The organism is Paracoccus benzoatiresistens (assembly GCF_026913015.1).
GTDB lineage: Bacteria > Pseudomonadota > Alphaproteobacteria > Rhodobacterales > Rhodobacteraceae > Paracoccus > Paracoccus benzoatiresistens.
This window is the reverse complement of record NZ_JAPTYD010000001.1, coordinates 1-55141: the sequence shown is the minus strand read 5'-3', so window position 1 is coordinate 55141 and position 55141 is coordinate 1. Positions and strand designations below refer to the sequence as shown.

At 67.6% G+C, this 55141-nt stretch carries 56 protein-coding genes, 1 tRNA gene and 1 pseudogene (1 of these 58 cut by a window edge); 26 read left to right on the top strand and 32 right to left on the bottom strand.

Annotated features, from left to right (window positions below; translation table 11 throughout):
- Positions 1 to 2769, bottom strand: the 5' portion of a protein-coding gene (locus OU682_RS00295; RefSeq protein WP_268940064.1) for an efflux RND transporter permease subunit. Its footprint begins 342 nt before the window's first position; the window shows 2769 of its 3111 coding nt (coding positions 1-2769); its start codon is at positions 2767 to 2769; its stop codon lies off the left edge, out of view.
- A 6-nt stretch (positions 2770 to 2775) separates the two neighbouring features.
- Positions 2776 to 3969 carry an efflux RND transporter periplasmic adaptor subunit gene (locus OU682_RS00290; protein WP_268940063.1) on the bottom strand — a complete coding sequence of 398 codons (1194 nt, stop codon included), beginning with the start codon at positions 3967 to 3969 and terminating at the stop codon, positions 2776 to 2778.
- A 114-nt stretch (positions 3970 to 4083) separates the two neighbouring features.
- Here OU682_RS00290 and OU682_RS00285 point away from each other — a divergent pair, with 114 nt between their 5' ends.
- The gene (locus OU682_RS00285; protein ID WP_268940062.1) at positions 4084 to 4677 is read left to right on the top strand and encodes a TetR/AcrR family transcriptional regulator; all 594 of its coding nucleotides are present in this window, start codon (positions 4084 to 4086) and stop codon (positions 4675 to 4677) included.
- Here the strand turns inward: OU682_RS00285 and OU682_RS00280 are convergent.
- The 4 genes from OU682_RS00280 to OU682_RS00265 all read right to left on the bottom strand — a co-directional run bounded on the left by OU682_RS00280 (position 4674) and on the right by OU682_RS00265 (position 7486).
- Complete coding sequence (locus tag OU682_RS00280) at positions 4674 to 6074, bottom strand: FAD/NAD(P)-binding protein (RefSeq protein WP_268940061.1); 1401 nt, start codon at positions 6072 to 6074, stop codon at positions 4674 to 4676. The genes OU682_RS00285 and OU682_RS00280 overlap by 4 nt on opposite strands.
- A 15-nt stretch (positions 6075 to 6089) precedes the next feature.
- Positions 6090 to 6305 (bottom strand): hypothetical protein, encoded by a 216-nt coding sequence (locus OU682_RS00275; RefSeq protein ID WP_268940060.1) that lies wholly within the window; start codon positions 6303 to 6305, stop codon positions 6090 to 6092.
- On the bottom strand, positions 6305 to 6919 hold the full coding sequence (locus OU682_RS00270; protein WP_268940059.1) for an RBBP9/YdeN family alpha/beta hydrolase: 615 nt from the start codon (positions 6917 to 6919) through the stop codon (positions 6305 to 6307). The genes OU682_RS00275 and OU682_RS00270 overlap by 1 nt, the downstream gene beginning before the upstream one ends.
- 93 nt (positions 6920 to 7012) lie before the next feature.
- Positions 7013 to 7486: an Lrp/AsnC family transcriptional regulator gene (locus OU682_RS00265; protein WP_268940058.1), complete on the bottom strand. Its 474-nt coding sequence runs from the start codon at positions 7484 to 7486 to the stop codon at positions 7013 to 7015.
- A gap of 187 nt (positions 7487 to 7673) precedes the next feature.
- Between OU682_RS00265 and OU682_RS00260 the strand changes: the two genes are divergently transcribed.
- Complete coding sequence (locus OU682_RS00260; RefSeq protein WP_268940057.1) at positions 7674 to 8126, top strand: RrF2 family transcriptional regulator; 453 nt, start codon at positions 7674 to 7676, stop codon at positions 8124 to 8126.
- Positions 8127 to 8151: 25 nt separating this feature from the next.
- On the opposite strand, the gene OU682_RS00255 is transcribed toward OU682_RS00260, so the two are convergent.
- From OU682_RS00255 to msrC, 4 genes are read right to left on the bottom strand one after another with little or no spacing between them, the layout of a single operon-like run.
- Entirely contained in the window at positions 8152 to 8802 is a 651-nt protein-coding gene (locus OU682_RS00255; RefSeq protein WP_268940056.1) for a pseudouridine synthase, read from the bottom strand.
- The gene (locus OU682_RS00250) at positions 8799 to 9425 is read right to left on the bottom strand and encodes a LysE family translocator (protein WP_268940055.1); all 627 of its coding nucleotides are present in this window, start codon (positions 9423 to 9425) and stop codon (positions 8799 to 8801) included. The genes OU682_RS00255 and OU682_RS00250 overlap by 4 nt, the downstream gene beginning before the upstream one ends.
- An 18-nt stretch (positions 9426 to 9443) precedes the next feature.
- Positions 9444 to 9821 carry a GFA family protein gene (locus OU682_RS00245; protein WP_268940054.1) on the bottom strand — a complete coding sequence of 126 codons (378 nt, stop codon included), beginning with the start codon at positions 9819 to 9821 and terminating at the stop codon, positions 9444 to 9446.
- Positions 9814 to 10266, bottom strand: a complete 453-nt coding sequence (msrC, locus tag OU682_RS00240) for a free L-methionine (R)-S-oxide reductase MsrC (protein WP_268940053.1) — start codon at positions 10264 to 10266, stop codon at positions 9814 to 9816. Before msrC ends, OU682_RS00245 begins: the two co-directional genes overlap by 8 nt.
- Positions 10267 to 10352: 86 nt before the next feature.
- Here msrC and OU682_RS00235 point away from each other — a divergent pair, with 86 nt between their 5' ends.
- The 5 genes from OU682_RS00235 to OU682_RS00215 are packed head-to-tail and all read left to right on the top strand — an operon-like array spanning position 10353 to position 14030.
- The gene (locus OU682_RS00235; protein WP_268940052.1) at positions 10353 to 11687 is read left to right on the top strand and encodes an ATP-binding protein; all 1335 of its coding nucleotides are present in this window, start codon (positions 10353 to 10355) and stop codon (positions 11685 to 11687) included.
- Entirely contained in the window at positions 11684 to 12307 is a 624-nt protein-coding gene (locus OU682_RS00230; protein WP_268940051.1) for a response regulator, read from the top strand. The genes OU682_RS00235 and OU682_RS00230 overlap by 4 nt, the downstream gene beginning before the upstream one ends.
- A gap of 1 nt (position 12308) precedes the next feature.
- Positions 12309 to 12821 (top strand): DUF2478 domain-containing protein, encoded by a 513-nt coding sequence (locus OU682_RS00225; protein ID WP_268940050.1) that lies wholly within the window; start codon positions 12309 to 12311, stop codon positions 12819 to 12821.
- Positions 12818 to 13093 (top strand): sulfurtransferase TusA family protein, encoded by a 276-nt coding sequence (locus OU682_RS00220; protein ID WP_268940049.1) that lies wholly within the window; start codon positions 12818 to 12820, stop codon positions 13091 to 13093. Before OU682_RS00225 ends, OU682_RS00220 begins: the two co-directional genes overlap by 4 nt.
- A 10-nt stretch (positions 13094 to 13103) precedes the next feature.
- The gene (locus tag OU682_RS00215) at positions 13104 to 14030 is read left to right on the top strand and encodes an AEC family transporter (RefSeq protein WP_268940048.1); all 927 of its coding nucleotides are present in this window, start codon (positions 13104 to 13106) and stop codon (positions 14028 to 14030) included.
- Between the two features lie 4 nt (positions 14031 to 14034).
- On the opposite strand, the gene OU682_RS00210 is transcribed toward OU682_RS00215, so the two are convergent.
- The 5 genes from OU682_RS00210 to OU682_RS00190 form a co-directional block, all read right to left on the bottom strand.
- Positions 14035 to 15042 carry a sn-glycerol-3-phosphate import ATP-binding protein UgpC gene (locus OU682_RS00210; RefSeq protein WP_268940047.1) on the bottom strand — a complete coding sequence of 336 codons (1008 nt, stop codon included), beginning with the start codon at positions 15040 to 15042 and terminating at the stop codon, positions 14035 to 14037.
- 1 nt (position 15043) lies between these two features.
- Complete coding sequence (gene ugpE / locus OU682_RS00205; protein WP_268940046.1) at positions 15044 to 15892, bottom strand: sn-glycerol-3-phosphate ABC transporter permease UgpE; 849 nt, start codon at positions 15890 to 15892, stop codon at positions 15044 to 15046.
- On the bottom strand, positions 15892 to 16770 hold the full coding sequence (ugpA, locus tag OU682_RS00200) for a sn-glycerol-3-phosphate ABC transporter permease UgpA (RefSeq protein WP_268940045.1): 879 nt from the start codon (positions 16768 to 16770) through the stop codon (positions 15892 to 15894). The genes ugpE and ugpA overlap by 1 nt, the downstream gene beginning before the upstream one ends.
- 54 nt (positions 16771 to 16824) lie before the next feature.
- On the bottom strand, positions 16825 to 18144 hold the full coding sequence (ugpB, locus tag OU682_RS00195) for a sn-glycerol-3-phosphate ABC transporter substrate-binding protein UgpB (RefSeq protein WP_268940044.1): 1320 nt from the start codon (positions 18142 to 18144) through the stop codon (positions 16825 to 16827).
- Positions 18145 to 18341: 197 nt separating this feature from the next.
- Entirely contained in the window at positions 18342 to 18500 is a 159-nt protein-coding gene (locus tag OU682_RS00190; RefSeq protein ID WP_268940043.1) for a hypothetical protein, read from the bottom strand.
- A 164-nt stretch (positions 18501 to 18664) separates the two neighbouring features.
- Between OU682_RS00190 and yghX the strand changes: the two genes are divergently transcribed.
- The gene (gene yghX / locus OU682_RS00185; RefSeq protein ID WP_268940042.1) at positions 18665 to 19564 is read left to right on the top strand and encodes a YghX family hydrolase; all 900 of its coding nucleotides are present in this window, start codon (positions 18665 to 18667) and stop codon (positions 19562 to 19564) included.
- Positions 19565 to 19674: 110 nt separating this feature from the next.
- Here yghX and OU682_RS00180 read toward each other — a convergent pair whose 3' ends face one another.
- Positions 19675 to 20382 (bottom strand): SHOCT domain-containing protein, encoded by a 708-nt coding sequence (locus OU682_RS00180; protein ID WP_268940041.1) that lies wholly within the window; start codon positions 20380 to 20382, stop codon positions 19675 to 19677.
- A gap of 108 nt (positions 20383 to 20490) precedes the next feature.
- Here OU682_RS00180 and OU682_RS00175 point away from each other — a divergent pair, with 108 nt between their 5' ends.
- Positions 20491 to 21570 carry a hypothetical protein gene (locus OU682_RS00175; RefSeq protein ID WP_268940040.1) on the top strand — a complete coding sequence of 360 codons (1080 nt, stop codon included), beginning with the start codon at positions 20491 to 20493 and terminating at the stop codon, positions 21568 to 21570.
- Complete coding sequence (uvsE, locus tag OU682_RS00170) at positions 21563 to 22723, top strand: UV DNA damage repair endonuclease UvsE (protein WP_268940039.1); 1161 nt, start codon at positions 21563 to 21565, stop codon at positions 22721 to 22723. Before OU682_RS00175 ends, uvsE begins: the two co-directional genes overlap by 8 nt.
- A 4-nt stretch (positions 22724 to 22727) precedes the next feature.
- On the opposite strand, the gene OU682_RS00165 is transcribed toward uvsE, so the two are convergent.
- The 7 genes from OU682_RS00165 to leuB form a co-directional block, all read right to left on the bottom strand.
- Entirely contained in the window at positions 22728 to 23771 is a 1044-nt protein-coding gene (locus OU682_RS00165) for an HlyD family secretion protein (RefSeq protein ID WP_268940038.1), read from the bottom strand.
- The gene (locus OU682_RS00160) at positions 23768 to 25387 is read right to left on the bottom strand and encodes an efflux MFS transporter permease (protein ID WP_268940037.1); all 1620 of its coding nucleotides are present in this window, start codon (positions 25385 to 25387) and stop codon (positions 23768 to 23770) included. Before OU682_RS00160 ends, OU682_RS00165 begins: the two co-directional genes overlap by 4 nt.
- Positions 25384 to 25827: a MarR family winged helix-turn-helix transcriptional regulator gene (locus OU682_RS00155; RefSeq protein ID WP_268940036.1), complete on the bottom strand. Its 444-nt coding sequence runs from the start codon at positions 25825 to 25827 to the stop codon at positions 25384 to 25386. Before OU682_RS00155 ends, OU682_RS00160 begins: the two co-directional genes overlap by 4 nt.
- A gap of 76 nt (positions 25828 to 25903) precedes the next feature.
- Positions 25904 to 27709, bottom strand: a complete 1806-nt coding sequence (ggt, locus tag OU682_RS00150; protein WP_268940035.1) for a gamma-glutamyltransferase — start codon at positions 27707 to 27709, stop codon at positions 25904 to 25906.
- A gap of 127 nt (positions 27710 to 27836) precedes the next feature.
- Positions 27837 to 27913 (bottom strand) — tRNA-Pro (locus OU682_RS00145).
- Between the two features lie 47 nt (positions 27914 to 27960).
- On the bottom strand, positions 27961 to 28920 hold the full coding sequence (locus tag OU682_RS00140) for a DMT family transporter (RefSeq protein ID WP_268940034.1): 960 nt from the start codon (positions 28918 to 28920) through the stop codon (positions 27961 to 27963).
- A 1-nt stretch (position 28921) separates the two neighbouring features.
- The gene (gene leuB, locus OU682_RS00135) at positions 28922 to 30046 is read right to left on the bottom strand and encodes a 3-isopropylmalate dehydrogenase (RefSeq protein ID WP_268940033.1); all 1125 of its coding nucleotides are present in this window, start codon (positions 30044 to 30046) and stop codon (positions 28922 to 28924) included.
- Between the two features lie 171 nt (positions 30047 to 30217).
- Here leuB and OU682_RS00130 point away from each other — a divergent pair, with 171 nt between their 5' ends.
- The 3 genes from OU682_RS00130 to OU682_RS00120 are packed head-to-tail and all read left to right on the top strand — an operon-like array spanning position 30218 to position 33052.
- Positions 30218 to 31411 carry an MFS transporter gene (locus tag OU682_RS00130; RefSeq protein WP_268940032.1) on the top strand — a complete coding sequence of 398 codons (1194 nt, stop codon included), beginning with the start codon at positions 30218 to 30220 and terminating at the stop codon, positions 31409 to 31411.
- Complete coding sequence (locus tag OU682_RS00125; RefSeq protein WP_268940031.1) at positions 31404 to 32441, top strand: glycosyltransferase family 4 protein; 1038 nt, start codon at positions 31404 to 31406, stop codon at positions 32439 to 32441. The genes OU682_RS00130 and OU682_RS00125 overlap by 8 nt, the downstream gene beginning before the upstream one ends.
- Complete coding sequence (locus OU682_RS00120; RefSeq protein WP_268940030.1) at positions 32438 to 33052, top strand: glycosyltransferase family 29 protein; 615 nt, start codon at positions 32438 to 32440, stop codon at positions 33050 to 33052. Before OU682_RS00125 ends, OU682_RS00120 begins: the two co-directional genes overlap by 4 nt.
- 151 nt (positions 33053 to 33203) lie before the next feature.
- Here OU682_RS00120 and OU682_RS00115 read toward each other — a convergent pair whose 3' ends face one another.
- Positions 33204 to 33671, bottom strand: coding sequence for a DUF6644 family protein (locus OU682_RS00115; protein WP_268940029.1), 468 nt, complete (start codon positions 33669 to 33671; stop codon positions 33204 to 33206).
- Positions 33672 to 33677: 6 nt separating this feature from the next.
- Positions 33678 to 34061, bottom strand: a complete 384-nt coding sequence (locus OU682_RS00110) for a DUF6152 family protein (protein WP_268940028.1) — start codon at positions 34059 to 34061, stop codon at positions 33678 to 33680.
- Positions 34062 to 34234: 173 nt separating this feature from the next.
- On the opposite strand from OU682_RS00110, the gene OU682_RS00105 reads away from it, so the two are divergent.
- Together OU682_RS00105 and OU682_RS00100 are read left to right on the top strand one after the other, a co-directional pair.
- On the top strand, positions 34235 to 35257 hold the full coding sequence (locus tag OU682_RS00105) for an aspartate-semialdehyde dehydrogenase (RefSeq protein ID WP_268940027.1): 1023 nt from the start codon (positions 34235 to 34237) through the stop codon (positions 35255 to 35257).
- A 4-nt stretch (positions 35258 to 35261) separates the two neighbouring features.
- Positions 35262 to 35861: a DedA family protein gene (locus OU682_RS00100; protein WP_268940026.1), complete on the top strand. Its 600-nt coding sequence runs from the start codon at positions 35262 to 35264 to the stop codon at positions 35859 to 35861.
- 25 nt (positions 35862 to 35886) lie between these two features.
- On the opposite strand, the gene OU682_RS00095 is transcribed toward OU682_RS00100, so the two are convergent.
- Positions 35887 to 36534: a carbonic anhydrase gene (locus OU682_RS00095; protein ID WP_268940025.1), complete on the bottom strand. Its 648-nt coding sequence runs from the start codon at positions 36532 to 36534 to the stop codon at positions 35887 to 35889.
- A 139-nt stretch (positions 36535 to 36673) separates the two neighbouring features.
- On the opposite strand from OU682_RS00095, the gene OU682_RS00090 reads away from it, so the two are divergent.
- The 4 genes from OU682_RS00090 to serB all read left to right on the top strand — a co-directional run bounded on the left by OU682_RS00090 (position 36674) and on the right by serB (position 40450).
- Complete coding sequence (locus OU682_RS00090) at positions 36674 to 37051, top strand: hypothetical protein (protein ID WP_268940024.1); 378 nt, start codon at positions 36674 to 36676, stop codon at positions 37049 to 37051.
- 287 nt (positions 37052 to 37338) lie between these two features.
- Positions 37339 to 38703 carry a leucyl aminopeptidase family protein gene (locus OU682_RS00085; protein WP_268940023.1) on the top strand — a complete coding sequence of 455 codons (1365 nt, stop codon included), beginning with the start codon at positions 37339 to 37341 and terminating at the stop codon, positions 38701 to 38703.
- 2 nt (positions 38704 to 38705) lie between these two features.
- Positions 38706 to 39542 (top strand): C40 family peptidase, encoded by an 837-nt coding sequence (locus OU682_RS00080; protein WP_371832188.1) that lies wholly within the window; start codon positions 38706 to 38708, stop codon positions 39540 to 39542.
- A gap of 29 nt (positions 39543 to 39571) precedes the next feature.
- The gene (gene serB, locus OU682_RS00075) at positions 39572 to 40450 is read left to right on the top strand and encodes a phosphoserine phosphatase SerB (RefSeq protein ID WP_268940021.1); all 879 of its coding nucleotides are present in this window, start codon (positions 39572 to 39574) and stop codon (positions 40448 to 40450) included.
- On the opposite strand, the gene OU682_RS00070 is transcribed toward serB, so the two are convergent.
- Positions 40440 to 41441, bottom strand: coding sequence for an NAD(P)H-dependent flavin oxidoreductase (locus OU682_RS00070; RefSeq protein WP_329609760.1), 1002 nt, complete (start codon positions 41439 to 41441; stop codon positions 40440 to 40442). The genes serB and OU682_RS00070 overlap by 11 nt on opposite strands.
- Positions 41442 to 41613: 172 nt before the next feature.
- Here OU682_RS00070 and OU682_RS00065 point away from each other — a divergent pair, with 172 nt between their 5' ends.
- On the top strand, positions 41614 to 42372 hold the full coding sequence (locus tag OU682_RS00065) for a TSUP family transporter (RefSeq protein ID WP_268940019.1): 759 nt from the start codon (positions 41614 to 41616) through the stop codon (positions 42370 to 42372).
- Here OU682_RS00065 and OU682_RS00060 read toward each other — a convergent pair.
- The gene (locus tag OU682_RS00060) at positions 42369 to 43355 is read right to left on the bottom strand and encodes an asparaginase (protein ID WP_268940375.1); all 987 of its coding nucleotides are present in this window, start codon (positions 43353 to 43355) and stop codon (positions 42369 to 42371) included. The genes OU682_RS00065 and OU682_RS00060 overlap by 4 nt on opposite strands.
- A gap of 151 nt (positions 43356 to 43506) precedes the next feature.
- On the opposite strand from OU682_RS00060, the gene OU682_RS00055 reads away from it, so the two are divergent.
- From OU682_RS00055 to OU682_RS00045, 3 genes are all read left to right on the top strand, one after another.
- Positions 43507 to 44031, top strand: coding sequence for an invasion associated locus B family protein (locus OU682_RS00055; protein WP_371832182.1), 525 nt, complete (start codon positions 43507 to 43509; stop codon positions 44029 to 44031).
- Between the two features lie 193 nt (positions 44032 to 44224).
- On the top strand, positions 44225 to 45394 hold the full coding sequence (gene rlmN, locus OU682_RS00050; protein WP_268940018.1) for a dual-specificity RNA methyltransferase RlmN: 1170 nt from the start codon (positions 44225 to 44227) through the stop codon (positions 45392 to 45394).
- A 122-nt stretch (positions 45395 to 45516) separates the two neighbouring features.
- Positions 45517 to 46284, top strand: a complete 768-nt coding sequence (locus OU682_RS00045; protein ID WP_268940017.1) for a glycosyltransferase family 2 protein — start codon at positions 45517 to 45519, stop codon at positions 46282 to 46284.
- A 37-nt stretch (positions 46285 to 46321) separates the two neighbouring features.
- Here the strand turns inward: OU682_RS00045 and OU682_RS00040 are convergent, their stop codons facing one another.
- Complete coding sequence (locus tag OU682_RS00040; protein WP_268940016.1) at positions 46322 to 47158, bottom strand: LOG family protein; 837 nt, start codon at positions 47156 to 47158, stop codon at positions 46322 to 46324.
- Positions 47159 to 47266: 108 nt separating this feature from the next.
- Between OU682_RS00040 and dapD the strand changes: the two genes are divergently transcribed.
- The 3 genes from dapD (at position 47267) to carB (ending at position 52018) form a co-directional block, all read left to right on the top strand.
- Entirely contained in the window at positions 47267 to 48088 is an 822-nt protein-coding gene (gene dapD / locus OU682_RS00035; protein WP_268940015.1) for a 2,3,4,5-tetrahydropyridine-2,6-dicarboxylate N-succinyltransferase, read from the top strand.
- 11 nt (positions 48089 to 48099) lie between these two features.
- Positions 48100 to 48555, top strand: coding sequence for a YaiI/YqxD family protein (locus OU682_RS00030; protein ID WP_268940014.1), 456 nt, complete (start codon positions 48100 to 48102; stop codon positions 48553 to 48555).
- 124 nt (positions 48556 to 48679) lie between these two features.
- Entirely contained in the window at positions 48680 to 52018 is a 3339-nt protein-coding gene (carB, locus tag OU682_RS00025; RefSeq protein ID WP_268940013.1) for a carbamoyl-phosphate synthase large subunit, read from the top strand.
- Here carB and OU682_RS24200 read toward each other — a convergent pair.
- The 3 genes and pseudogenes from OU682_RS24200 to OU682_RS00005 form a co-directional block, all read right to left on the bottom strand.
- Positions 51910 to 52557, bottom strand: coding sequence for a transposase (locus OU682_RS24200; RefSeq protein ID WP_371832181.1), 648 nt, complete (start codon positions 52555 to 52557; stop codon positions 51910 to 51912). The two genes, carB and OU682_RS24200, sit on opposite strands and share 109 nt — an antisense overlap.
- Positions 52558 to 52597: 40 nt before the next feature.
- Positions 52598 to 53857 (bottom strand): annotated as a pseudogene (locus OU682_RS00015) (IS256 family transposase).
- A gap of 478 nt (positions 53858 to 54335) precedes the next feature.
- Positions 54336 to 55141 (bottom strand): DUF1217 domain-containing protein (locus OU682_RS00005; protein WP_268940011.1); only part of this gene is annotated, 806 nt, incomplete at its 5' end.

The following is a 55141-nucleotide window of genomic DNA, read 5'->3' as shown; positions in this document are numbered from 1 at the left end:
GCCGACCTTGAAGTAGACGTCGTTCGACTGGCCGAAGAACAGCGCCGCCAGCAGGGCCCCCAGGATGCCGATGGGCACGGTCAGCATCACCGCCAGCGGCACCGTCCAGCTTTCGTAAAGCGCGGCCAGCGCCAGGAAGACGACCAAGGCGGACAGTGCGAACAGCACCGGCGCCTGGTTCCCCGACAGCCGTTCCTGATAGGACAGCCCCGTCCAGGCGGTGCCATAGCCGCCCTCCATGTCGGCCACCATCTCCTCCATGGCGGACATGGCCGCGCCCGAGGACAGGCCCTGCGTCGCCGCCCCCGACAGCTCCAGCGCGCGGGTGCCGCCATAGCGTGTCAGGGCCTGCGGTTCCTGGTCCCAGGCACGCGTGGAAAAAGCCCCGAAATTGACCATGTCGCCGTCGGAATTGCGGGCGAACCAGCGGTCGATATCCTCGGGCTGCGAGCGGGCATAGGCCTCGCCCTGGACGATCACGGGGCGCAGTTCCGTGCCCAAGGCAAAGTCGTTCACCTCGCGCCCCGAGAAGATCACGGACAGCATGGCGTTCACCTCCGAGATCGACAGCCCGAAGGCCGCGGCCTTCTGCTGGTCGATGTCCAGCCGCAGGGAGGTCTCAAAGGGCGCCTCGTTGCCGCGCAGGTTGGTGACGCGGCCGTCTTCCTGGGCGGTCGCGACCAGCTGGTCGGCGGCGGCCGTCAGCGCCTCTTGCCCGCGTCCGGACTGATCGACCAGATACATCGAGAAGCCCGAGGATGCGCCCATGCCCGGTATCGCCGGGGGTTGCAGGAAATAGGCCTGTCCCGCGCGGTTGTTCATGAAGAAATGTCCGTTCGCGCGCGTCACCAGGGATGCCACGTCAAGGCCCGGCCGATCCTTGTATTCGCGCAGCTTGGCAAACAGCATGGCGCTGTTCTGGCCCGATCCGCCGAAGCTGAAGCCCAGGACCGAGAAGGTCGATTCGACCGTGTCGGCCTCCTGCACGCGCAGGTATTCCTCGACCTTCTCGACCAGGGCCAGGGTCTGGGCGGTGGTCGATCCGTCGGGCGTCTCGATCATCACCATCATCACGCCCTGATCCTCGTCCGGCAGGAAGGATCCCGGCAGCTTCTGGTAAAGCGCGGCGACGCCGAAGCCGATAACGGCCAGCACCACCAGCATCCGGAACGGGCGGTGCACCAGCCGGGACACGACGGAGCCATAGCCGTTGGTGGCGCGGTCCAGGTTGCGGTTGAACCAGCGCGCCGGCGCGATCCCGTCGCCATGCTTGCGCGGCCGCAGAAGGCTGGCGCACATCGCGGGCGTCAGGATCACCGCGACGCCCAGCGACAGCACCATCGCGGTGATGATCGTCAAGGAAAACTGCCGATAGATCACCCCCGTCGCGCCGGACATGAAGGCCATGGGCAGGAACACCGCCGACAGCACCATCACGATGCCGACCAGGGCCGAGGTGATCTCGTCCATGCTTTTCCGCGTGGCCTCGACCGGGTCCAGGCCCTCCTCCTCCATCACGCGCTCGACGTTCTCGACCACGACGATGGCATCGTCGACCAGAAGGCCGATGGCGAGGACCAGGGCGAACATGGTCAGGGTGTTGATGGAAAAGCCCGCCGCCGCCAGGACGCCGAAAGTGCCCAGAAGCACGACCGGAATGGCGATCACCGGGATGATCGTCGCGCGCCAGCTTTGCAGGAAGGCCAGGATCACCAGGAAGACCAGGACCACGGCCTCGGCCAGGGTCTTGTAGACCTGGTGGATCGACTTCTCCACGAAGGGCGCGGTGTCATAGGGATAGACGACCTCGACACCGGCAGGCAGCGAGGCCGCGATGCCGTCGATCACGTCGCGCACGGCATGGGCCGTGTCCACCGCATTGGCGCCGGTGGCCAGGTTCACGCCAAAGCCCGCCGCCGGGTTGCCGTTGTGGCGCGCCGCCCCGCCATAGCTTTCCTGCCCGATCTCGATCCGGGCGACATCGCCCAGGAAGACGGTCGATCCGTCCGGATCCACGCGCAGCAGGATCCGCTCGAATTCCTGGACGGATGAAAACTGCGATTGCGCCGATAGGGTCATGGTCAGCCGCTGGCCCTCGGCCGAGGGCTCGGCGCCCAGGTCGCCCACGGTGACGTTGGTGTTCTGTTCGGACACGGCGGCGGTCACGTCGGCGGGCGTGACCTGGTATTGCGCCATCTTCATCGGATCCAGCCAGATGCGCATCGCATAGCCGGACCCGAAGGTGTTGATCGAGCCGACGCCCGGGGTCCGCTTGACCGGGTCCTCGATCATCTGGGACACCAGGTCGCCCAGTTCCACGGAGGAATAGCTGCCGTCCGTGCTGGTCAGCGCCCCGACCAGCAGGATCGAGGAGGTCGAGCGCGACACGTTCACCCCCTGCTGCTGCACGATGTCGGGCAGCTGGCTGGTGACAAGCTGCAGCTTGTTCTGCACCTGCACCTGCGCGATGTCGGCATCGACCGTGTCGTCGAAGGTCAGCGACACCGAGGCCGATCCCGGCGTCGAGTTCGATGTCATGTAGATCAGCCCGTCGATCCCGGTCATCGCGTCCTCGATGACGGTGGTGACGGAGTTCTCCACGATCTCGGCCGAGGCGCCGGTATAGGTCGCGCTGATGCGGACGGTGGTGGGGGCGATCTGGGGATATTGCTCGATCGCGAGGCTTTGCAGGCCAAGGGCGCCGACCAGCATGGTCACGAAGGCCAGGACCCATGCGAAGACGGGGCGGCGAATGAAGAAGCGGGCCATGTGAAATTATCCTGCGCTCGGAGCAGGCTGGGCCGGGGTGGCCCGGTCCGGCGTCTCGGCCGCCTGTTCCTGGACCACACCGTTCTCGTCCACGGACACGGGAACGGTGGTCACGGCGGCCCCCTCGGTCAGCTTGGACAGGTTGTCCACCGCCAGAAGATCGCCCGACTGCAGCCCGGCGGTGACGATCCAGTGGTTCTGGTAGGTGCCGTTGTCGGTCAGCTTGACCTGCACGGCCTTGCCGTCGCGGACGACCCAGGCCGAAAGCTGGCCGGTCTTGTCGCGCGATGCGGCGTTCTGGGTGACCAGAAAGGCCTCGGTCGTGCCCAGGTTGATCTGGCCGCGCAGGAACATGCCGGGCAGGATCAGCCGGCGCGGGTTGTCAAAGCGGAACCGCGTGTCCACCGCCCCGGTCGAGGTCGAGACGGTGAAGCCCGGCGCGACCAGCTCGCCCGTCGCGGCATAGGTTTCCCCCGTTTCCAACGTCAGCGTCGCCTGGATCGTCTCGCTGAGTTTCAGGCGGCCTTCGCTGATGTCGCCCATGACCGACAGCATCCGGGCCGAGGGCTCGTACATGTCCACCTCGATCGGATCCAGCCGGGTGACGGTCGCCATGGCCTCGGACTGGTTCGCGGTGACCAGATCGCCGACCGAGACCTCGGCCACGCTGGCCATGCCCTCGATGGGGCTGGTCACGGTGGTCCAGTCCAGCTCCGCCTGCGCCAGGGTCCGTGCGGCCTCGGCCGCCTGCAGCGCCGCCCGGGCCTGCTCCAGCGTCGCGCGCGCCTGGTCCACCTGCGCCTGCGTGGTGCCCGATCCCAGCAGCTGCTCGGTCCGGCCGAACGAGGTTTCGGCCTGCGTCAGCGCCGCGCGGGCCGAGGTGACCTCGGCCTCGGCCCTGGAAAGATTGGCCCGGTAGGTGGTCGGATCGATGCGGAACATGGGCGCACCCTGCTCGAGCGCGGTGCTGGGCCGATACAGGATCTCGGTGATGAGCCCGCCCACGCGGGGGCGGATCGCGGCGTCGGCCCTTGCCACCGCCCGGCCCGGCAATGTCAGGATGCGCGGCACCTGCTGGGACTGGACCGTGACCACCCCCACGGCGGGCGGCGGCATCTGACCCTCCTGCGCATGGCCTGGGATGGACAGGAACCACAGCGCGATCAGCGACAGGCACAGCAGGGGATGGATACGGGACATCGGTGGTTCCTTGACGCAGGGAGGGGTCAGGGCGGGACAGCCCGCGCTCCGTATTGCACAAGGATGCATACTGTGCAATATTTGCTTTTGGTGAATATATGGGGGGATGGCGATATGGCCGGGAAATCAACGCTTCGTGATCGCCGGAGGTTGCAGACCTCGCGCGAGATCCAACGGGCAGCCCTGACCCTGTCCCTGCGGCACGGCCATGACCTGGTGACGACCGAGATGATCGCCGCCGAGGCGGGCATCAGCCAGCGCACCTTCTTCAACTATTACCTGAACAGGGATACGGCGATCGTGGGCCAGGCACCCTGCTTCGACGAGGAAACGGTGGCCTGGTTCCGCGCCTCGTCCGGGCCGCTGCTGGCCGACCTGCTGCAGGCGCTGCGGCAGTTGCTGAACAACAGCGACCTGGACCGCGGCACCTCGCAACTGATCGACCGGCTGCTGGGAACGGCGCCGGAGCTGCTGCCGATCTTCTATGGATCGCTCAGACGCCTGCGCGACCAGATCGCGGACCTGGCCGTGACCAGGGTCGGAGAGGATGCGCGATCCGACGCGGAACTGCTGGCCGAGGCGATCTCGCATGCCCTGGGCGATACCTTCCGCATCTGGGCCAATGACGACGCGATGTCGGCCGACAGCATCGTCGATGTCGCCGCCGCCAAGCTGCAGGTGCTGCGCGGCTATCTGGCGCAGGTCTAGGCGCGCGCCGAAAGCGCGATCAACTGTCGCGCCAGCTGCGCCGTCTGGTCGCGGATGTCGGGAATGGCGGTGATTTCCCAGAAGGCCGCCCGGGATGCGGGACCGATGGCGAAAATCCGCTCCCACGGCTGGCCCTGCGCATCGATGACGGCCGCGTCGGGGCTGACATCCAGGCCCAGGCGAAGCGGATCGATGCGCGCCCGGCCGTCGCGCAGCAGGCTGCCGACCACGGGCGTGGCATTCCGTTCGGGATCGCGCCGGATGCCCCGGCAATCGATGATGCGCGCGCATCCGACGCGCTGTTCGGCCCGGCTGCCGCGACATCGGATGACGGCCTGCAACTGCCCTTCGGCATCGCGCCCGGCGCCCTGGAAGCTTGCTGCCAGCAGGCGCATGCGCCCGGTCCTGATCGCGGCGCGGATCGGGGCCGCGCTTTCCGGGGGCAGGCGGTGGCGATGAACCTCCCACCACGATGCCGCATGGCGCAGGAAGCGGGCACGTTCGGCAAGGGGCAGCGCCTGCCAGATCGCGCGGATATGCGGGCGCACCCCGTCCATCGCGTCGCGCCAGGTGCCACCCGCCGCCTCGGCCCGGGCGGCCAGCGCGCGCAGCCAGGCCACCAGCCGGCTGACCGGCGCGCCCAGCGGAATATCCTCGAGCGCCACAGGCAGGGGCCGCGTTATGGCATGAACGCGCGGCAGTTGCGCACGGCGCGAAACCACCAGGATCTCGCCCCGGTGTCCCCGGCGCAGCAGGCTGAGCGCCTGATCGATCATCGACAGGCCCGACCCCACGATCACCACCCGATCGTCCCGGTCCGGCGGTTCGCCCTGTTCCCAGGACCCCTGCACCAGGCCCTGGGGGTCGGGTTCGGGCAGCGCATGGCCCGTGGCAAGGACCGCCATGTCGGCGCGGATGCCCTGGCCGTCCGACAGATGCGCGGTGACGCCCTTGGCGTCCTGCGTCAGACCCACGCAAAGATCGCGCAGGCAGCGCAGCCGACGGGGACCCTCGCCACGCGACCAGGGCTCGATCAGGCTGGCCATGTAGGCGCCATAGGTCGATCGGCTGACAAAGCTGTCGCCGGGCTGCGGGCCGAGGGGGATGCCCTGTTCGGCCAGCCAGTCGCAGAAATGGCGCGGCTGGTCGGGAAAGGCGCTCATGCTGATGGCGCGGGTGTTCAGCAGGTGGTCGGGATCGTCGGTCGAATAGGCGATGCCGCAGCCCAGCATGTGCCGCCCTTCGATGATCGTGACCTTGGCCTGCCCTTGCGAATCGCGCAAAAGGTGGGCGGCCATCAGGACGCCGCTGGCGCCGCCGCCGATGACCACGACATGGGGGCCGGCGCCCTCCGCCAGCGGGGCCAGGGGAGCCATCAGGATCGGATCAACGGTCATGGGGCCTCGCAGGGTTCAGAGCAGCGTTGCAGCCAGCAAGGACAGGGCTGACAGGTTCGCCGCGATCAGGATCGCGCGGGTGGCGCGGCTGGCGTCGTGGCAGGTCGCGGCCTCGCGTTCGGCGCGGCGCAGGTGCAGTTCGGTCTGGATGTCGAACATGTAGGGCACTCCGAAATCGATGACGGGGCTTGGATCGGGATCGACATGGCGCTGGAAGCTGCGGCTGACCATCACGTGCCTGCCAGCGGCGCGCGCCGCGACAAGGCCGCGCCGGTCTGGCCCAGCAGCCTGCGCAGGACCGAAGGGCGCTCGGTCTGTTCCAGCATCCGGTCGCGGATCACCTTGCCGCCCGGCCAGGGACCAAAGCCCGAGGCCATGTTAATATGGCCGGCATGGCCCAGGTCGATCAGGTCGGCGCCAAGCGTTTCGGCAAGATCCCGGCTGCGGTCGAAGGACATCCAGGGATCGTTGCGGCTGGCGACCAGCACCGCCGGCACGTCCAGCGCGATGTCGGGCAGCGGGCCGAAGCGGCGGATGCGCTTGCAGTCCTCGGTTCCTGCCAGCGGATCGGCGGGGGCGACAAGGATGGCGCCGCGCACCTTCAGCCCCGACCAGCGGGTCAGCATCTGGGCGATCAGCACCGATCCCAGCGAATGGCCTACCAGGATGCTGTTCGGATGCCGCAGGATCATCACGGCCAGGGCCGCTTCCCAGGCCTCTCGGACGGGACGGCGGGGATCGGGCAGATCGACGATCATCGCATTGGGATCGGTGCGGGCCCACCAGTCCTGCCAATGCGGGGCGGGCGATCCGTCGAGGCCGGGAACGATCAGGGTCTTGGACATCGTGCGATTCCTTCCTCTCTAATTCCACATAACACTACACAGATTGTCGTGATTTAGTTCCCAAAGATCCTGTGCCAAAGAGAACAACGATCTCTAGCGGTCGCGGGTATTGATGGGATAGGCGGTGGTATAGCGCAGCCGCTCCATCGCGAAATGCGAGGTCAGGTTCTTGATCGGAACGGCATCGGTCAGCCTGCGGTAGAAGTCGTCATAGGCGGCCATGTCCGGCACCGCCACGCGCAGCAGATAGTCCATTTCCCCCGCCATGCGATAGGCTTCCATGATCTCGGGGAACTTGCGGACGGCCGCCAGGAAGGCATCGCGCCATTCGGCGCCATGGTCGCTTGCCTCGACCCCCACGAAGACGGTCAAGCCCAAGCCAAGCTGGGCGGGATCGGCCAGGGCCACGCGGCCCGTCAGCACGCCCGCCGACTCCAGCTTCTGGATGCGCTTCCAGCACGGGGTTTGCGACAGGCCCACGCGATCGGCGATCTGCGCGATCGGCTGCGTCGCGTCCTCCATCAGGGCGGCGACGATCTTGCGGTCGATCAGGTCCAGGCTGTTCATTCGAAATTCCTTCGGCAGGCGTCTTGGCCTTCAGGGTGCCATAAAAACAGCAAAAGTCTAGCGTCTTTGTCGTATATCTTGCAATGGACGCATCTTGGCCTGCCCTTGCAGGAGAAAATGCCATCGAGGGCATCCCTTGCCTAAATCTCGACCTTGAGTCGGGTATTTCCTCGGCATAGTGTGGGCCATGATCACGCAAAAGATGAAATATGCGCTGAAGGCGATGCTGGTGCTGGGCGACGAGGCTGCCCAACCCGTCCCCGAGGCGCTGACCATTGAAAAGATCGCCCGCCGCTCGGACACGCCCAAGCGGTTCCTGGAACAGATCCTGCTGGAGTTGCGCAACGCCGGCATGGTCAGTTCCATCCGTGGCCGGTCGGGCGGCTATCTGCTGATCAAGCGGCCCAGCGACATTTCCATCTCGGAACTGCTGCGCCTGATCGACGGGCCGATCGCCCCCCTGCCCTGCCTGTCGCGCCGCGCCTATCAGCGCTGCGAGGACTGCCGGGACGAGGCATCCTGCCGCATCCGCAAGGTCTTTGCCGAGATTTTCTGGTCCTACCTGATCCTGATCGAATCACTGTCCCTGGAGGACATGCTGCGGTCGGCACAGGTCGCGGATCAGGTGATCGGCGCGTAGAACCCCCGCCCGCGCCGGCCCAGGCTCAAAATGGCGCGGGCTGGCTGAAGCTGACCTGCACGCCGCTGTCGGGATGGCGCAGGCGCAGGCTTTCGGCATGCAGCATCAGGCGGGGGTGATCCGCCGCGGCACCTGTCGCGTAAAGCGGGTCGCCCAGGATCGGGTGGCCGATCTCGGCCATGTGGACGCGCAACTGGTGGCTGCGCCCGGTCAGCGGGAACAGGCGCACGCGGGTTTCGTCATCGGTTGCGCGCATTACCCGCCATTCGGTCAGCGCCGGGCGGCCTTCATGGTGATCGACCTTCTGGCGCGGGCGGTTCGGCCAGTCCACGATCAGCGGCAGATCGACCTGACCGGTCTTCGGCTCCAGCCGCCCGGCAAGGCGGGCGACATAGGCCTTCTTGACGCGGCGACCCTCGAACTGCTTCGACAGGGTCCGCTGCGCGTGCGGCGTCAAGCCAAAGACCATGACGCCCGAGGTGTCCTGGTCCAACCGATGCACCAGCAGGATCGTCGGAAAGGCGCCCCGCAGCCGGTTGATCAGGCAGTCGTCCTTGCCTTCGCCCCGGCCCGGCACGGACAGCAGGCCCGAGGGCTTGGCGACCACCAGGATCTCGTGATCGGCATGAAGCACCTGCGGCGCTTCCGTCGGGGGCGCATAGGCAAAGGCGGTCATTTCGCCACCAGCCGGATCGCCAGGCCTGCGAACATCACGGCGGCGACCTTGTTGACCAGGCCAAGGCGCTGCCCGATCACATGGCCCGCATGGCCGGCGACAACGCCGTAAGCCATGGTGACCAGCGTGCCTGTAAAGGCGAAGATCAGGCCAAGGCCCAGGATCTGCTGCCACACCGGCCCCCAGGCGGGATTGGTGAACTGCGGCAGGAAGGCCAGCAGGAACAGCACCGGCTTGGGGTTCAGGGCATTCGACAGGAACCCGCGCCAGATGATGTTCCAGCGCCCGCTGCTGCCGCGCGCCGCAGGGCCCTCGGGTCCCGCCCGCCAGCTTTTCCAGGCCAGCCACAGCAGATAACCCGCGCCCGCGTACTTGATCGCCAGCAGCGTCCCGGGGTGGGAGGCGACGATGGCGCCAAGACCCAGGGTCGCCATCGTCACATGCAGCAGCACCCCGAGCCCCACGCCAAGACCCGCAAGCGCCCCCGCGCGCGGCCCGCCCTGGATGCCGCAGGCGCTGGCGAAGAACACGTCCTGGCCAGGCGCCACGTTCAGCATCAGCCCGCCCGCGACAAAGGCGGCCAGTTGCGCCGGGGGAATGGCGGTCATCGTGTCCCAGATCATGCGGGTTCTTCCCTGGTCTCAGCCCTGCGGCTCTTGCGGCAGGCCGTCGGCGATGTCGTAGTAGTCGCCCTTGTCGGCCACAAAGATATGGCCCGCCAGCCGCAGGCCCGTGGGGTTGTCCACGGCGCCCGGCGCCACGTCATGACGGGTGGCGCCCAGCTGGTGCCAGAACAGGCTGCTGCCGCATTCCGGGCAGAAGCCGCGTTCGGCCTCGGCCGAGGAGCGGAACCACTTGACCGGCCCCTCGATCGTCAGGCCGGTCGCCTCGGCTCCGGCCCAGACATGGCCCGACCAGCGGCGGCACTGGCCGCAATGGCAGGCGCGGACGGGCTCGGGTGCCCAGGTTCCCTTGAAGGTGACGGCGCCGCACAGGCAGCGCCCGGCAAAGTCAGACATCCTTGAAGACCTCCTCCAGAATGGCGGCCAGCCGGGTGGCGTCGCCTTCGGTAAAGGCGTCGGGCTGGTCGCTGTCGATGTCCAGAACGCCGATCAGCCGCCCGGACCTGCCCCGGACCGGCAGCACGATTTCCGACCGGGTCGAGCTTGCGCAGGCGATGTGGCCGGGAAATGCGTCCACGTCCGGCACAAGCTGGACCTGGCCCGTCCGCGCCGCCGCCCCGCAGACCCCGCGCGAGAACGGGATCACCAGGCAGCCATGCCCGCCCTGATAGGGGCCGATCTTCAGCAGCTCGGGCGCGGTCACGCGGTAAAAGCCGGTCCAGTCGAACCGGTCGTCGGCATGGTGGATCTCGCAGGCCAGGGTCGCCATCAGCGCGACCTCGTCGGTCTCGCCATGGGTCAGGGAGCGGATGCGGGCGTGAAGTGCGTCGTAATCGGTCATGCCCCCTTCTACGTGGCCACGGGGCCTGCGAAAAGGCGTCTTTCGCCCATTTGACGGCCCCGCGCCCGTCGGCCAATCTGCACGCCATGAACCGGCTCAGCCTGACGCAGCGCATTCTTCTGGTGATCCTGGCCGTGCAGGCGGCGCTGTTCGGCGCGCTGGCCGCCGCCAGCCTGGAAAGCGCGCGCCGCGACATCGCGACCGAGACGCGGCTGGCCGTGGAAACCGCGCGCGCCCTGGTGCTGGCCACCGTGGGCACGATGCAGGGGGCGGTGCCGCCCGACCGGATCATGCAGCTTCTGCCCGAACGGCTGGTCGTGCCGCGCCACGTGACCCTGGGCATCGTCGATGCGGTGGACGGGGTGGTGCGCCGCCCGCCCGCCCCCGTCCAGGCCCCAGCCCCGGCGCCGCGCTGGTTCGCGGCCCTGGTCGCCCCCGACCCGCTGGAAACCCGCATGCCGGTGGCGATCGAGGGGCGGCCGCGCGGCTATGTCTTCATCGCGGCCGATCCGGGGGCAGAGATCGCGCTGGCATGGCGCGACCTGTCGGCCTTCCTGGGCCTGGCGGCCCTGGCCGCGCTGGTGCAGGCAGGGCTGATCCTGCTGGCCACCCGCCATGCGCTGCGCCCGGTCGCAGTGATCGCCAGCCGGCTGGCCGACCTGCGCCGGGGGGATCTGTCGGCCCGCGTTGGCCCCGTGCCGCAGCGCGATCTGGCCGGGGTGGCCGCGGGGGTGGACGACCTGGCCCAGGCCCTGGTCCAGGCGCAGGCGGACCGCGCCCGGCTGCAGCGCCGCGTCATCACGCGGGGCGACGAGGAGCGCAAGGCCATCGCCCGCGATCTTCATGACGAGATGGGCCCCTGCCTGTTCGGCCTGCGGGTCGAGGTCGATGCCCTGCGCGAAGCCGCGACCAGCCCCGCCATCGAAGCCCATGCGACGTCCATTGCCCAGATCGCCGAGGAGATCGCCCGCGTGAACCGCGCCCTGCTGGGCGACCTGCGCCCCGCCGCCATCGGGCAGTTGCCGCTGTCTGCCGTGCTGTCGGACTATGTCGGCGATCTGGGGCGGCGTTTTCCCGATCTCGACATCGACCTGGACCTTCCGCCCGGCCTGCCCGAGCCGGACGAGGCGACCGCCCTGACCCTGTTCCGCATCCTGCAGGAAGGCACCACCAATGCCCTGCGCCACGCCGGGGCCGACCGGGTCACGGTGCGGCTGTGGACCGATCCGGCGCATTGGCGGATGGAGTTGCGCGACAATGGCCGCGGCATGGCACCCGGCGCGCGCGAGGGCACCGGCTTGACCGGGATGCGCGAAAGGATCACCCTTCTGGGCGGCGATTTGCGCTTGTCCTCGGGCGCAGGGGGAACCACCATCGCCGCCAGCCTGCCCCTGCAGCAGCCGGAAGAAGGATCGCCATGAAATCCGCGCTTGTCATCGACGACCATCCCGTCACCCATCTGGGCGCGAACCGCCTGCTGCGCGACCTGGGATACGAGCGGATCGGCCAGGCCATGTCGGGCGAGGAAGCGCTGGCCCAGCTGGCCGAGGGCGAAGCGCCCGACCTGATCGTGCTGGACATCAGCCTGCCGGGTGCGGGGGGCCTGGATCTGGTGGCGCCCCTGCGCGCGGCCGCGCCCGATGCGCGGATCCTGATCTTTTCCATGAACGACCAGACCGGTTTCGCCGCCCGCGCCCTGCAGGCGGGCGCGCAGGGGTTCCTGTCCAAGAACGCGCCCCCCGCCGATTTCCGCGAGGCGGTGCGGATGCTGGAGGAGGGCGAGTTCTACCTGTCGCCGCGCCACGCCATGGCCTTGGCGACCCTGCGGGCCGGTGCCGCCGCCGACCCCCTGGGCGCGCTGTCGGACCGCGAACGGCAGGTGCTGGCCCTGATCGGCCGGGGCATGAGCCTGCAGGCCATCGCGGACGAGCTGGATGTCAGCTACAAGACCGCCGCCAATACCTCGTCCCTGCTCAAGAAGAAGCTGGGCGTGGACGGGATCAATGGCCTGATGAAATTCGCGCTGGACAGCGGGGTATAGGATGCTGGGTTGGTTCGGGCTGGACGATGATGCCCCGCCGGGCGAGGCGGACCGGATCCTGGCGCGGCTGGCGGTCCGCCTGGCCGATTCCGGGCTGCGCGTGGCGGGCGCCGTCCAGAGCAACATCGACAAGGGCGCGGACTGCGCCTGCGACATGGATGTGATCGTGATCGGAGAGGAAGAGGCGCCGATCCGGATTTCCCAGTCGCTGGGCAGCGGCTCGACCGGCTGCCGACTGGATCCCGGCGCGCTGGAAGCGGCCGCGGCCCGCGTCACCGCCCGCATGGCCGGGGCGGAACTGCTGATCCTGCCCAAGTTCGGCCGACAGGAGGCGATCGGACGCGGCTTTCGTTCTGTGATCGCGCAGGCGGTGGCCGGCGGCATCCCGGTGCTGCTGCATGTGCCGCCCGAGCAGCGCGCCGATTTCGCCGCCTTCTGCGGGGGCATGGGCCAGCGCCTTGCGCCCGACAGCTTGGCGGACTGGTGCCTGGACCAGGTCACGGGCGTCCAGTGAACCTTGTGATCGACGCGCGCGGGCTGTTGTGCCCCCTGCCGGTCCTGCGGCTGCGCAAGGTCCTAGTGAACCAGCCCGAGGGCGCGCAGGTGCGGCTGCTTGCGACCGACGCCATGGCGGCGGTGGATGTGCCGCATTTCTGCGAGACCGCCGGCCACCTGCTGGTCGGTCAGCGCGACAGGGGCGACGGCGTGACGGAATTCACCGTCGAAAGGGGGCCTTCCGCCCCCTCGGCCGCCGGCGCGGCCTCACCCCCGGGGATATTTGAGTGAAGAAGAAGGCATGCTGGCCGTTTTCCTGAAGACGCTGCCCTTTTTCGGGCTGATCGGCCTGGGCTGGCTGGCCGCGCGGACGCGGTTCTTTCCCCACGAGGCGGCGGCCTGGCTGACGAAGTTCGTCTTCTATTTCGCGCTGTCGGCCATGCTGTTCCGGTTTGCCGCGCGCCTGGATCTGGCGGCGCTGTTCGACGGGCGCTTCGTGCTGGCCTATCTGGGCGGATCCTTCGCGGTCTGGCTGATCGGCATGGCGGCAGCCCGCGCCCGGGGGCTGCCTCTGGCCGAGGCGGCGATGGAGGCGCAGTGCTGCATGATCGGGAACACCGGCTTCCTGGGCGTGCCGATGCTGGTCGTGCTGCTGGGGGACCGTGCCATCGGGCCGGTGCTGATGGTCCTGACCATCGACATGCTGGTCTTTTCCACGCTGATCACGCTGATCATCCATGCCGGGCGCAGCGGCGGGCTGCGACTGGCCAGCCTTGCGCCCATCGGGCGCGGCATCGTCGCCAACCCGATGATCCTGTCGATGGTCGCGGGCCTGGCCTGGGCGCAGATGCGCCTGCCCCTGCCCGGCCCCTTGGACGAGTTCCTGGTCCTGCTGGGCGCCGCCGCGACCCCCGGGGCGCTGTTTGCCATCGGCGCCAGCCTTGCGGGCCGGCGGCTGCAGCGGCTGGCAGCCTCGGCCTGGCTGAGCGGCGCCAAGCTGGTGCTGCATCCCCTGGCCGTGGCCCTGGCGGCCTGGGCCCTGCGGGTCGAGCCCTTTGCCGCGGGCGTCATGATCGCCGCCGCCGCCCTGCCCGTGGCGGGCAATGTCTATATCCTGGCCCAGCATTTCGGCGTGGCGCAGCAGCGGGTGTCAGCAGCGATCCTGATCTCGACCGCGCTTGGCATCGTGACGATTCCGCTGGTGATGGTGCTGATCGGCCAGGCGTGAGGGATCAGTCGATCCGCCGCCCGTCCTCGGCCCCGAACAGGTGCAGCGCGCCCGGCCGCCAGGCAAGCTGCAGCCTGTCCGACAGCGCGGCGTCCGAGGGCATGGTCACCGTCAAGGGCTCGCCCCCCGTCCGGCCATGGACCAGCCGCTGGGCGCCCAGTTCCTCGACCGCGACCACATCCATGCCGATGGGCCCGTCGGGGGCGACGGTCAGATCCTCGGGGCGGATGCCGATGATGCCCGCATGGGCGGTGCCGGGCAGGCCGGGCACCGCGCGGGACGGGATCAGGTTCATGGCCGGGCTGCCGATGAAGCCCGCGACAAAGGTCGAGGCGGGCTTGCGATACACCTCGAGAGGGGTGCCGATCTGTTCGATCCGGCCGCCGTTCAACACCACCAGCCGGTCGGCAAGCGTCATCGCCTCGAGCTGGTCGTGGGTCACATAGATCGCGGTGGTGCGCAACCGGCGCTGCAATTCCTTGATTTCCAGCCGCATGGTGACGCGCAGCTTGGCGTCCAGGTTCGACAGGGGCTCGTCGAAAAGGAAGGCCGCCGGCTCGCGGACGATGGCGCGGCCCATGGCGACGCGCTGGCGCTGGCCGCCCGACAAGGCGCGGGGCTTGCGGTCGAGATAGGGGCCGATCTGCAGGATCTCGGCGGCCTCGGCCACGCGACGGTCGATCTCGGGCCTGGGCGTGCCGCGGTTCTTCAACCCGTAAGCCAGGTTCTGGCGCACCGACATGTGCGGATACAGCGCATAGTTCTGGAATACCATGGCGATGTCGCGGTCGGCGGGCTCGATGTCATTGACCACGCGGTCGCCGATGCGGACCGTGCCCTCGCTGATCGGTTCCAGCCCCGCGACCATGCGCAGCAGCGTGGACTTGCCGCAGCCTGACGGGCCGACCAGCACGATGAATTCGCCATCCGCGATGTCGATGGAAACGCCGGTCACGGCGCGGGTGCCGCCGGCATAGATCTTGCCGACAGTGTCGAGCGTGATTGAGGCCATCTTATTTCTCCGTCTCGACCAGGCCCTTGACGAACAGGCGCTGCATTCCGATCACCACCGCGACCGGTGGCAGCATCGCCAGCATCGCGGTCGCCATGACCAGATGCCATTGCGGCAGCCCGTCCACGGCATCGGCCATGCGCTTGATGCCCGCGACCACCGTGTAGTAATCGCTGCTGGTGGTGATCAGCAGCGGCCACAGGTACTGGTTCCAGCCATAGATGAAAAGGATCACGAACAGCGCCGCGATATTGGTGCGCGACAAGGGCAGAAGGATGTCGCGAAAGAACTTCATCGGCCCTGCGCCGTCAATACGGGCGGCCTCGGTCAGTTCGTCCGGGATGGTCAGGAAGACCTGCCGGAACAGAAAGGTCGCGGTGGCGGATGCGATCAGCGGGATCGACAGGCCCGCATAGCTGTTCAGCAGCCCCAGATCGGCCACCACCTGGAAGGTCGGCACGATCCGGACCTCGACCGGCAGCATCAGGGTGATGAAGATGCACCAGAAGGCCAGGTTGCGCAGCGGAAAGCGGAAATAGACGATGGCAAAGGCCGAGGTGATCGAGATCGCGATCTTGCCGCAGGCGATCAGCAGCGCCATGATCAGGCTGTTCAGCATCATCGTGCCGACCGGCGGCGTGCCGCTGGTGGACACGCCCGCGTCCAGCATCCGGGCGTAGTTCTCGACCAGGTGGGGGCCGGGCCAGATGGGGATGGTCCCCGACATGAAGTCGGTCGCGGTATGGGTGGATGCGACAAAGGCCACCCAGACCGGCAGGGCGACGATCGCCACGCCAAGCATCAGGGTCAGGTGCGCCAGAAGGTTCAGGCCGGGGCGGTTCTCGATCATCAATAGGCCACCTTCTTCTCGACATAGCGGAACTGGATCACCGTGAGGGCGATCACGATGCCCATCAGCACCACCGACTGCGCGGCCGAACTGCCCATGTTCTGGCCCACGAAGCCGTCGAAATAGACCTTGTAGACCAGGATGTTGGTGGCCTGCGCCGGGCCGCCCTCGGTTGTGGCGTCGATGACGGCGAAGGTGTCGAACATGGCATAGACGATGTTGACCACCAGCAGGAAGAAGGTCGTCGGCGACAGCAGCGGCAGGGTGATGTCGAAGAAGCGCTTGACCGGCCCCGCCCCGTCGATGGCCGCGGCCTCGCGCAGGCTGGCAGGGATGGATTGCAGGCCCGCGACGAAGAACAGGAAGTTGTAGCTGATCTGCTTCCAGGCGGATGCGATGACGACCAGCACCAGGGCGTCGGTCTTGGAGCTGATGTGGTTCCAGTCATAGCCCACCACGTCCAGGACATAGGGCATGATGCCGATGGTCGGGTTGAAGATGAACCACCACAGGATGCCCGCGACGGCGGGGGCCACCGCATAGGGCCAGACCAGCAGCGTGGTATAAAGGCTGGAGGAGCGGATCGTGCGGTCCACGGCCACCGCCAGCAGCAGCGAAAAGCCCATCGACAGCACCGTGACCATCACCGCAAAGACCGCCGTCACCTGCAGCGAGTTCAGGTATTCCGGGCTGTTCCACAGCGCCTTGAAGTTCGACAGGCCCACGAACTGCGTGCTGATGCCGAAGGCGTCCTGGCGCAGAAAGCTCTGCCGGACGGCCTGGGCCGCAGGCCAGAGAAAGAAGACGAAGGTTATCGCCAGTTGCGGTGCCAGCAACAGCCAGGGCAGCAACTGGTTTCTGAAAATCGTGCGCTTCATCGTCTTTCCTTCTCGGGGAACGGGGCCGCGACAAGGCGCGGCCCCGTGCCGGGATTACTGGTTCTGGGCCTGGAATTCTTCCAGCAGCGCGTTGCCGCGCCCGACCACCGAGTCCAGCGCGCCCTGCGCGTCCTTGGACCCGGACAGAAGCTGCTCGAACTCCTCGTCGATGATGCCGCGGATCTGGACATAGCTGCCGAAGCGCAGCCCCTTGGAATTCTCGGTCGGCTCGTTCAGCGTGATCTGCTGCAACGCGACCTCGGATCCGGGGTTCTTGTCGTAGAAGCCCTGCTGCTTGCCCAGGTCATAGGCAGCCTGGGTGATCGGCAGATAGCCCGAGAACTGGTGCCAGTCGGCCTGAACCTCGGGCGAGGACAGGTATTCGAAGAACTTGGCCACGCCCGCGTATTCCTCGTCCGGGCGGCCCGACAGGACCCACAGCGTCGCTCCCCCGATGATCGAGTTCTGCGGCGCGCCCTCGACATCGTCATAGTATGGCAGCATGCCGTATCCGACCTCGAAGTCCTTGGCATTGGCGACCACGCCCGCCCGGCTGGCCGAGCTTGCCATGTACATGGCGCAGTCCTGGGAATAGAACATCGGCGCCGCGTTGTCGCCGCCGACCGGGCCGCCATACTTGAAGATGCCTTCATCGGACAGGCGCTTGAGGTTTGCCCAGTGCTTGACCTGCACCGGGCCGTTCAGCGACAGGCGCGCCGAGGTGCCGCCAAAGCCGTTCTGCTCGGTCCCGATGGGCTGGTTGTGCCAGGCGGACAGGTTCTCGGTCTGGATCCAGCTGATCCACTGGGTGGTGAAGCCGCAGGTTCCCGCGCCCGAGTCCCTGATCTTCGTGCTGAACTCCTCCAGCTCGGCCCAGGTCTTGGGCGGCGTGTTCGGATCAAGGCCCGCCTTCTCGAACATGGTCTTGTTGTAATAGACGATCGGGGTCGAGCTGTTGAAGGGCAGCGACAGCATGTTGCCGTCGGTATCGGTGTAATAGCCTACCACGGCGGGCAGGAAGGAGGCCGGGTCGAAGTTGGCGCCCTGTTCCGTCATCAGCTGGTGGACGGGCACGATGGCGCCCTTGGCGGCCATCATGGTACCGGTGCCGACCTCGAAGACCTGAACGATGGCGGGCTGCTGCTGCGCGCGGAAGGCGGCGATCGCAGCGGTCATCGTTTCGGGATAGGTGCCCTTGTAGGAGGGAACGATCCGGAATTCGTCCTGGCTGTCGTTGAAGCCCTTGGTGATTTCCTCAAGCTTGGCGCCCAGTTCGCCCCCCATGGCGTGCCACCACTGGATTTCGGTCTGTGCCTGGGCAGCCGTCAGCGACGCAATCAACGCCACCGCGGATGCGGCGAAAAGTCGTTTCATGATGTTCCCCCCTTTATGGAGCTGCGGTTCGCGCCGGGCCTAGCGGGCCAAGGTGACGCGAACGCAACATTCGCATGACGGAAGGGTGACATTGTTTCGCCGGTCGGTCAACGACGCTAAGCCGCTGTCCGGCTGACTATTTTTTTGCGGCCTTGTGACGCCCGGGGTTCGGGAATGCCTTCACCCCGGGCCGCGGCTTACCCGCCGCCGATCCCCGTCGTGACCTTGCCCGTGCCGCCGCAATCGGGGCAGTCCTTGCCATCGACCCGGCCGCTTCCCTCGCATTTGCGGCAGATATTTTCGCCCGAGCCGGGTGCGCCGGGCGGCACGGCATCGGGATTTGCCTTATCACTCATCGCGACCTCCTGCATGTCTGTGGGACTGGCCCAACACCAAGGGGTGATCCCGCGTTCCCCCTGCGGGCAAGCCGGCTGGCGGGAATGTGCAAAGGATCCGCTTTGCCGGGGGTGAACCCTGCCCTAGGATTTTGCCGGCACTCCACCGCACAAGGGGATCTCGGATGACACGCCTGACCGCGAAGGACTTTCCGCAGGAACTGCTGGAACTCTACGACTTCTATGCCCATGGCCGGATCACCAAGCGCGAATTCCTGGACCGCGCCGCGACATACGCGGTCGGCGGGATGACCGCGATGGCGCTTCTGAAGACGCTGAGCCCCGATTACGCCCTGGCCCAGCAGGTCGCCTTCACAGATCCCGGCATCGTCGCCGAATACATCACCTACCCTTCCCCGGAAGGGCATGGCGAGGTGCGCGCCTATCTGGTCCGCCCCGCCCGGGACGGGGTCGCGGTCGAAACGCCCGCCGCCGGCGTCGTGGTCGTGCACGAGAACCGGGGCCTCAACCCCTATATCGAGGATGTGGCGCGCCGCGTCGCCAAGGCGGGCTATGTGGCGCTTGCGCCGGACGGGCTGACCTCGAAGGGCGGCTATCCGGGCAACGACGAAAAGGGTCGCGAGCTGCAGCGCGAGGTCGATCCCGCCAAGCTGATGAACGACTTCTTAGCCGCCATCGAGTTCCTGCTGGAAAGCCCCATGACCACCGGCAAGGTCGGCATCACCGGCTTCTGCTATGGCGGCGGCGTGTCGAACGCGGCCGCGGTCGCCTATCCCGAACTGGCGGCCGCGGTGCCCTTCTATGGCCGCCAGGCGCCGGTCGAGGATGTCCCGAAGATCAAGGCCCCGCTGCTGCTGCACTTTGCCGAGCATGACGAGAACGTCAACGCGGGCTGGCCCGCCTACGAGGCCGCGCTGAAGGAACATGGCAAGGTCTTCGAGGCCCACATCTATCCCGGCACCAACCACGGCTTCCACAACGACTCGACCCCCCGCTATGACGCGGAGGCGGCCCGGCAGGCATGGGACCGCACCCTGGCCTGGTTCGGGAAATACCTGGCCTGAGCGGCAAGGACGGGTGCCGAGCGGTCCTTTGGAACACGGCGGCAAGGATGGCGATCGCTGCACATGGCGAAGGCGATGGCCTTCGCAAATCAGCGAAGGTCCAGTGATCTCTACAGCCGGGCCAGCAGTTCCGCCTTCTTTGCATCAAATTCGGCCTGGGTCAGGATGCCGCGCGACAGCAGCGCGTGGAGTTGTTCGATCATGGCCGGGATCGACTCATCGGCCTTCACCGGCCGGGGCGCGGCATCGGCTGGGCCGGGCTGCGCATCCGGCGCGGGGGCGGCCCCCGGAAGGCCTGCCGGGGCAAGGCTGTCCAGCGACACCGGGCCATGCTGGCTTGTGAAGGACAGCGCATGGCCGGCCCCCTGCTGCTGGGACACGCCGCTGATCTGGTGTTCGCCCGTGTCATAAAGGAACATCTGCCCGCCGCGCATCACGGCCAGCCGCCTCGAGGCGGGAAAGACCGCATAGCGCATGTCGTTCTGCGCCCCGCTGGACGATGGCGCGCCAAGTTCGGACGGCCATGGGGATTCGCCGCCCCGTGCCTGTGAAGCCTGCGACACCGATCCCGCCATGTCCGCCAGGTCTTGGATCAGGCCCGCGACACGTGCCTTCAGGTTGTTGTCGAACATCTCTCCGATCATCAGCATTCCACCGGACCACTGGCCCATGCCGCCCAGTTCGGGGTGATCGAACTGCGCCTGCCGGCCCCCGCCCTGCGCCAAGGCGGCCAGCAGGGCCTCGGCCGCATCAAGGCTGAAGCCGTGCCGCCGCGCGACCTGGGCAACACGGTCGCGTCCCTCGTCGGTCAGTTTCATGTCGAACCCTCCGCTGTCACTTGCCGGGTCATGCCATGGAACGCCGGACGGGACCCAGTCTGTTCCCGTGTTTCGTGAAACCGGGAGGCCCCTGCGACGTTGGGGACCATGCCCGCACCCCTCCCCCAGAACCCTGCCCGCCAGGATCCCGCGCCCCGGTACCCTGCCGAAGTGGCCCCCGCCTTCCGGGCGGCGCTTGACCGCTTCGACCCGAACCGGCGCCCGCTGATCCTGGGTCACTTCGACGCCGACGGGCTGTCGGCCGTGGCGATCCTGGCGCGCGCCCTGGACCGCGCGGGCCGGGCCGCCGATATCCGCATCATGGGCAAGGGCGAGAACCCCTGGACACCCGCCCTGCGGCAGGACCTGGAAGCGCAGCGGCCCGGCGGGCTGGTCGTCACCGATCTTGGCGTGCGGCAGGGCGACATCCTGCCCGGCCTGCCCACGGTGCTGGTCGATCACCATGTGCCGACCGGCACGCCGGGCGATGCGGCCGTGATTTCCGGCAATGGCTGGCTGCCCGAGCCGACCTCCTCGCTGCTGGCCTGGTGGTGCGGCGGGGCGGCGGAGGACGACCTCTGGCTCGCGGCGCTTGGGCTTATCGGCGACATGGCCGTCGAAGGCTTCCCGGAACTGGCCGAGGCGCAGGCCCGATACGGCAAGACGGCGCTGCGGGATGCCGTGTCGCTGGTCAATGCGCCGCGCCGGACGGCCGGGGCCGATGCAAGCCCGGCGCTGGCGCTGCTGCTGAAATGCGCCTCGCCCAAGGACCTGCTCAGGGGCGGGCACCCCGAGACCGCGCTTCTGCACGCCGCCAAGGCCGAGGTCGCGGCGGAACTGGACGCTGCCCGGCGCAGCCCGCCGAGAATCCGCGGGAACATCGCGCTGATCCGCTTTTCATCGCCCTGCCAAGTCCACCCGCTGGTGGCGCAGGCCTGGCGCGGCAGGCTGAGGGACAAGATCGTGCTGGCCGTCAATACCGGCTATCGCCCCGGCTGGATCCACTTTGCCGCGCGCAGCGCGACCGGCACGGATCTGATCCGCTTCCTGGCCGATCACCGCCCCCCCGGCGCGGGCACGGAATACGGCAGCGGCCACGCCCAGGCCACGGGCGGCGCGCTACGTCCGGCCGACTGGAACGACTTTGCCGCCCGGATCGGATTCCCCGAGGAGACTGTGCATGACTGATAGACCGCTCCGCTTGGGCTTTCCCGTCAAGGTGATGGGACGGCCCGGCATGAAAAGCAACGACACCCGGCGCTGGCAGCAGAACCCGCATCTGAAGACCTCGCTGGAATATGTGGACGCGATCCTGGACTACCTGGTCGAGGCAGGCATCGACATGTACCGCATGTCCTCGGATCTTGCGCCCTATGCGACCCATCCCGACATGCCGCAGTTCCACGGCATGGTGGGCGAAAGCGATGCCGAACTCGCGGCGCTCGGGCGCAAGGCGCGCGGACTGGACATGCGGCTGTCCTTCCACCCCTCGCAATTCGTGCTGCTGAACAGCCCCGACCCGGCGCTGACCCGGAAAAGCATCTGGGATCTGTCCTCGCAGGCCGAGATGCTGGACCGCATGGGCATGGGCCCCGAGGCGGTGCTGGTCACCCATGTGGGCGGCGTCTACGACGACCGGGAGGAAAGCCGCGCCCGCTGGATCGAGGGCTACAACCAGTGCCCCGACCATGTCCGCCGCCGGCTGGTGCTGGAAAACGACGACATCCGCTTTTCCGCCGCCGACGTGCTGTGGATCCATGACCGCTGCGGGGTGCCGCTGATCTTCGACTACCAGCATTTCTGGTGCCTGAACCCCGAGGGGCTGGCGCTGCGCCCGACGCTGGAACGCTTTGTCCGGTCCTGGCCGGACGGCGTGCGGCCGAAGATCCACTTTTCCTCGCCCCGGACCGAGTTGCGGGAGGTCAAGCGCAAGGTGACCGACAAGGAACGCGCGGCCCTGAAATCGGCGGCTCCGGCCAAGGGTCCGCTGACCCGGGAGGTGGTGAAGTCCACGTCGCGCTTCAAGACGGTGCTGCTGCCGCCCATCTGGACGGGGCATGCGGATTTCACCAATCCCTTCGAGTTCGCAACCTTCATGCGCGAGGCCGAGGGCCTGGATTTCGACGTGATGCTGGAGGCCAAGACCAAGGACCTGTCGCTGCTGAAGCTGCGCGGGGATCTGTTCCGCTATGCCCCCGACGTGGCGGCGCGCTTTGGAGTCGATCCGTCCGATGCGGCCGACATGGCCGAGGCCGGTGAGATGCTGGACGAAGGCGTCGGGGACGATCCGGCGCCGGACGTGGACGAGGGCGACCGACTGGCCGCCTCCGCAGGGGGCTGATCCGTCATTCGGGCGCTGTATCGGTGTCCACGTGAACCACCACCGACATGCCGGGGCGCAGATCCTCGACCCTCGGCTGGCCCGGGTCGATGGAGATGCGGACCGGCAGGCGCTGCGCGATCTTGGTGAAATTGCCCGTGGCATTGGTTCCCGCCAGAAGGCTGTATTCCGATGCCGTCGCGGGCGAGAAGGATTCCACCCGCCCGGTAAAGCCCTGGTGCTGCAGGGCATCCGCGGTGAAGCGCACGACCTCGCCCGGCTGCAGCCCGGTCAGGCTGGTTTCCTTGAAGTTCGCGATGACCCAGACGTCGCTGCCCACATGCGACACAAGTGCCGCACCCGGCGTCACGTACTGCCCGACCCGGATCGAGACATGGCCCAGCCGGCCATCGGCGGGCGCGCGGATGACGGTGTTGTCCAGGTCGATCCGGGCCAATTCGACGGCGGCTTCGGCGCTGGCGATCTCGGCCTGGTGCGATTGCAGGGCAACGCGCGCGGACTTGACGGCCTCGCGCTGCACGTCCAGTTGCGCCTCGGCCTGGGTCACCGCCGCGTCGGCCTGCTGCAAGGCCAGTTCCGACTGTTCGGCCGCCGATTGCGAGGCGACGCCCCGCGTCCGCAGCGCTTCCGAGCGGTCCCAGTTGGCCTGCGCCGTGGTCAGTGCCGAGCGCGCGGATCGGGCGCCCGCCTCCTCGGCGCGCACCACCGCCTCCGCCGAGGCGACGCCCTGGGTGGCGACCTCCATCGCGGCACGGGCGGCAGCCAGCTGCGCCTCGGCCTGGGCCAGCTTCTGGCGCGGGATCCGGTCGTCGATCCGCGCGATCACGTCGCCTGCCTTGACAGGCTGGAAATCCGTGACCTCGACCGCGCTGACATAGCCCGTGACCTGCGGCGCGATGATCGTGACCTTGCCACGGACATAGGCGTTCTCGGTCGTGGGCTCGGACGCCTGGAAGGGCGGCAGGTGCCAGGCGTAAAGCAGCAGCAGGACGCCCGCGGCGCCGATGACCAGGGCGATGAGGGTGGGAAGGAGGTTTTCTTTTTTCATGGGGTCGTATCCGGGTTCGGCCGGGGGGCCATGCGCAGGGCTAGCCGGTCGCGCAGCAGGTGCAGGAGCAGGGCCAGGGCGGCGGCAAGGGCAACCAGGGCGGTCAGAAGATAGGCGTCGTTGTAGGCCATCACATAGGCCTGGGCCGAGGCATCCTGCGCGATCTGCGCTGCTGCCTGGACGCGGCGGGCGGCGGCTTCGGGGATCTGGGCGGCAAGCCCCGCGGCCCGCGCCGCGATGGCCTGCGCCGTGGGCATGTCGGTGGTGGCAAGCTGTTCCGTCAGGGTCGCGTAGTGGGCGGCCTGGCGGTGGTTGATGAAGGTGGTGAACAGGCCCGACCCCAGCACCCCCCCCAGGGATTGGGTCGAGATGAAGACGATCACGAAGGACAAAAGGTATTGCGGCCCGCGCGACAGCGCCGAGATCAGCCCCGCCATCATCGCGGGCGGCAGGAACAGCATCCCGGCAAACGCGATCAGAGCCTGGCTGACGATCAGTTGTTCGGGCCGCGTGTCCATGGTGGCCCGGGCGTCCATGAAGGCGCCCAACGCGATCAGCAGCAGCGCCACCAGATGCAGGACGGGCACCCGGTTCGGGCGCATCCAGGCCACGCAGGCCAGTCCGCCCAGCAGGCTTGCGCCGACAATGATGGCGAACAGCCCGGTCATCTGCGAGGGTGCGACGCCAAGGCTCTGGAACATGCGGGGGGCGCCGGCGCTTTGTTCGGACAGGATCAGCCGGAACAGGAACAGCGTGGCGGTCAGGTGCAGCATGGCGGGGCTGACCAGCCAGCGGATGTCCAGAAGCGGCGCGCTGCGGTTCAGCTCGACCGCGACCGCGACCGCTAGGGACGCGGCGGATGCCGCCAGCAGCAGGCCGATCCAGGGCGCGTCGGTCCAGTAGTGGATCGGCCCCATCACAAAGCCGATCGTCAGCCCCGCAAAGCCGAAGCCGATCAACAGGAAGCTGAGAAAGTCCAGCGTCTGGATCACCTTCATGTGCGGCACCGGCCGCAGCGGCAGGCGGAAAACCAGCATCAGCGACACCATCGCCATGCCAAGCGCCGTCAGGTGGACCCATGTCAGCCCGCCATCCCCGATCAGCGCAGGCGAGACGACGCGCGCCAGCGTCGGCCCCGCCATCATCGCCGTCATCGCGGCGGGCAGGCCAAGGCGCATCTTCCATTCCTGGGACAAGGGTTCCAGCATGTACATGAAGGCCAGGGTGGACAGCGGCGCGGCCGCCGCGCCCGACAGCGCCTGCACCACCACGGCGGACCTGAAGTCGCTGATCCAGACGGATGCGAAGGCCACCGCCACATAGGCGATGATCCCCACCTCGGCAAAGCGGCGCAACCCGTATTGGGTGCGGATCTTGATCAGCAGCAAGGGGAGGGATGCGCGCGGGATCATGTAGGCTGCCATCAGCCAACTGGCCTGGGCCGTCGTGATCCCCAGGTCGCCCGCGATCTGCGGGATGTTGGTGGACACGAACCCCTGGCCCAGCCCTTGGGACAACGCCAGCATCACCGCGGCGCCCATATAGGCCAGCGCCTGCGGGACGGGCAGCGGCGGATGGACCACCGGGGCCGGGGCGGAGGAAGCTGTCTCGGTCATTCCCGGTCAAGCCTCGCGATATTGCCGGCGATGCGGTCCAGGACCGATCGGGCCACGGCCAGATCCTCGGGCGGGATGCCCGCCACCAGTTCGGCCCGCATCCGGCGGGTGAAATCGACAATGCCGCTGTCGCGCCCGCGCGCGGTCAGGAACAGCGCGTTCTTTCGTCCGTCGCTTTCGGCCGGGCGGCGCTCGACAAAGCCTGCATGCTCCAAGGCGTCGATCTGGCGCTTCAGCGTGGGCGCCTCGATGTCCAGCGCGGCGGCCAGGTCGGCCTGCGTGGCCCCGTCCATCCGCGACAGCGTGGTCAGGGCGCGGGCGCGCGAAAGCGTCAGGCCCACGGCTTCGGCCCGCGCGTCATAGCTGCGGCGCAGAAGGCGCATGAGGTGCAACAGCGTATCAAGGATGTTCGCGGTATGCGGCATGGTGGTGGCTTTCATCACTTCGTTAGCAAGCTAACTACTTGCCTTGCGATGTTCAACCCCCGCAGGCCGGCGTCGATCCGCGGAAAATCCCTCAGCCGCCCAGGGCGATCCCCTCGCGCCGGGGATCGGCACCGCCCGACAGCGTCCCGTCCGGCCTGATCACGATGCCCTGCAGGCCCGAGGTCAGGTCGGTCTCGTTCAGCTCGTATCCCATGGCGGCCAAGCCCTCGGTCAGGGCGGCAGGCAGCCCTGCCTCAATATCCATGGGACCGAAGCGGTTGACGATATTGGGCGCGGCCACGGCCTTCTGGATGTCCATGCCCCAGTCCAGATGCGCGACGATCGCGCGGGCGACATAGCCGATGATGCGGCTGCCGCCGGGCGATCCGATGACCATCACCGGACGCCCGTCCTTCAGCACGATGGTCGGCGCCATGGACGACCGCGGCCGCTTGCCCGGTGCCACGGCATTGGCGACGGGCCAGCCGTTTTCGTCATGGGTTTCGAAGCTGAAATCGGTCAGTTCGTTGTTCAGCAGGAAGCCTCCCGTCATCAGGCGGGATCCGAAGCCGTTCTCGATCGTCGTGGTCATCGACAGGGCATTGCCGTCCCCGTCCACGATCGAGATATGCGTGGTGGACGGCAACTCCAGCGCGGCGTCCTGCCCCCACAGCATCGCATGGGACCAGCCGGGCGCGCCCGCGCTGACCTCGGGCAGGCTGTCGTCGCCCGCCAGCAATTTCGCGCGCTCGGCCAGATAGGCCGGGTCGATGAGCCCTTCGGTTGGCATCGGCACATGGTCGCTGTCGGCCATGAAGCGGCCCCGGTCTGCAAAGGCCAGGCGCGAGGCATCGCCGATCAGTCGCCAGCTTTCCGGGTTCTCGGCCCCAAGGGCGGCCAGGTCATAGCCGCCCAGCATCCCCAGGATCTGCCCCACCGTCAGCCCGCCCGAGGACGGCGGCCCCATGCCGCAGACATCATGGGCGCGGTATTCGACGCAGACGGCGGGGCGTTCGACGACCCGGTAGGCGGCCAGATCCCCCATCGACAGCCCGCCCGGACTGTCGGCCCCGCGCACGGCGGCGACGATCCCCTCGGCAATCTCACCCCCGTAGAAGCCGTCCGCACCTTCCGCGGCCAGCTTGCGCAGGGTCGCGGCATAGGCCGGATTCTTCAGGTTCGCGCCTTCCGCGAGCGCCTGCCCGCCGGGAAAGAAATAGGCGGCGGTCGCCGGGTCGGCCTGCAGCGCCTCGCCTTCCTCGGCCAGCATCCCCGCCAGCCGAGGCGAGACGGTGAAGCCCCCTTCCGCCAGCCGGATGGCGTCGTCGAAGAGGCCCGACCAGTTGGCCTTGCCCCAGCGGCGATGCGCGGCTTCCAGGACCGCGGGCGTGCCTGGCGTGCCCACGGAGCGGCCGCCCACCACGGCATCCATGAATTCCATCGGCTGGCCGTCGGGCTTCAGGAACAACTGGGGCGTGGCGGACATCGGCGCGGTTTCGCGCGCGTCCAGCGTCGTCAGCGCGCCCGTTTCCCCGTCATGCCAGACCAGGAAGGCCCCGCCGCCCAGGCCCGAACTTTGCGGCTCGACCAGGCCCAGCACGGTCTGGACGGCTACCATGGCGTCGGCGGCGCTGCCCCCGGCAGCCAGAACCTTTGCGCCCGCCTCGGCGGCAAGGGGATGGGCGGCGCTGACCATCCAGTCCTGCCCGGTGACGGGGCGGCCCTCGGCCTTGGCCGCCAGGGCCGCACGCGCGGCCTCCGTCAGCGGACCCAGATCATCGGCCCTGGTCTCGACGGCCGTCGCGCCCTCGGGCGCCACGGCATCGGTCGCCTGCTGCGCGAATGCTGCAGGGGTGCTGCCCAGAAGCAGCAAGATTGCCAGCGCTGCACGTGCCATGCCGTTCTCCACCCTTGATCCCTGCAGTCTGCGCATCGAAAACCAGCGATGCAAGAACCCAGCAGCAACAGGGGGATATGAAAAGGGCTGGAATGGCGGTTTTCGCGTCAGGCACGAAGAACCGATCTGGTCGGAGCGAGAGGATTCGAACCTCCGACCCCCTGCTCCCGAAGCAGGTGCGCTACCAGGCTGCGCTACGCTCCGACCGTGACGGGGCAGGTAGCGCGGGGCGGGCCGGATTGCAAGCCCTGTCAAGGGCGCGACGGCCATATTCTTTGCAAAAGCGAGGTTCGGGGCGCCGTCACCGTCTCGGCCCGGATGCGCGAGGCAATCACGGGACGGTTGGCGGAGTTGCCGCCGCGCCCCTCGCGCCAGACGATATAGATGCCCGACCCGATGATGACGGTGGCGCCCACAAGCGTGGGCAGGTCCAGCACCTCGCCGAAGAAGATCCAGCCATAGGCGGTGGCCCACAGGATCTGCGAATACTGCATGGGCGCGACAATGGCGGCCTCGCCCGCCCGATAGGCCAAGATCAGCAGGAAGCCCGCCGTCAGGCCCAGGCAGGCGATCACCCCCGTCATGGCGAAATGCGGCAAATCCATGGGGCGATATTCCAGCGCCAGCGAGGCGCCGGTCGCCACGAAACTGGCCAGCATCGGCCACATCAGCAGGACCAGCGGGCGTTCGACGCGCCCCAGCTTGCGGATCACCACGGCCGAGGTGGCGGTGCCCACCGCCGACAGCAGCGCCGCCAGATGGCCCAGTTCCAGCGCCTGCCCGCCAGGGCGCAGCACGATCAGCACGCCCGCAAGGCCGATCACCACCGCCGCCAGGCGATGCGGCCCGACGCGTTCGCCCAGGATCGGGATGGACAGGATCGTCACCAGCAGGGGCGCGGCAAACAGGATCGCGTAAACCTGCGCCAGCGGCAGTTGCGAGAAGGCAAAGAAGCTGCCCATCCCCGAGGCCAGCCCCGCCACCGTGCGCAGGGCCACCCAGCCGGGATTGGAGGGGCGCAGCGTGCCCGGCTTTGGGTCGCGCATGATGACCAGCGTCACCAGCGGAAAGGACAGCAGCGACGAAAAGAACAGCACCTGCAGCGCCGGATACTGCGCCCCCAGCGTCTTGATGACCGCGTCATGCGTCGCGTAGATCCCCATGGCCAGCAAGGCCAAGGCCGCACCGCGCACGTTCGACGCGACCTCCATCTCAGCCCTGCGACAGGGCCGCGACGATCCGGTCGCCCATCTCCGAGGTCGAGAGCGGGGTGCCGCCCTCGGGGCCCATCAGGTCGGCCGTGCGTGCGCCGTCCGCCAGCACGCGTTCGACCGCGCGTTCCAGCTCCGCCGCGGCGTCGCCCTGGTCGAAGCTGTAGCGGAGCGCCATGGCAAAGGACAGGATGCAGGCGATCGGGTTGGCCTTGCCCTGACCCGCGATATCCGGCGCCGAGCCATGCACGGGTTCGTAGAGCGCCTTCGGCCGGCCATTCGCCATCGGCGCCCCCAGGGAGGCCGAGGGCAGCATTCCCAGGGACCCGGTCAGCATCGCCGCCGCGTCCGACAGGAGGTCGCCGAACAGGTTGTCGGTTACGATCACATCGAACTGCCGGGGCTTGCGGACCAGCTGCATCGCGCCGTTGTCGGCATACATGTGGGAAAGCTCGACATCGGGATATTCGTTGTCATGGACCCATTGCACCTCCTCGCGCCAGAGGATGCCGGATTCCATCACGTTGGCCTTCTCCATCGAGCAGACCCGGTTCGACCGCCGCCGCGCCAGTTCGAAGGCCGACCGAGCCACGCGGCGGATTTCCCCGCTGGTATAGCGCTGCGTGTTGATGCCGACGCGCCCGCCCTCGTTGTCGGGGTTGTTGTCGTCGGAATGGATGCCGCGCGGCTCGCCGAAATAGACGCCCGAGGTCAACTCGCGCACGATCAGGATGTCGAGGCCCGCGACCACCTCGCGCTTCAGCGACGAAAAGTCCGCCAGCGCATCGAAGCACTGCGCGGGACGCAGGTTGGCGTAAAGGTCCATTTCCTTGCGCAGGCGCAGCAGCCCGCGTTCGGGTTTGACGCTGAAGTCGAGGCTGTCGTACTGCGTCCCGCCGACCGCGCCCAGCAGCACCGCATCGACCGATTGAGCCTTTGCCATCGTCTCGTCTGTCAGGGGGGTGCCATGGGCATCATAGGACGAGCCGCCGACCAGCCCGTGCTGGATATCAAAGGACATGCCGCGATTCGCGCCGAACCAGTCGATGACCTTGACCACCTCGGCCATGACCTCGGGGCCGATCCCGTCGCCGGGCAGGATGAGAAGCGAATAGCTGTCGGACATGGTTCCTCCGGGTCCTTGGGTCGCGGCATCGGGTCCGGTGCTAGCCCCCCGCCATGGGCTGGTCAAGCTGACCCGGGATGTTGCGCGGTGCGGCCAGGGCGGCACCGTCGCCGCGACGCCTTGCACCTTCCGCGGCCTTGGCGCAGCTTTCCGCCGCAACGGAGGGATGGAATGCGCTGGATCATGTCGCCGGGACTGATGTCCCTTGTTCTGGGCTATGCGCTCAGCCAGTTCTACCGCGCCTTCCTGGCGGTGCTGTCGCCGACCCTGGGGACCGAACTGGGGGCGGGCCCGGCCGATCTCGCGCTGTCCTCGGGGCTCTGGTACATCGCCTTCGCCGCCGTCCAGATCCCCGTGGGCTGGGCCTTGGACCGCTTCGGCCCGCGCGAAACGGTGGCGGCGCTGCTGGGCCTTGGCGGATGCGGCGGCGCGCTGGTCTTTGCGCTGGCCCAGGCGCCCTGGCACATCCACCTGGCGATGGCGCTGCTGGGCATCGGTTGCGCGCCGGTGATGATGGGAAGCTTCTACATCTTCGCGCGCACCCTGCCCCCCGCCTCGATGAGCGCGGCGGGCGGCGCGGTGGTGGGCATCGGCTCGCTTGGCAACATGCTGGGGGCCGCGCCGCTGGTCTGGATCATCGACGGGATCGGCTGGCGCGCGGCGCTTGGCGGGCTTGCCCTTGCGACGCTGCTTGTGTCGCTGGCGATCCTTGCCCTGGTGCGCAATCCCGCCAGACCCGTGGGCCAGCAGCGCCCGGCGCGGCTGCGCGACCTGCTGGCCGTGCGCGAGTTGCGGCTGATCCTGCCGCTTCTGAGCGTGACCTATGCCGCTTCGGCCTGCATCCGCGGGCTCTGGGCCGGCCCCTTCCTGTCCGAGGTCTATGGCGCAAGCGATGACCTGATCGGCTGGGTGACGCTGGGCATGGGACTGGCGATGGTCGCGGCGAACCTGTCGGTCGGCTGGGTCGTCCGCGTCATGGGCTCGGACAAGCGCACCTCGGTCGCGAATACGCTGCTGCTCTGCGCCGTGCTGGCGGGGCTGTGGCTTGGATCGGGGACCAGCCTCGTGCTGTCTGGTGTCCTGCTGGTCATGGTGTGCATCTCGGACAGTTCCTATTCCCTGATCATGTCGCATGGCCGCGCCTTCCTGCCCCATCACCTGGTCGGCCGCGGCATCACCTTCATGAACATGGTCTCGATCTCGGGGGTAGGGATCATGCAGTTCCTGTCGCGGCCGGTCTATCTGTCGGCCTCGGCCAGCCACCCGCCGCCCGTGGCCTATGGTCACATCTTCCTGTTCTTCCTGGTGCCGTTGACTATAGGGCTGGTGTTCTATCTTTTCAGCGCCGAGAACCGCCATGTCTGACCCGCTGGTCATCGCCCCGAACCTTAAGCGCCGGCTGTCGGGCGTCACCGCCACGGTGGTGCGGCTGATCCCGGTGCAGGCGCGCCTGATCGCGATCCGCGCGACCGGCCCCGGCCTGCCGCCCGAAATACCCCACATCCCGCTGGCCCGCGCCGCCCTGATGCCACGCGACCGCTGGCGCGTCTGGCACGCCCGGCGCAACACGGAAATGGCGCTTGGGCTGATCCTGCGGCACGTCCTGGGGCGCAAATACCGGCTGATGTTCACCTCGGCCGCGCAGCGCCGCCATACCGGCTTCACCAAATGGCTGATCCGCCAGCAGGACGCGCTTGTGGCCACATCGGACAAGGCGGCCAGTTATCTGGACCGGCCCGCCACGGTGGTGATGCACGGGGTCGATACCGCGATCTTCCAGCCACCCGCCGACAAGCCCGAGCTGCGCCGCGAGCTGGGCCTTGATCCCGGCGCCGTCCTGATCGGCTGCTTCGGCCGGGTGCGCGCGCAAAAGGGCGTGGACCTGCTGGTCCGTGCCGGGCTGCGGCTGCTGCCGGACCGGCCGCGCGCGCAGATCATCTTCACGGGCCGCATCACCCCCGACAACCGCGCCTTTGCCGACGGCCTGCTGGCCGAGATCGCGGCAGCCGGCTTGCAGGACCGCATCCGCTTCCTGGGCGAGTTGCCCTGGGACCAGGTGGTGCGCCATTACCAGGCGCTGGACCTGTTCGCCGCCCCCGCCCGCTGGGAGGGTTTCGGCCTGACGCCGCTGGAGGCGATGGCCTGCGGCGTGCCGACCGTGGCCACCCGCGTCGGCGCCTATGAGACGCTGATCCGCAACGGCGTCACCGGCAGCCTGGTGCCCCCCGACGACCTTGAGGCGCTGACCGGGGCGCTGCGCCGCTGGCTGGACGACGATGCCGCACGCGCCGCCGCAGGCCAGGCGGCCCGCGCCCATGTGACGGCGAACCATGCCATCGAGGGCGAGGCCCGCGCCCTGGTGGGCATCTACAACGACTTGCTGGCCCGGCCATGAACAGGCTGCAATTCTATACCGCCCGCCTGCTGCGCGACGAACCCGCCCTGCAGGACCTGTCGGTCCCCCAGGGCAACCTGCTGGCCGATCTGGAGGGCAAATCCGTCGCCCTGATCGGCAATGCCCGGTCGCTGGCCGAAACCCGCCAGGGCACGGCCATCGACGCCGCCGACCTGGTGATCCGCATCAATCGCGCGCCGATGCCCTCGCCCGAAAGCCACGGCAGGCGAACCGACTGGCTGGCGCTGGCCGTGCGGTTGCCGGACGAGGACCGGGGGCGACTGACGCCCGTCCGCCTCCTGTGGATGTCGCCCAAGCGCAAGCGGCTGGACTGGCAGACGGCGACCAGCCCCGGCTTCTACCTGCACCCGCTGGAAGATTACCACGCGCTGAAGGACCGCCTTGCCGCCCCGCCCACCACCGGGGCGATGATGATCGACCTGGCTCTGCGGTCGCGCCTGGCAAGCCTGACGCTTCATGGCTTCGACTTCTTCGCCAGCCAGAGCCTGTCGGGCCGCCGCACGGCGCAACAGGTTCCCCATGACTTCAGCGCCGAGGCGGCCTGGGTCGCGGATCTGAAGCGCACCGACGACAGGCTTCTTCTGGCCTAGGCTGGCGGCGGCCACCGCCTTCGCCACGCAAGGCAACTGCCGCCCGGCCCCACGCCCCGACAGGCGCCCGCCTCTCCGGGTCACGGGCGGGGGCAACAGAGGGGCTTTTCTGTCCCGCCTGTTCGATGAAGCGACCGGCACCGGATCCGCCTCACAGAAACCCGATCCAGCGGCCCGCCAGCAGCACCCCCATCCAGACCAGGGCCGAGATCGCGGCAAGAACCCGTGTCGTCCCATGGGCAATTCCCGTGGCGACAAGCCGGCTCCAGCCGGTCCCATGCAGCAGGGCGACATTGCCGAGGCCCAGGGCCAGCAAGGCCAGCTTCCAGCGGAAGGCGGCGTTGCCCAGGTATTCGGCGGCGCTGACCGACCACAGGCAGAACCCCGTCGCCACCGCCAGCCCCAGGCCGATGCCCGCCATCCGCGACAGGAACGGCCCGATGACCTGCAGGGGCGGACCGGACAGAACCCCCAGGATGCGCAGGTCCAGGGGCAGGATCGCCCCGACCAGCAGCCCGATCCCCAGGATATGCGTCGCATTCACGACCATGTAGAGGTTGCCCGACCCGCGCAGCATGCCCGCCAGGGCCGAGGCTTCGATCCAGGCGACAAGCTCCATCAGCCGTCAGTCGGACCGGATGCGCTCGGGATACATGTCGTAGTTCCGGCCGTCGATCACGATGCGCACCGCCTTCATGTGCGCTTGGGTGCGGTCCGCGTCGCGGTTGCCGATCACGATGACCGCGTCGCCGATCCCAGCCGTCTCGGCTGTGAAGCCGGACCGTTCGGTGCGTCCCGGATTGCCCAGTTCGACCTGCCAGACGGTCCCCCGCGCATCCCTGACCCGCAGCGTGGGATGGGGCGGGCTCATGGAGATCGCCTCGATCACGCCCTCGAGCCGGACCTGCTCGGCATCCGCCCAGGACCAGCCGTGATGTGCCACTGCCGGTGCCGCCAGTGGCAGCCCCAGAAGAAGCGCGACGAAGGCGGATCGGAACCGGCAAGACATGGGGATCCTCGCGTGATGCGGTTGTCCATCGGCCCGAAGGATACCGCACCCGCGCGCCCGGGGCTGATGACAATGGCGTTACCCGGCCGGCCCCTGGCCCGGGCCTTTCCCCTTCCCTTGCACCCCTGCTTGCGCTAAATGCACGCGACCGCATGAAAAGGAGTCCCAAGGAGATGGGCTACAAAGTCGTCGTCGCAGGCGCCACGGGAAATGTGGGCCGCGAAATGCTGAACATCCTGGAAGAACGCCAGTTCCCGGTGGATGAGATTGCCGCACTGGCCTCGCGCCGGTCGCAGGGCACCGAGGTCAGCTTCGGCGACAAGACCATCAAGGTGAAGGATATCGAGCAGTTCGACTTCACCGGCTGGGACATCGCGCTGTTCGCAATCGGGTCGGAAGCCACCAAGACCCATGCCCCGCGCGCGGCGGCGGCGGGCTGCGTGGTGATCGACAACTCCTCGCTCTACCGCTACGACCCGGATATCCCGCTGATCGTGCCGGAAGTGAACCCGGACGCGGTCCACGGCTACAACAAGAAGAACATCATCGCGAACCCCAACTGCTCGACCGCGCAGATGGTGGTGGCGCTGAAGCCCCTGCATGACCGCGCGCGCATCAAGCGGGTCGTCGTGTCCACCTACCAGTCCGTGTCGGGCGCCGGGAAAGAGGGCATGGACGAGCTGTGGGACCAGACCAAGGGCATGTATGTGCCGGGTCAGGAGGTCGCGGCCAAGAAGTTCCAGAAGCAGATCGCCTTCAACGTGATCCCGCAGATCGACGTCTTCCTGGACAGCGGCGACACCAAGGAAGAATGGAAGATGACGGCCGAGACCAAGAAGATCCTCGATCCGTCCATCAAGGTCACCGCGACCTGCGTGCGCGTCCCGGTCTTCGTCGGCCATTCGGAATCCATCAACATCGAGTTCGAGGATTTCCTGGACGAGGACGAAGCCCGCGACATCCTGCGCGAGGCGCCGGGCATCCTGGTCGTCGACAAGCGCGAGCCGGGCGGATACACGACGCCGGTCGAATGCGTTGGCGATTTCGCGACCTTTGTCAGCCGCATCCGCCAGGACGTGACGGTGGAAAACGGGCTGAACCTGTGGTGCGTCAGCGACAACCTGCGCAAGGGCGCCGCGCTGAACGCCGTTCAGATCGCGGAACTGCTGGGCAACCGCGTCCTGAAAAAAGGCTGAGCGGGTGTTCGACTGGATCACCGGCTTTCTGGAAGGCGGCGGAGCCCTGGCCATCGCCGCCCTGATGCTGCTGGAAAACGTCTTTCCGCCGATCCCGTCGGAACTGATCATGCCGCTTGCGGGCTTCAACGCCGCGCGCGGCGGCACGCCGCTGTGGCTGGCGATCCTGGCGGGGGGCCTGGGCTCTCTGGCCGGGGCCTGGCTGTGGTATCTGGTGGGCCGCGCCGTGGGGGCCGAGCGGATGCGCCGCCTGATCGCGCGGCATGGCCGCTGGCTGACCACGACCCCCTCGGAATTCAAGAAGGCCGAGGACTGGTTCCATCGACACGGCCGCGCGGTCGTCTTCTTCGGCCGCTTCGTCCCGACGGTGCGCACGCTGATCTCGATCCCCGCCGGGATCGAGCGGATGCCGCAGGGGCAGTTCCTGCTTTATACCGCGCTTGGCAGCTTCATCTGGTCGGGCGGGCTGGCCATGGCGGGATACCTGCTGGAAGACCAGTACGAACAGGTCGAACACTGGATCGACCCGCTGTCCACGGCGGTCGTCGTGGGCATCGTGGCGCTTTATCTGTGGCGCGTGATCCGCTGGAAGCCCGACGCCTGACCGGCGCCGGGTCGTCCTGCGGGGATCAGACCTCCACCCAGGCTTTGCCGCCGTCGATGGCCTGAACCAGCGAGCCTTCGCTGATGTCATGGACCAGGCCGTGCAGCGACATCTGCCCGGATTCGACCGCCGCCCTGACAAAGGGGAAGGTCATCAGGTTCTCGATCGAGACAAGCACGGCCTCGCGTTCCAGCGCGGCGACCTGCTGGTCCTCGGGCAGGTCCTTCACGCGGTCATAGCCGGGCCGGAGGACGTCCATCCAGCGGCCGACGAAGCTGGTCTTCTCCTCGAGTTCCGGCGCATGGCCCGAACACATCGCATGGCAGCCCGCGACGCCGCCGCAGCTGGTATGGCCCACCACGATCAGATGCGCGACCTTCAGCGCCTGCACCGCATATTCCACCGCGGCCGAGGTGCCGTGCTGCAGCCCGTCGGGCGCATAGGGCGGCACGAGGTTGGCGATGTTGCGGTGGATGAAGAACTCGCCCGAATCCGCGCCGAAGATGCTGGTGACGTGGACGCGGCTGTCGCAGCAGGAAATCACCATCGCGCGCGGGCGCTGCCCGTCGGTGGCCAGGCGGCGATACCAGGCGCTGTTTTCGGAATAGGACGTGGCCCGCCAGCCGTGGAAGCGGCCGACCAGATACTGGGGCAGGGGGCGGATGTTATGCATGTCTCACCTCTCTTGTCCCGCCGGTTGATAGGCGGTGATTGAGACAAATTCGAGCGATTTCTTATGGCCGCGGCAAGCCTTTCTTCACCCCGGGACGCCATGGTGGCCGGACTGGACGTGCAAGACAAAAGGAAGGCAGATGGCACAGATCATGGCACTGGCCGTATCGGAGCCGGTCCGGGTGGATTCCCGCCGCGTGGGCGATATCGTGACCGAACTGGGCGAAACGGCGGCGCAGAACGTCATCGGGCTGGCGCTGGAACAACTGGCGGGCGCGCTGACCGCCACCGACAAGGCCATCCGCGGCAACGACCTGCCCGAGGCCGGCCGCCAGTGCGACCTGCTGGCGCGCCTTGCCTGGCAGATCGGCCTTCTGTCGCTGGCGGGCGTGGCGATGGATCTGGGCGGCTGCGCGGACAAGCGCGACCTGGTGGCCCTGGGCGCCATCCATGCCCGGCTGATGCGGGTGGGGAACCGGTCGCTGACGGCGATCTGGGATCGGACGGGGTTGGGGTAAGGCCAAAACGGCCTTGCCGTCGCCTGGCTTGGCGAAGGCCTTCCCCACCAATGCCACCGGTCCCGAAGACCCGGCCTGCGCCTGCCCCGCCCTGGCGGGCACAGGCCTTCCCGGGGTCGCAGGCGCGACCGTCTCCGGTGGAACCGGATCACGCGGGCGGGGAAGCGCATGCGCTTCCTTGTCCCGCCCGGTTCGGGGACAGCCCTGCCCGCCTGCTGCCCGCGACCCGGACTTGCGGGCGGAAGCGCAGGCTGTAGTCTGGCGCCCAGCAGACAAGGACCTGACCCATGACGCCCGACTTCGCCCCCGATTCCGCCGATGCCCTGCCGCTTTGGGCCGTTTGGAAGGGCGATCCGCTGCCCGATCAGGCAGGCCCCTGGCCTGCCGCCAGCGGCTTTTCCGCCAAGCTGGGCGAGATCTGCCTGCTGCCCAATGCCTCGGGCGGGCTGGCGGGGGCTTTCCTGGGGCTTGGTGACCGGGCATCCGCCGGACGCCACCGCTTCGCCCTGGCCCATGCGACGGCCCTGCCCGCCGGTACCTGGCGCCCGGCCCTGCCCGAGGGGCTTGACCCTGCCGAAGCGGCCCTGGCCCTGCTTCTGGGGCAGTATCGCTTCACCCGCTACAAGGGCGCGGCTTACGACGGCCCGCGCTTCACCTGCCCCGAGGGCGCCGATGCCGCCCGGATCCGCGCGCAGGCTGCCGGAGAGTTCCTGACCCGCGACCTGATCAACACGCCCGCCAACGACATGGGGCCCGTCGATCTGGAAGCCGCCGCCCGCGCCCTGGCGGACGAAATCGGCGCCGGCATTTCGGTCACGACCGGCCCGGACCTGCTGGACGCCAACCTGCCGATGATCCACGCCGTGGGCCGCGCCGCCGAACAGGCGCCCCGGCTGATCGACATCCGCCTGGGCGATTCCGGTCCGCGCCTGACACTGGTCGGCAAGGGCGTCTGCTTCGACACGGGCGGGCTGGACATCAAGCCATTCGCCTCCATGGCCCTGATGAAGAAGGACATGGGCGGGGCGGCCACCGCGCTTGGGCTGCTGAAGATGCTGGCGCTGACCGGCGCGGCGGAGCGGATGCAGATCCGCGTGCTGCTGCCGGTGGCGGAGAACAGCGTGTCGGCCGGTTCGTTCCGGCCCGGCGATGTTCTGACCAGCCGCAAGGGCCTGACGGTCGAGGTGAACAATACCGATGCCGAAGGCCGCCTGATCCTGGCCGATGCCCTGGCACTGGCGGCCGAGGAATCGCCCGACCTGATGATCTCGCTGGCGACGCTGACGGGGGCGGCGCGCGTGGCGCTTGGCCCCGATCTGCCGCCCTTCTATTGCGACGACGATGCCACGGCCGAAGCGCTGTCGCGCGCCGCGATGGCCGTGCGCGATCCCTTGTGGCGGTTGCCCTTCTGGGAAGGCTACGAATCGCAGATCGAGCCGCCGATCGCGGATCTGGACAACGCCCCCGCGGGCGGCATGGCAGGGTCGGTCACGGCGGCCCTGTTCCTGCGCCGCTTTGCCCAAGGGGCCGGGCGCTATGTCCACATGGACATCTATGGCTGGCAGCCTGTCCTGGCGCCGGGCCGTCCCAAGGGCGGGGTGGGCCAGGGCGCCCGCGCCATCCTTGCCGCGCTGCCGCAGGTCCTCGCATGACGCTGGATCGCCGCCTGACCCCCGCAACGGATCGCGTGGCCCTGGAAAGCCTGTGCGGCGTGATCGAGCGCCCGGCCTATACGCCGGGCCACGCCGCGCGGCTGGTCGTGCCGCTGGCCGACCTCATGACCGCGCCCGACGGCCGCCGCGACCGGCAGGTGAATTTCGGCGCCGATGTCACGGTGATCGAGACGCGGGGCCCTTGGTGCTTCGTGCAGGCGGATTTGGACGGCTACTGCGGCTGGCTGCCCGAGGCGGCGCTTGGCACCGACCTGCCCCCCATCACCCATCGGGTCACGGCGCCTGCCACGCATGTCTATTCCGCGCCCGACATGAAGCAGCCCGAACAGGCCAGCCTGTCCCTGGGCGCGCGGCTGTCGGTCACGGGGATCGAGGGGCGCTTTGCGCGGCTGGCGACAGGCGGCTTCGTCCCCGTCCAGCACATCGGCGACCAGCCTGCCCCGGATCCGGTGCCGGTGGCGGAAAGCCTGGCCGGCACGCCCTATCTCTGGGGGGGCAACAGCCGCGCGGGCATCGACTGCTCCGGCCTTGTGCAGGCGGCGCTGACGGCCTGCGGCATCCCCTGCCCCGGCGACAGCGACCTGCAGCGTGACGCCTTTCCCGCAGCCGAGGACATCCGCCGGGGCGACCTGCTGTTCTGGCCGGGCCATGTCGCACTGGCCATGTCGCCCGACCTGATGATCCACGCGACGGCCTGGGTCATGGCGGTGATCGCCGAGCCGATCCCCGAGGCCCTGGCCCGGATCGAGGCGCAGGGCGGCGGCCCCTTCCTGGGCATCCGCCGCCCGCCTCTGGCGCAGCCCGCCGCGATGCCCTAGACCGCCGCCATCTTCCAAGGAGTTGCGGCATGTTCACCATTTCGCTGATCGCATCGCCCCTGCGCGCCAACCTGACCGAAGCCCTGGCGCTGGACCTGGCCGACCGCTGGGCGGGCGGGCCGCTGCGCTGGCTGAATCCCCGTGTGGCGGCCGAGTTCGACCTGCCCGCCCAGCCCGCGGACTTCCCCGAGGCCTGGGCCGACCTGCAGCAGCAGACGCTGGATCTGGCCATCCAGCCCGCCGCAGGCCGCCGCAAGCAGATCCTGCTGGCTGACATGGATTCGACCATGATCGGGCAGGAATGCATCGACGAGCTGGCCCATGTCGCCGGCGTCGGCCCCCGCGTGGCCGACATCACCGCGCGCGCCATGAACGGAGAGCTTGATTTCCACGGCGCCCTGACCGAGCGCGTTTCGCTGCTGGCGGGCCTGCAGGACAGCGTGATCGCGGATGTGCTGGCCTCTCGCATCACGCTGGCTTCGGGCGGGGCGCAACTGGTGGCGACGATGCGCGCCCATGGCGGCTATGCGGCCTTGGTTTCGGGTGGCTTCACGGCCTTTACCGAGGCGATCGCCGACCGGCTGGGCTTCGACGAACACCGCGCCAATACCCTGCTGGCCGAGGGCGGGCTGCTGACCGGCCATGTCGGCATGCCGATCCTGGGACGCGAGGCCAAGGTCGAGGCCCTGGTCCAGATCGCCGAGGCGCGCGGCCTGACCCCGGCCGATGTGATCGCCGTGGGCGACGGCGCAAATGACCTGGGCATGATCCAGCTTGCCGGCACCGGCGTTGCCTTGCACGCCAAGCCGTCCGTGGCCGCGCAGGCGCCGATCCGCATCAACCATGGCGACCTGACCGCGCTGCTTTATCTGCAGGGCTATGCCGTCGCCGATTTCGTCACGGGCTGATCGCCGCCACCGTTTCCGCAGCCGGGCGCGCGACACTGACCGCAGCGCCCGTTCCGGCCCAGAAGGCGCCGTAGCCGGTATGGCCTCGCGCCAATGCGGCGGCGTTCAGCGCCTTGCCGATGTCATAGGCCAGCGGGTAGTCCGCCGCCGCCGCGTCGTCGATGCCGCTGAAATCGTTGACTAGGCACCGCGCCGGACGGCCCGAGATCGCCCGGGTCATTACCGTCTGCCCGCCCGACAGGGCCGCCCGGTGGGGGGCTGATGTCGCGGCCTCGGGCGCGCGCAGAAAGGCGGTGCCGCATTGCACCGCGGCGGCACCCGCATCCATCGCGGCGCGGGCGGCCGCCCGATCCATGATCGCGCCCGCCGCGACGACCGGCAGGCCGACGGGCAGCAGCGCCCGGACCAGGGCCGCGTGATCCAGCCGCCCGTCCGGCCCGTCGGGGTCGAAGATGCCGCGATGGCCACCGGCCTCCCACCCTTGGGCCACGATCACGTCAAAGCCCGCCTGGCGAATCGCCCGTCCCTCGGCGACCGAGGTGGCCGTTGCCCACAGCTTGCACCCTGCCGCCTTCAGCGCCGCGATCTGGTCGGGCGCGGGCAAGCCGAAATGGCAGCCGACGATATCCGGCCTTTCCGCCAGCAGCACCGACAGCATGTCGTCATTGCCGCGAAAGCTGGGATAGATTTCGGACAGCCCGTCCGGAGGTTCCGCCCCGAAGCGGTGAAAGACCGGGCGCAGCGCGTCGATCCACCCGGCCTCGCGCCTTGCATCCCGGCGCGCCGGAACGTGGCAGAACAGGTTCACGCCGAAGGTCCGCCCGGTCCCCTGCCTCACCGCCCGGATCGCCCTGCCCGCGCCCTGTGCATCCAGCGCGCCAAGGGCCACGAAGCCGAGCCCGCCCGCGTTGCAGACCGCCACCGCCAGTTCCGGGGTCGAGGTCCCCGCCATCGGCGCCTGGACCACGCGATGTGTCAGTTGGTCGAACATGATCATCCCTTCATCTCGGCACCAATATCCCATGGCGTGAGCCGCGCCCCAAGGGAAGTCCAGCGGACTTTTCTGCAGCGGCGGATGCCTGCCCCCCTGCGGCAGGCGGGGGCGTGAAACCCCGGCTGTCCCTGCCTTTACAAAACCCCTCCAAAGGCGCATGGCGCGGATCATGCTGGATCTTTCCCTCGAACTTTTCGCCATTCTCGCCGTCGCAGGCTTTTCCGCGGGCTTCATCGATTCCATCGCCGGGGGCGGCGGGCTGATCACCCTGCCCGCGCTGATGCTGGCGGGGATCCCGCCCGCGCAGGCCCTGGCCACGAACAAGGTGCAGGGCGTCTTCGGCGCGGCGACGGCGGCCATCAGCTATGCCGCGCGGGGGCTGGTGGATCTGCGCAGCCAGTGGAGATCGGCGCTGGTCGCGGGGCTGGCGGGGGCGCTTGGCGCGGCGCTTGTCAGCGTTCTGCCGACCGACAGGCTGCGGCTGGTCCTGCCGGTGATCCTGATCGCCATCGCCGCCTTCTTCGCGCTGAAGCCGGGCCTTGATGACAGGGACCGCGTGCAGCGCGTGGCAGGGGCGACCTTTGCGGTCACGGCGGTGCCGCTGGTCGGCTTTTATGACGGGCTCCTGGGGCCGGGGGCGGGGTCCTTCTACATGATCGCCTTTGTCACGCTGGCAGGATACGGCGTGCTGAAGGCGACCGCCCATACCAAGATGCTGAACTTCGCCTCGAACCTGGGCGGGCTTGCGGCCTTCGCGCTGGTAGGCCAGCCGCTGTGGCTTCTGGGCATCGTGATGGGCGCGGCGCAGATCGCGGGCGCCGCCTTGGGGGCGCGGCTGGCAAGCCGCATCGGCGCGCGGCTGATCAAGCCGCTGCTGGTCGCGACCTCGACCGCGCTGGCGCTGCGGCTGATCTGGCAGATGATCTAGGCGGGGAAGCCGGGGGCGGTCCGCATCTCTCCGGTCACCAGGCCGCGGCAGTTGCGGAGGGGATCGGTCAGCAGGCGGCCGACCGCCGGATGGTTCTCGGCGAGCACGCCCAGATGCACCAGAAGCGCGGTGATCGCCGCCTCGACCGCGCGGGTGCCGCCATCCGCGACCTTCAGCGCGACGCCCAGTCCCTGCTCGGGCAGGATTGCTACGAAGACCGCCTCGGCCCCGGTCTTGGCCGCGGCCCTGCCATCCATGGCGCGCATCAGGACCGTGCAGGCCCGCCCCTCGCCCGCGACCATCTCGGGGTGGGTCCGCATGGCATCGACCAGCCGCCGCATCGCCCGGCCACGCAGATCGTCGCGCGGATCGGCGAAGGCCGCCATGGCCCGGCCCAGCCCCGCCAGAGAGCAGGACCAGTTCGGGGCCGAGCATCCGTCGATGCCGTAGCCGGGGCTGACCTCGGCCGTCACCTCCTCGAAGGCGGCCTTGACCGCCTGCTGGACGGGATGATCGGGATCGACATAGTCCGGACCGCCGCCCAGGTGACGGTTCAGTGTCAGAAAGCCCGCATGCTTGCCCGAGCAGTTGTTGTGAAGCTGGCAGGGGGCTTCGTCGCTGCAGGTTAGGCGGCGGTTTTCGTCCCGGTCCTGCGGCATGTGGCAGCCGCAGCGCAGGTCGGCCTCGCCAAGGCCCAAGACGTGCAGCCAGTCGCCCACGGCCTCGACATGCATCCGCGCGCCGCTGTGGCTGGCGCAGGCCAGGGCCAGTTGCCGGTCGGTCAGCCCGGCCGCATCGGCCGCCCCGCTTTCGATCAAGGGCAGCGCTTGGATCATCTTGCAGGATGACCGGGGAAAGACGATCCGGCCGGAACGGCCCCAGGCCTCGACCACGCCCTTGCTGTCGCAGACGACGGCATCGCCGCAATGCAGGCTTTCGCGCTGCCCGCCGCGCCACAACTCGATCAATTCCGCCGACCGCATCGCCCGCCCCCCTGACAATTGCGCGATTTCCAGTCTTGCGCTCTTTTTCACGCGATGATTTTGGCTATCCTGCCCACAGATGGTTGAAAAGACCACAGCAATCGGGAAAAACGCCCCCTGATGTGGCGAAACCTTGGCAGGAGGCCAGAGCATGACCAATACCACGCTGCGCGGCATGACCGCCGCCCTTGCCCTGATGGTGGGCTTGGGGGCGGCATCGGCGCAGGAATCCACCAATGTCGTGGCGACCGAAGGCGACTGGACCGTCTTCGCGGCGGAAAACCCCAAGGAATGCTGGGCCGTTTCGCCACCGAAAGCCACGCAGAACACCGATGGGAACGGCAACCCGCGCGAGGTGACGCGCGGCGACATCCGCCTTTACGTGGCCTATCGCCCTGGCCAGGGCGGCGAGGTGTCCTTCAGCGGCGGCTATCCCTTCGCGCCCGACAGCACGGTCGAGGTCGATATCGGCGGCAACAAGTTCAACCTGTTCACCGAGGGCGAAAGCGCCTGGACCGGAAGCGCGTCGGAGGATGAGAAGCTGATCACCGCCCTGCGCAGCGGGTCGAACGCGGTCATCACCGGGCGGTCCTCGCGCGGCACCGTGACCAAGGACACCTTCAGCCTGGCGGGCATCACGGCGGCCACGAACACGGCCAAGTCGCGCTGCGAATAAGCGCCGGGGGGGTCACACCCCCCCTGCCTGCCCCAGGGCGGCAGGCATTCGCGCTGAAGAAAGTCACCGGACTTTTTCCGGGCGCATCTCGCCCGGAGGGATATTCGGACCAAAGTGAAAGGCGAGGCCGGTTGATTTTCGGCCTCGCTTCGCTTATCTGCGGGTCTTTCACGCCTTATCGCCGGTTTGCCCCATGAACGCGCCCATCACGCAGGATGTCCTGACCCTTCCCCGCAAGCTGCCGGACAGCGGGCGCACGAACATCATCGGCCTGACGCGCGATCAGTTGTGGGACGCGCTGATCGCGGCCGGAACGCCGGAAAAGCAGGCCAAGATGCGCGTGGGCCAGGTCTGGCAGTGGGTGTATCACTGGGGCGTGCGCGATTTCGCGCAGATGAGCAACCTGGCCAAGGACTATCGCGCCCTTCTGGCCGAGAAGTTCGAGATCGCCCTGCCCGAGATCGTGACCCGGCAGGTCAGCGCCGACGGCACGCGCAAGTATCTGGTCCGCATCGCCGGCGGCCACGAGGTCGAGACCGTCTATATCCCCGAGGAAGGGCGCGGCACGCTGTGTGTGTCCAGCCAGGTCGGCTGCACGCTGACCTGCTCCTTCTGCCATACCGGCACGCAGAAGCTGGTGCGCAACCTGACCGCGGGCGAGATCGTCGGCCAGCTGATGCTAGCCCGCGACGACCTGGGCGAATGGCCGCTTCCCGGCGCCCCCAAGGACGAAACGCGCCTGGTCAGCAACATCGTGCTGATGGGCATGGGCGAGCCGCTGTACAACTTCGACGCCGTGCGCGACGCCATGCGCGTCTGCATGGACAACGAGGGGCTGTCGCTGTCACGCCGCCGCATTACCCTGTCCACCAGCGGCGTCGTCCCCGAGATCGCGCGGACCGCCGAGGAGATCGGCTGCCAGCTTGCCGTCAGCTTCCACGCGACCACTGACGAGGTCCGCAACGTCCTGGTGCCGATCAACAGGCGCTGGAACATCGCAACGCTGCTTGACGCGCTTCGCGATTATCCGCGGCTGTCCAACAGTGAGCGGATCACCTTCGAATACGTGATGCTGGCGGGCGTGAACGACAGCGACGAGGATGCCCACCGCCTGGTGGATCTGATCCGCGGCATTCCCGCCAAGATCAACCTGATCCCCTTCAACGAATGGCCGGGCGCGCCCTACAAGCGCTCCAGCAACAACCGCATCCACGCCTTCGCGGACATCATCTACAAGGCGGGCTATGCCAGCCCCATCCGCACCCCGCGCGGCGAGGACATCATGGCGGCCTGCGGGCAGCTGAAGTCGGCGACGGAACGGGGGCGGAAGAGCCGGGCGGAGATTGCGGCGGAGGCGGGTTAGGCAATTCCGGCGGTTCTGCCCGCCGCGGGTCGTTCGACTGGACATGCCGTGCTGCGTTATCGAAAAAAGCATAAGCCTTCGGCTGTGTTTGGCTCGAGTGTATCGAGTTTCAGGAGTGTGGGATGCAGCCTTTGATTTCCGTGATCATCACGACACACCAACGCCCCGTCCTGTTGCGCCGCGCGATCGAATCTGTTCTGCAGCAAGGCGATCTGGCTGAGATCATCTTGTGTTCGGACGAGTCCTCCCTGCCGACAGCTCAGGTCGCCACGGAGTTGCTGCGGCCCTCGGACAGCTTCCTGCGGCTGCCGCAGTTAAGGGGTCTGGCCGAGACACGGAACATGGGAATGATGGCCGCGCGGGGACAATGGGTCTGCTTCCTCGACGACGACGACAGCATGGAAGGCGATTTCTTCGCCCGACTGAAACCCATGCTGACGGCGCCGGACGAGGTCGTCTACACGAACTTCACCGAGATCAGGGAAGATATTCTGCCTGGCGGCAGCGCAGAAAGGACGGGCAGCAGGTCGATCAGCCTTGCCGGATTGCAGGTGAGCAACCTTGCCGTGCAGAACTTCATTCCTGTTAGCGCCCTAATAATTCCGCGAAGGCACCTGAAGAGCGTTTCGTTCGACCCATCCCTGAAGTCGCATGAGGATTGGGACCTCATCCTGCAATTGCGAAAACAGGCCCGCTTCCGCCATGCGGACATTTCAGGCCCGAACTACCATATCTCAAGCTCCGCAACACGCAACGACACGGGCGAATTGGCGCGGGCGGAAATCTATCAGCAGATCTATCTGCGTCACAAATTGGTCGGGCCGCGCATCTGGAAGAGGCGCATCAGGAAATTGCTCCGGATCAGGTCAAATGCGACCAGCGTAACATGAGAGGCCGCGTCCCCGCCGATCACCCGCCGGACCGCAGCTACGGCTTCGGCGAGGCATCGATGACCTCCACCGCCTCCTGCGCCGTTTCGACATAGTGGATCAGCCCCAAATCCTCCTCGGAGATCGTCCCCGCCTCGGCCAGGGCCTTCCAGTTGATGATGCCGTCCCAGAACTCGGCGCCGAACATCAGGAAGGGGACGCGGGCCATGCGGCCGGTCTGGATCAGGGTCAGAGCCTCGAAGGTCTCGTCCAGGGTGCCGAAGCCGCCGGGAAAGATGGTGATCGCCCGCGCGCGCATCAGGAAATGCATCTTGCGGATCGCGAAGTAGTGGAAGTTAAAGCACAGCTCCGGCGTCACATAGACGTTCGGCGCCTGTTCGTGCGGCAGCACGATGCCCAGGCCGATGGACTTGCCGCCCGCCTGATGGGCGCCCAGATTGCCCGCCTCCATCACGCCGGGGCCGCCGCCGGTGGTGATGACAAACTCGCGTCCGCCCGTTTCCAGGCTGCGGCGGGTCATCTCCTGCGCGAAAAGCCGCGCTTCCTCGTAATAGGCCGACAGCTTCGCCAGCGTGGGCGTCCGTGCGCGGCCTGCGTTTTCGGGCGAAGGGATGCGCGCGCCGCCGAACATCACGACGGTCGATTCCACCCCGGCCTCGTCCAGCAGCATCTGCGGCTTCAGCAGTTCCAGTTGCAGGCGGACGGGGCGCAACTCCTCGCGCAGCAGGAAGTCGCGGTCGGTGAAGGCCAGCTGATAGGCGGGTGAGCGCGTCTGCGGAGTATCCGGAATGTGCCGGGCACGGACCGCATCCTCTTCACTGTGGGGAAAGGGATAGGCGCGGTCTTCGGCGGTTATCGGCTTCGCGTCACTCATCGGATCCTCGGGCATTTGCGGCTTTGGTGCGGATTGCACGGGCCTTGCCACAGGCTTATAGCCCGGCCGTGACAGTTTCCACCCATGCCGCAGATCCGAGGAGAGGCCATGACCCAAGCACTTGAGACCGCCATCGAGGCCGCGTGGGAAGCCCGCGCCGATATCGACGCGCGCACTGACGGCTTCGTGCGCGAGGCGGTGGAAGAGGTTTTGGCCCAGTTGGACAGCGGCGCCCTGCGCGTGGCCGAGAAGCGCGGCGACGGCTGGCATGTGAACCAGTGGGCGAAAAAGGCCGTTCTTCTGTCCTTCCGGCTCAACGACATGGAGGAAATGTCGGGCGGCCCGCAGGGGTCCGGCTGGTGGGACAAGGTGCCCTCGAAATTCGCGGGCTGGGGCGACAACCAGTGGCGCGCGGCGGGCTTCCGCGCGGTGCCCGGCGCCATCGTGCGGCGCAGCGCCTTTATCGGCAAGGGGGCGGTGCTGATGCCCTCCTTCGTGAACCTGGGCGCCCATGTGGGCGAGGGCACGATGGTCGACACCTGGGCCACCGTCGGGTCCTGCGCGCAGATCGGGAAGAACGTCCACCTGTCGGGTGGCGTCGGCATCGGCGGCGTGCTGGAGCCCCTGCAGGCAGGCCCGACGATCATCGAGGATGACTGCTTCATCGGCGCGCGTTCGGAAGTGGTCGAGGGCTGCATCATCCGCGAGGGCTCGGTTTTGGGGATGGGCGTCTTCATCGGCCAGTCCACCAAGATCGTGGACCGCGAAACGGGCGAGGTCATGTATGGCGAGGTTCCCGCCGGGTCTGTCGTCGTCGCGGGGTCCCTGCCCTCGAAGAACGGCGTGAACCTGTATTGCGCGGTGATCGTCAAGCGGGTGGACGCGCAGACGCGGTCCAAGACCTCGATCAACGAATTGCTGCGGGACTGAGGCAAGGGCGGGTGACCACGCTTTTCATCGACGCCGATGCCTGCCCGGTCAAGGCCGAGGCCGAGCGCGTGGCGACGCGGCTGCGCGTGCCGATGGTGCTGGTCTGCAATGGCGGGCTGCGGATGCCCGCCAATCCGCTGGTGCGGCTTCAGATCGTGGCCGAAGGCCCGGACGAGGCCGACAAGTGGATCGCCGACCAATGCGGGCCCGGCGACGTTGTGGTCACGGGCGACCTGCCGCTGGCCGATCGCTGCCTGAAGGCCGGCGCGCAGGTGCTGCGCCATGATGGAGAGGCCTTGACGCTTGCCAATATCGGGCCGCGCCTGGCCACGCGCGACCTGATGGCCGACATCCGCGCGGCCGATCCCTTTCACCAGGGCGGCGGGGCGATGTTCGGCAAGGCGGATCGGGCGCGGTTCCTGCAATCGCTGGACCGGGCGCTGACAATGGCGCTGCGGGCGCGGTAATCACCGGCCCGCCGGCGCATGCATAATCTGCCCGTGCCACCTTGCGGTCTGACCGCGCATGGCTATAACCCCGGACGATTTATCCAGCCCCCGCCGCCACGAAGCCGCCTCCGAGGACCATGCCATGCCGAAAAGAACGGATATCAAGTCGATCCTGATCATCGGCGCAGGCCCCATCGTCATCGGGCAGGCCTGCGAGTTCGACTATTCCGGCGCCCAGGCCTGCAAGGCGCTGCGCGAGGAAGGCTATCGGGTCATCCTGGTCAACTCGAACCCCGCGACGATCATGACCGACCCGGAAATGGCCGACGCAACCTATATCGAGCCGATCACCCCCGAGATCGTCGAGAAGATCATCGCCAAGGAACGCCCCGACGCGCTGCTGCCCACGATGGGCGGGCAGACCGGGCTGAACACCGCCCTGGCGCTGGCCGACATGGGCGTCCTGAACCGTTACGGCGTGGAACTGATCGGCGCGCAGCGCGCCGCCATCGAGATGGCCGAGGACCGCAAGCTGTTCCGCGAGGCGATGGACCGCATCGGGCTGGAAAACCCCAAGGCCACCATTGTCGCCGCGCCGAAGCTGGCCAACGGCAAGTACGACATCAATGCCGGCGTGCAGCAGGCAATGGACGCGCTTGAGGAAATCGGCCTGCCGGCCATCATCCGCCCCGCCTTCACCCTGGGCGGCACCGGCGGCGGCGTCGCCTATAACCGCGACGATTACGAACGGATCGTGCGCTCGGGGCTGGATGCCTCGCCGGTGGCGCAGGTGCTGGTCGATGAAAGCCTGCTGGGCTGGAAGGAATACGAGATGGAGGTGGTGCGGGATCGCAACGACAATGCCATCATCGTCTGCTCCATCGAGAACGTCGATCCGATGGGCGTCCACACGGGCGATTCGATCACCGTGGCCCCGGCGCTCACGCTGACCGACCGCGAATACCAGATCATGCGCAACGGCTCGATTGCCGTGCTGCGCGAGATCGGCGTGGAAACGGGCGGATCGAACGTGCAATGGGCGATCAACCCCGCCGACGGCCGCATGGTGGTGATCGAGATGAACCCGCGCGTGTCGCGGTCGTCCGCCCTGGCCTCCAAGGCGACCGGCTTCCCCATCGCCAAGATCGCCGCCAAGCTGGCGGTGGGCTATACGCTGGACGAGCTGGACAACGATATCACCAAGGTCACGCCCGCGTCCTTTGAACCGTCGATCGACTATGTCGTGACCAAGATCCCCCGCTTCGCCTTCGAGAAGTTTCCCGGCAGCAAGCCCGAACTGACCACCGCGATGAAATCGGTGGGCGAGGTCATGGCCATCGGGCGCAGCTTCCACGAATCGCTGCAAAAGGCGCTTGCCTCGATGGAAAACGGCCTGACCGGCCTGGACGAGATCGCCATCGAAGGGGCGGCCGACCAGGGCAAGCCTGCGGTTATCGCCGCCCTGTCCCGCGCCACCCCCGACCGCATCCGCATCATCGCCGAAGCCATGCGTTTTGGCATGACGGATGACGAAATCCAGCGCATCACCAGCTTTGACCCTTGGTTCCTAGCCCGCATCCGCGAGATCGTGGACGCCGAGCATCAGGTTCGTCATGAAGGCCTGCCCACGGAGGCCGAAGGCTTGCGCCGTCTGAAGATGATGGGCTTCACCGATGCGCGCCTTGCGACCCTGACCGGCCGGGACGAGGCCGAGATCCGCCGCGCCCGCCGCAACGCCGGCATCCTGCCCGTCTTCAAGCGCATCGACACCTGCGCCGCCGAATTCGAGGCCCAGACCCCCTATATGTATTCCACCTATGAAGCCCCGGCGATGGGCGACGTGGAATGCGAATCGCGCCCGACCGACGCGAAAAAAGTGGTCATCCTGGGCGGCGGCCCGAACCGGATCGGCCAGGGGATCGAGTTCGACTATTGCTGCTGCCATGCCTGCTTCGCGCTGACCGACGCCGGCTATGAAACGATCATGGTCAACTGCAACCCGGAAACGGTATCGACCGACTATGACACCTCGGACCGCCTTTATTTCGAGCCGCTGACCCTGGAGCACGTCCTGGAAATCCTGCGCGTGGAGCAGGAGAACGGCACGCTTCATGGCGTCATCGTCCAGTTCGGCGGCCAGACGCCGCTGAAACTTGCCAATGCCCTGGAAGCCGAGGGCATCCCCATCCTCGGCACCACCCCCGACGCCATCGACCTGGCCGAGGATCGCGAGCGCTTCCAGAAGCTCCTGAACGATCTGGGCCTCAGGCAGCCCATCAACGGCATCGCCAGCAGCGCCGAACAGGCCCTGGACATCGCCGGACAGGTCGGCTTCCCGCTGGTCATCCGCCCCTCCTATGTCCTGGGCGGCCGGGGGATGGAGATCGTGCGCGACATGGACCACCTGAAGCGCTACATCACCGAGGCCGTCAGCGTTTCGGGCAAGAACCCGGTCCTGCTCGACAGCTATCTGTCCGGCGCCATCGAGGTCGATGTGGACGCCCTGTCGGACGGCGAAAACGTCCATGTCGCGGGCATCATGGAGCATATCGAGGAAGCGGGCGTCCATTCGGGCGACTCGGCCTGCTCGCTGCCCCCGCACACGCTGGACGCCGCCACCATCGACGAACTGAAGCGCCAGACCGTCGCCATGGCCCGCGCGCTCCGCGTGAGGGGCTTGATGAACGTGCAGTTCGCGCTGAAGGGCGATGCGATCTATGTGCTCGAGGTGAACCCCCGCGCCTCGCGCACCGTGCCCTTCGTGGCCAAGGCCACCGACAGCGCCATCGCCTCCATCGCCGCGCGGCTGATGGCCGGCGAGCCGATGTCGAACTTCCCCGAGCGCCCCCCCTATCCCGAAGGCGTCGGCCCCGAGACCGACCTGCCCTTCGCCGACCCGCTGACGCTTGCCGACCCGATCACGCCCTGGTTCTCGGTCAAGGAGGCCGTGCTGCCCTTTGCCCGCTTCCCGGGCGTCGACACGCTGCTGGGGCCGGAAATGCGCTCGACCGGCGAGGTCATGGGCTGGGACCGCAACTTCGCCCGCGCCTTCCTGAAGGCGCAACTGGGCGCTGGCACCCACCTGCCGGCCGAGGGCCGCGTCTTCATCTCGGTCAAGGACGCCGACAAGACCGAGGCGCTGGCCGCCGCCGCCCGCGACCTGACTGCCATGGGCTTCCAACTTGTCGCGACCAGCGGCACGGCGGACTTCCTGGGATCGCACGGGGTCGAGGCGCAACGCGTGAACAAGGTCTACGAAGGCCGCCCGAACATCGTGGACCGCCTGAAGAACGGCGATATCGCGATGGTCCTGAACACCACCGAGGGCGCGCAAGCCATCGCGGACTCGCGCGAGATCCGGGCCGTCGCGCTCTACGACAAGATCCCGTATTTCACGACCGCCGCCGGGAGCATCGCGGCGGTCGCGGCGATCAAGTCGCGCGGTGAGGGGGAAGTCGGGGTGAGAAGCCTGCAGGCGTAGCGGCTGATCAGGCTCCGGCCCGCTGATTCGGGGCCGGAACGGGATCGTTGCGGCGGTGCGATGGCAGACAGGCAGCTTGCCGGCAGTGGCCGTGGCGTGTTGCGGTGAGTGCCCGAAACTTTGTGCACCTCGCCCGGTTCATGTGGCTTCGGATACGCTCGGGCGCCAAGCGCCCGGCGGACATCATGGCCAACCGCTTGTGCGCCGCATCCCCTTCCCGGACGGTGCGCCGCCCTTCCGAAGCTGCAGATCGCCATGTGGATCAGTTTCGTTGCGAAGTCATCGGCGGTGAATGGATTGCGTGTCCTGATGGAACTCCGGATCGCGCTGTTCAGACTCTCAATGGCGTTGGTCGCACGGGCCACCTTCCGGATCGCCGGACCGAAAGCAAGAAATGGGATCACCTCGGCTCGTGCCCGGCACCAGGCCGGGGTGATCGAGGCAGATTTCGCGGTCCCTTTCTCCACGATGGTATCAAGTTCCGCGGCATCCCTGTCGGTGCATGGGGCGTTGCAGATCCGGCGCAGATCGGCGGTCACCGCCCTGCGCGAGATATGGGCCAGAGTTGGTGACGCCTGATCAGGCGGCGGCTAGAAGTTGACGGAGGCCGTCGCGGCACTCAACCTCCTGGATGATCTCCGGCAGGCGGTTCTGGCCGTCGAGCTTTCGCCACTTCTTCTGCGCCGACATCATCAGCTTGAAGGCCATGGCCAGTCCGGTCCTGCGGCTGAGGCAACCTTTGGTGCGCTTGGTGCGGTGCCGGACGGTCGCGAAGGTGCTTTCAATCGGGTTCGATGTCCGAATGTGTTTCCAGTGCTCGGCCGGGTAGTCGTGAGACAGGTCAGCAACGCCTCGCGATCCTTGACCAGCTTGGCAACCGCCTTGTCGTATTTGACGCCGCAGGTTTCGATGAAGAAATCGAAAGCAGCGTTGGCCTCGGCCTTGGTTTCCGCCTGCCAGATGTCGTGCAGCTGGCTCTTGGCCTTGGCCTGCAGCGACTTCGGCAGCGCATTCAGCACGTTCACTGCCTTGTGGACCCAACACCGCTGCTCGCGCGTGGTGGCGAAGACCTCGCGCAGCGCGGTCCAGAACCCGAGCGCCCCGTCGCCGATGGCCAGCTTGGGATCCTGCTTCAGGCCCGGCGCCGGAGATCGAGCAAGAGCTCACGCCAGCTCTCGGTGCTTTCGCGGAAGCCGTCGATCATCGCCAGAAGCTCCTTGCGGCCATATTCATCAGCCCAGACGATCACCAGAACGCATTGCCTTTCCTCGGCCATGCGCGGTTTGAAATACACCCCGTCAGCCCAGATGTAGAGGAAGCGCCGATGGCTCAGGTCGCGTTTTTGCCAGGCCTCATAGTCGTTCCACCAGTCAGCTTGTCACGCCGCGTGATTGTCTTGGCCGATAGCCCATGGGCGTTTGGGCCCAGAAGCGCCGCCAAGGCTTCGCTGAAGTCCCCCGTGCTGACGCCCTTGAGGTAAAGCCAGGGCAGCAGCTCATCGACCGATTTCGCCTTGCGCAGGTATCGCGGCAGGATGCTGGGTGTGAAGGTGATCTTGTCCTCACCGGGCTTGCGATCGCGCACCCGCGGCACTTTCACCGGCACGGGGCCAATGCCGGTCATCACCTCGCGTTCCGGCAGGTAACCATGGCGCACCAGCCGTGATGTCCCATTCTCCAGCGTCTCCTCGGAAAACGCGGCCATCAGCGCCGCCAGCTCCGCATGGATCGCCTGTTCGATCAGCTTGCGCGCGCCATTGCGGAGGACGTCGGTGAATGCATAGGCGCTGAATCCCGATGGAACGGGGAGCTGGGTGATGGTATTCTCTGCACGTGGCATATCCCTTTCTCGGTTGAGAATTGACGGCGCGTGAACACCGCCATGACATGCCGCCCCTCAGGGCATCACCAACTTTCGCTCATTACTCCCCTGCGCCCCTTCCAAGCGCAGCAGTTCAGACCGGCGCATTGGCTGTTGGCAGATCGCGGCCATGGCTGCCGACCGGCTGGGGGAAGTCACTGAGGACACGGGGGTAGGGGTCTGCCTCCCTGACCGGACATCCCCAAGGGGCCGTGACATCCGACAAGCGGTGCTTCCGGCGGCGCAAACGGATCGAGATCATGTCCGGCAAGCTCAAGGACCGGAAGCGCATCGCAACACGGCACGACCACTGCCGGAAACCCTTTCTTCCCGCCATCGCACTCACCGCGACAGTCCTGTTCCCGGCTCTGTAACTCAAGGGGTCTGGAGCTTAGCGCAAGCACTACTCAATACAGTTTCTCTCAAGGCAAGATACTGAACACATTTGTCATTATGACTAATCAACTCGACCTGACAACAAGGTCAGCGCCGCACTATAACGGTTTGTGCTTGTTGTCGTCTGGATCTGGGACAGCGCCAGATAGCGCGTGAGCAACTTGTCGGTCATCTCATCCTTACCGATCTGGGCAAAGTTGCTGCTGCCCAAGATACGCTCGGAAGCCGACATGAACTCCTCCAGTTGCCGGTCGACCGACAGGTTGGCGATCGTGCTTCCAAAGCCGAAGGCGCCTTCGAAAACCTCGCGCAGGGCTTTGTTGCCAAGAACCTCGTACCACATCGTCTTGTCGCTCGAGGTGCGAGTCGCAAAAGCCTTCATTTCGTTCCTCGCGTTCAGGGCCAAGCGATAGCTTTCGTCCCCTTCTCCGACGCGCTTCTCGAACTGCCGCCGGACATAGGCTTCCGTCACCTTGCCGCTTGTGCCCTCGGTATTGTCCAAGTTCCGGAATGCCTGGGCAAGCTTGAGATAGCGCTTGTCGCCAAGCCGGTTGACCAAGGATGCACTGTCGCCGATATCCGATTCCAGCACCTTGCGGATGAAAGCCTTGTTGGCGATGTCATCTTCCAGCCCGATGGCGCCCAAGGCCACCTTCAGCATCCTGTAATCCCCGACCAGATCCTCGGCCGTTGTGTCCTGGGTCAGGTTCTCGCGGAAATAGGCCGTGGCGCGCTGGATAATACCAATCGCCTTGATCTCTGACTCGCTCGGGATTCCCTTCGACCTGAAAATCTGAATCATGGGCCTTGAGGGATGGAGGCTTTGATGGCGGTTGAGATCACGCGCACGGATATGTCGGCAAGCGA

Coding starts and splice junctions, on each gene's coding strand:
- OU682_RS00290 (WP_268940063.1), bottom strand. CDS start 3,969: ATGTCCCGTATCCATCCCCTGCTGTGCCTGTCGCTGATCGCGCTGTGG.
- OU682_RS00285 (WP_268940062.1), top strand. CDS start 4,084: ATGGCCGGGAAATCAACGCTTCGTGATCGCCGGAGGTTGCAGACCTCG.
- OU682_RS00280 (WP_268940061.1), bottom strand. CDS start 6,074: ATGACCGTTGATCCGATCCTGATGGCTCCCCTGGCCCCGCTGGCGGAG.
- OU682_RS00275 (WP_268940060.1), bottom strand. CDS start 6,305: ATGGTCAGCCGCAGCTTCCAGCGCCATGTCGATCCCGATCCAAGCCCC.
- OU682_RS00270 (WP_268940059.1), bottom strand. CDS start 6,919: ATGTCCAAGACCCTGATCGTTCCCGGCCTCGACGGATCGCCCGCCCCG.
- OU682_RS00265 (WP_268940058.1), bottom strand. CDS start 7,486: ATGAACAGCCTGGACCTGATCGACCGCAAGATCGTCGCCGCCCTGATG.
- OU682_RS00260 (WP_268940057.1), top strand. CDS start 7,674: ATGATCACGCAAAAGATGAAATATGCGCTGAAGGCGATGCTGGTGCTG.
- OU682_RS00255 (WP_268940056.1), bottom strand. CDS start 8,802: ATGACCGCCTTTGCCTATGCGCCCCCGACGGAAGCGCCGCAGGTGCTT.
- OU682_RS00250 (WP_268940055.1), bottom strand. CDS start 9,425: ATGATCTGGGACACGATGACCGCCATTCCCCCGGCGCAACTGGCCGCC.
- OU682_RS00245 (WP_268940054.1), bottom strand. CDS start 9,821: ATGTCTGACTTTGCCGGGCGCTGCCTGTGCGGCGCCGTCACCTTCAAG.
- msrC (WP_268940053.1), bottom strand. CDS start 10,266: ATGACCGATTACGACGCACTTCACGCCCGCATCCGCTCCCTGACCCAT.
- OU682_RS00235 (WP_268940052.1), top strand. CDS start 10,353: ATGAACCGGCTCAGCCTGACGCAGCGCATTCTTCTGGTGATCCTGGCC.
- OU682_RS00230 (WP_268940051.1), top strand. CDS start 11,684: ATGAAATCCGCGCTTGTCATCGACGACCATCCCGTCACCCATCTGGGC.
- OU682_RS00225 (WP_268940050.1), top strand. CDS start 12,309: ATGCTGGGTTGGTTCGGGCTGGACGATGATGCCCCGCCGGGCGAGGCG.
- OU682_RS00215 (WP_268940048.1), top strand. CDS start 13,104: ATGCTGGCCGTTTTCCTGAAGACGCTGCCCTTTTTCGGGCTGATCGGC.
- OU682_RS00210 (WP_268940047.1), bottom strand. CDS start 15,042: ATGGCCTCAATCACGCTCGACACTGTCGGCAAGATCTATGCCGGCGGC.
- ugpE (WP_268940046.1), bottom strand. CDS start 15,892: ATGATCGAGAACCGCCCCGGCCTGAACCTTCTGGCGCACCTGACCCTG.
- ugpA (WP_268940045.1), bottom strand. CDS start 16,770: ATGAAGCGCACGATTTTCAGAAACCAGTTGCTGCCCTGGCTGTTGCTG.
- ugpB (WP_268940044.1), bottom strand. CDS start 18,144: ATGAAACGACTTTTCGCCGCATCCGCGGTGGCGTTGATTGCGTCGCTG.
- OU682_RS00190 (WP_268940043.1), bottom strand. CDS start 18,500: ATGAGTGATAAGGCAAATCCCGATGCCGTGCCGCCCGGCGCACCCGGC.
- yghX (WP_268940042.1), top strand. CDS start 18,665: ATGACACGCCTGACCGCGAAGGACTTTCCGCAGGAACTGCTGGAACTC.
- OU682_RS00180 (WP_268940041.1), bottom strand. CDS start 20,382: ATGAAACTGACCGACGAGGGACGCGACCGTGTTGCCCAGGTCGCGCGG.
- OU682_RS00175 (WP_268940040.1), top strand. CDS start 20,491: ATGCCCGCACCCCTCCCCCAGAACCCTGCCCGCCAGGATCCCGCGCCC.
- uvsE (WP_268940039.1), top strand. CDS start 21,563: ATGACTGATAGACCGCTCCGCTTGGGCTTTCCCGTCAAGGTGATGGGA.
- OU682_RS00165 (WP_268940038.1), bottom strand. CDS start 23,771: ATGAAAAAAGAAAACCTCCTTCCCACCCTCATCGCCCTGGTCATCGGC.
- OU682_RS00160 (WP_268940037.1), bottom strand. CDS start 25,387: ATGACCGAGACAGCTTCCTCCGCCCCGGCCCCGGTGGTCCATCCGCCG.
- OU682_RS00155 (WP_268940036.1), bottom strand. CDS start 25,827: ATGAAAGCCACCACCATGCCGCATACCGCGAACATCCTTGATACGCTG.
- ggt (WP_268940035.1), bottom strand. CDS start 27,709: ATGGCACGTGCAGCGCTGGCAATCTTGCTGCTTCTGGGCAGCACCCCT.
- OU682_RS00140 (WP_268940034.1), bottom strand. CDS start 28,920: ATGGAGGTCGCGTCGAACGTGCGCGGTGCGGCCTTGGCCTTGCTGGCC.
- leuB (WP_268940033.1), bottom strand. CDS start 30,046: ATGTCCGACAGCTATTCGCTTCTCATCCTGCCCGGCGACGGGATCGGC.
- OU682_RS00130 (WP_268940032.1), top strand. CDS start 30,218: ATGCGCTGGATCATGTCGCCGGGACTGATGTCCCTTGTTCTGGGCTAT.
- OU682_RS00125 (WP_268940031.1), top strand. CDS start 31,404: ATGTCTGACCCGCTGGTCATCGCCCCGAACCTTAAGCGCCGGCTGTCG.
- OU682_RS00120 (WP_268940030.1), top strand. CDS start 32,438: ATGAACAGGCTGCAATTCTATACCGCCCGCCTGCTGCGCGACGAACCC.
- OU682_RS00115 (WP_268940029.1), bottom strand. CDS start 33,671: ATGGAGCTTGTCGCCTGGATCGAAGCCTCGGCCCTGGCGGGCATGCTG.
- OU682_RS00110 (WP_268940028.1), bottom strand. CDS start 34,061: ATGTCTTGCCGGTTCCGATCCGCCTTCGTCGCGCTTCTTCTGGGGCTG.
- OU682_RS00105 (WP_268940027.1), top strand. CDS start 34,235: ATGGGCTACAAAGTCGTCGTCGCAGGCGCCACGGGAAATGTGGGCCGC.
- OU682_RS00095 (WP_268940025.1), bottom strand. CDS start 36,534: ATGCATAACATCCGCCCCCTGCCCCAGTATCTGGTCGGCCGCTTCCAC.
- OU682_RS00090 (WP_268940024.1), top strand. CDS start 36,674: ATGGCACAGATCATGGCACTGGCCGTATCGGAGCCGGTCCGGGTGGAT.
- OU682_RS00085 (WP_268940023.1), top strand. CDS start 37,339: ATGACGCCCGACTTCGCCCCCGATTCCGCCGATGCCCTGCCGCTTTGG.
- serB (WP_268940021.1), top strand. CDS start 39,572: ATGTTCACCATTTCGCTGATCGCATCGCCCCTGCGCGCCAACCTGACC.
- OU682_RS00070 (WP_329609760.1), bottom strand. CDS start 41,441: ATGTTCGACCAACTGACACATCGCGTGGTCCAGGCGCCGATGGCGGGG.
- OU682_RS00065 (WP_268940019.1), top strand. CDS start 41,614: ATGCTGGATCTTTCCCTCGAACTTTTCGCCATTCTCGCCGTCGCAGGC.
- OU682_RS00060 (WP_268940375.1), bottom strand. CDS start 43,355: ATGCGGTCGGCGGAATTGATCGAGTTGTGGCGCGGCGGGCAGCGCGAA.
- OU682_RS00055 (WP_371832182.1), top strand. CDS start 43,507: ATGACCAATACCACGCTGCGCGGCATGACCGCCGCCCTTGCCCTGATG.
- rlmN (WP_268940018.1), top strand. CDS start 44,225: ATGAACGCGCCCATCACGCAGGATGTCCTGACCCTTCCCCGCAAGCTG.
- OU682_RS00045 (WP_268940017.1), top strand. CDS start 45,517: ATGCAGCCTTTGATTTCCGTGATCATCACGACACACCAACGCCCCGTC.
- OU682_RS00040 (WP_268940016.1), bottom strand. CDS start 47,158: ATGAGTGACGCGAAGCCGATAACCGCCGAAGACCGCGCCTATCCCTTT.
- dapD (WP_268940015.1), top strand. CDS start 47,267: ATGACCCAAGCACTTGAGACCGCCATCGAGGCCGCGTGGGAAGCCCGC.
- carB (WP_268940013.1), top strand. CDS start 48,680: ATGCCGAAAAGAACGGATATCAAGTCGATCCTGATCATCGGCGCAGGC.